General features: G+C 65.6%; 42 protein-coding genes and 1 pseudogene (1 of these 43 cut by a window edge). 17 read left to right on the top strand and 26 right to left on the bottom strand.

Annotated features, from left to right (window positions below):
• The first annotated feature begins 149 nt into the window (after window positions 1-149).
• Window positions 150-674, top strand: coding sequence for a lactoylglutathione lyase (gene gloA, locus N5C28_RS16875; RefSeq protein ID WP_279824112.1), 525 nt, complete (start codon window positions 150-152; stop codon window positions 672-674).
• Between the two features lie 143 nt (window positions 675-817).
• The gene (locus N5C28_RS16870) at window positions 818-2,200 is read left to right on the top strand and encodes a nucleobase:cation symporter-2 family protein (protein WP_279824111.1); all 1,383 of its coding nucleotides are present in this window, start codon (window positions 818-820) and stop codon (window positions 2,198-2,200) included.
• Between the two features lie 174 nt (window positions 2,201-2,374).
• Here N5C28_RS16870 and N5C28_RS16865 read toward each other — a convergent pair whose 3' ends face one another.
• Window positions 2,375-2,899: a dihydrofolate reductase gene (locus N5C28_RS16865; protein WP_279824109.1), complete on the bottom strand. Its 525-nt coding sequence runs from the start codon at window positions 2,897-2,899 to the stop codon at window positions 2,375-2,377.
• Window positions 2,900-3,025: 126 nt separating this feature from the next.
• Here N5C28_RS16865 and N5C28_RS16860 point away from each other — a divergent pair, with 126 nt between their 5' ends.
• The 4 genes from N5C28_RS16860 to N5C28_RS16845 all read left to right on the top strand — a co-directional run bounded on the left by N5C28_RS16860 (window position 3,026) and on the right by N5C28_RS16845 (window position 7,437).
• Window positions 3,026-4,159: a glycerophosphodiester phosphodiesterase gene (locus N5C28_RS16860; RefSeq protein WP_279824107.1), complete on the top strand. Its 1,134-nt coding sequence runs from the start codon at window positions 3,026-3,028 to the stop codon at window positions 4,157-4,159.
• A gap of 70 nt (window positions 4,160-4,229) precedes the next feature.
• Complete coding sequence (locus N5C28_RS16855) at window positions 4,230-5,618, top strand: DUF2868 domain-containing protein (protein WP_279824105.1); 1,389 nt, start codon at window positions 4,230-4,232, stop codon at window positions 5,616-5,618.
• A gap of 78 nt (window positions 5,619-5,696) precedes the next feature.
• Entirely contained in the window at window positions 5,697-7,070 is a 1,374-nt protein-coding gene (locus tag N5C28_RS16850) for a GTPase/DUF3482 domain-containing protein (RefSeq protein WP_279824104.1), read from the top strand.
• Between the two features lie 28 nt (window positions 7,071-7,098).
• On the top strand, window positions 7,099-7,437 hold the full coding sequence (locus tag N5C28_RS16845; RefSeq protein ID WP_279824103.1) for a cupin domain-containing protein: 339 nt from the start codon (window positions 7,099-7,101) through the stop codon (window positions 7,435-7,437).
• A gap of 84 nt (window positions 7,438-7,521) precedes the next feature.
• Here N5C28_RS16845 and N5C28_RS16840 read toward each other — a convergent pair whose 3' ends face one another.
• The 4 genes from N5C28_RS16840 to N5C28_RS16825 form a co-directional block, all read right to left on the bottom strand.
• Window positions 7,522-8,049 (bottom strand): transposase, encoded by a 528-nt coding sequence (locus N5C28_RS16840; RefSeq protein WP_279824101.1) that lies wholly within the window; start codon window positions 8,047-8,049, stop codon window positions 7,522-7,524.
• Window positions 8,050-8,207: 158 nt separating this feature from the next.
• Window positions 8,208-9,002, bottom strand: coding sequence for a thymidylate synthase (locus N5C28_RS16835; RefSeq protein WP_279824098.1), 795 nt, complete (start codon window positions 9,000-9,002; stop codon window positions 8,208-8,210).
• Window positions 8,999-9,802, bottom strand: coding sequence for a prolipoprotein diacylglyceryl transferase (lgt, locus tag N5C28_RS16830; RefSeq protein ID WP_279824096.1), 804 nt, complete (start codon window positions 9,800-9,802; stop codon window positions 8,999-9,001). Before lgt ends, N5C28_RS16835 begins: the two co-directional genes overlap by 4 nt.
• Before the next feature lie 9 nt (window positions 9,803-9,811).
• A complete protein-coding gene (locus N5C28_RS16825; RefSeq protein WP_279824095.1) occupies window positions 9,812-10,594 on the bottom strand; it encodes a sulfite exporter TauE/SafE family protein in 783 nt (260 codons plus the stop codon).
• 126 nt (window positions 10,595-10,720) lie between these two features.
• Here N5C28_RS16825 and N5C28_RS16820 point away from each other — a divergent pair, with 126 nt between their 5' ends.
• Window positions 10,721-11,086 carry a hypothetical protein gene (locus N5C28_RS16820; RefSeq protein ID WP_279824094.1) on the top strand — a complete coding sequence of 122 codons (366 nt, stop codon included), beginning with the start codon at window positions 10,721-10,723 and terminating at the stop codon, window positions 11,084-11,086.
• Between the two features lie 14 nt (window positions 11,087-11,100).
• Window positions 11,101-11,847 carry an NRDE family protein gene (locus tag N5C28_RS16815; RefSeq protein ID WP_279824092.1) on the top strand — a complete coding sequence of 249 codons (747 nt, stop codon included), beginning with the start codon at window positions 11,101-11,103 and terminating at the stop codon, window positions 11,845-11,847.
• A gap of 15 nt (window positions 11,848-11,862) precedes the next feature.
• Here N5C28_RS16815 and ptsP read toward each other — a convergent pair whose 3' ends face one another.
• Window positions 11,863-14,142 carry a phosphoenolpyruvate--protein phosphotransferase gene (ptsP, locus tag N5C28_RS16810; RefSeq protein ID WP_279824090.1) on the bottom strand — a complete coding sequence of 760 codons (2,280 nt, stop codon included), beginning with the start codon at window positions 14,140-14,142 and terminating at the stop codon, window positions 11,863-11,865.
• A 22-nt stretch (window positions 14,143-14,164) separates the two neighbouring features.
• Entirely contained in the window at window positions 14,165-14,644 is a 480-nt protein-coding gene (locus tag N5C28_RS16805) for an RNA pyrophosphohydrolase (RefSeq protein WP_279824089.1), read from the bottom strand.
• Window positions 14,645-14,791: 147 nt separating this feature from the next.
• Here N5C28_RS16805 and N5C28_RS16800 point away from each other — a divergent pair, with 147 nt between their 5' ends.
• Window positions 14,792-15,445, top strand: coding sequence for an HAD-IB family hydrolase (locus tag N5C28_RS16800; RefSeq protein WP_279824088.1), 654 nt, complete (start codon window positions 14,792-14,794; stop codon window positions 15,443-15,445).
• 59 nt (window positions 15,446-15,504) lie between these two features.
• On the opposite strand, the gene N5C28_RS16795 is transcribed toward N5C28_RS16800, so the two are convergent.
• Both N5C28_RS16795 and ilvA read right to left on the bottom strand, forming a co-directional pair.
• Window positions 15,505-15,945 carry a DUF2269 family protein gene (locus N5C28_RS16795; protein WP_279824087.1) on the bottom strand — a complete coding sequence of 147 codons (441 nt, stop codon included), beginning with the start codon at window positions 15,943-15,945 and terminating at the stop codon, window positions 15,505-15,507.
• Between the two features lie 73 nt (window positions 15,946-16,018).
• Window positions 16,019-17,542 (bottom strand): annotated as a pseudogene (gene ilvA, locus N5C28_RS16790) (threonine ammonia-lyase, biosynthetic); the annotation flags it as partial.
• A 177-nt stretch (window positions 17,543-17,719) separates the two neighbouring features.
• Here ilvA and rpiA point away from each other — a divergent pair.
• Both rpiA and N5C28_RS16780 read left to right on the top strand, forming a co-directional pair.
• Complete coding sequence (gene rpiA, locus N5C28_RS16785; RefSeq protein WP_279824086.1) at window positions 17,720-18,391, top strand: ribose-5-phosphate isomerase RpiA; 672 nt, start codon at window positions 17,720-17,722, stop codon at window positions 18,389-18,391.
• A gap of 67 nt (window positions 18,392-18,458) precedes the next feature.
• Window positions 18,459-18,791: a YegP family protein gene (locus tag N5C28_RS16780; protein WP_279824084.1), complete on the top strand. Its 333-nt coding sequence runs from the start codon at window positions 18,459-18,461 to the stop codon at window positions 18,789-18,791.
• Window positions 18,792-18,913: 122 nt separating this feature from the next.
• On the opposite strand, the gene N5C28_RS16775 is transcribed toward N5C28_RS16780, so the two are convergent.
• From N5C28_RS16775 to N5C28_RS16760, 4 genes are all read right to left on the bottom strand, one after another.
• Window positions 18,914-19,837, bottom strand: coding sequence for an SdiA-regulated domain-containing protein (locus N5C28_RS16775; protein WP_279824082.1), 924 nt, complete (start codon window positions 19,835-19,837; stop codon window positions 18,914-18,916).
• Between the two features lie 110 nt (window positions 19,838-19,947).
• Window positions 19,948-20,295 (bottom strand): NirD/YgiW/YdeI family stress tolerance protein, encoded by a 348-nt coding sequence (locus N5C28_RS16770; protein ID WP_279824079.1) that lies wholly within the window; start codon window positions 20,293-20,295, stop codon window positions 19,948-19,950.
• A 161-nt stretch (window positions 20,296-20,456) separates the two neighbouring features.
• Window positions 20,457-21,122 carry a fumarylacetoacetate hydrolase family protein gene (locus tag N5C28_RS16765; RefSeq protein WP_279824077.1) on the bottom strand — a complete coding sequence of 222 codons (666 nt, stop codon included), beginning with the start codon at window positions 21,120-21,122 and terminating at the stop codon, window positions 20,457-20,459.
• Between the two features lie 99 nt (window positions 21,123-21,221).
• A complete protein-coding gene (locus N5C28_RS16760) occupies window positions 21,222-22,616 on the bottom strand; it encodes an FAD-binding oxidoreductase (RefSeq protein ID WP_279824074.1) in 1,395 nt (464 codons plus the stop codon).
• 185 nt (window positions 22,617-22,801) lie between these two features.
• Here N5C28_RS16760 and serA point away from each other — a divergent pair, with 185 nt between their 5' ends.
• Window positions 22,802-24,031 carry a phosphoglycerate dehydrogenase gene (gene serA / locus N5C28_RS16755; RefSeq protein WP_279824072.1) on the top strand — a complete coding sequence of 410 codons (1,230 nt, stop codon included), beginning with the start codon at window positions 22,802-22,804 and terminating at the stop codon, window positions 24,029-24,031.
• A 72-nt stretch (window positions 24,032-24,103) separates the two neighbouring features.
• Here the strand turns inward: serA and N5C28_RS16750 are convergent, their stop codons facing one another.
• Window positions 24,104-24,604 carry a DUF523 domain-containing protein gene (locus tag N5C28_RS16750; RefSeq protein ID WP_279824071.1) on the bottom strand — a complete coding sequence of 167 codons (501 nt, stop codon included), beginning with the start codon at window positions 24,602-24,604 and terminating at the stop codon, window positions 24,104-24,106.
• Window positions 24,605-24,681: 77 nt separating this feature from the next.
• The gene (locus tag N5C28_RS16745; protein WP_279824068.1) at window positions 24,682-25,305 is read right to left on the bottom strand and encodes a 2OG-Fe(II) oxygenase; all 624 of its coding nucleotides are present in this window, start codon (window positions 25,303-25,305) and stop codon (window positions 24,682-24,684) included.
• 86 nt (window positions 25,306-25,391) lie between these two features.
• On the opposite strand from N5C28_RS16745, the gene N5C28_RS16740 reads away from it, so the two are divergent.
• Window positions 25,392-26,159: a hypothetical protein gene (locus tag N5C28_RS16740; RefSeq protein WP_279824067.1), complete on the top strand. Its 768-nt coding sequence runs from the start codon at window positions 25,392-25,394 to the stop codon at window positions 26,157-26,159.
• Between the two features lie 6 nt (window positions 26,160-26,165).
• On the opposite strand, the gene N5C28_RS16735 is transcribed toward N5C28_RS16740, so the two are convergent.
• Window positions 26,166-27,098 (bottom strand): alpha/beta hydrolase, encoded by a 933-nt coding sequence (locus N5C28_RS16735; RefSeq protein WP_279824066.1) that lies wholly within the window; start codon window positions 27,096-27,098, stop codon window positions 26,166-26,168.
• A gap of 166 nt (window positions 27,099-27,264) precedes the next feature.
• On the opposite strand from N5C28_RS16735, the gene N5C28_RS16730 reads away from it, so the two are divergent.
• Window positions 27,265-27,846, top strand: coding sequence for a DUF6436 domain-containing protein (locus tag N5C28_RS16730; protein ID WP_279824063.1), 582 nt, complete (start codon window positions 27,265-27,267; stop codon window positions 27,844-27,846).
• Window positions 27,847-27,964: 118 nt separating this feature from the next.
• A complete protein-coding gene (locus N5C28_RS16725) occupies window positions 27,965-29,518 on the top strand; it encodes a methyl-accepting chemotaxis protein (RefSeq protein WP_279824062.1) in 1,554 nt (517 codons plus the stop codon).
• Here N5C28_RS16725 and N5C28_RS16720 read toward each other — a convergent pair.
• Entirely contained in the window at window positions 29,497-30,552 is a 1,056-nt protein-coding gene (locus tag N5C28_RS16720; RefSeq protein ID WP_279824059.1) for an AraC family transcriptional regulator, read from the bottom strand. The genes N5C28_RS16725 and N5C28_RS16720 overlap by 22 nt on opposite strands.
• A 121-nt stretch (window positions 30,553-30,673) precedes the next feature.
• On the opposite strand from N5C28_RS16720, the gene N5C28_RS16715 reads away from it, so the two are divergent.
• Both N5C28_RS16715 and N5C28_RS16710 read left to right on the top strand, forming a co-directional pair.
• Window positions 30,674-33,049 (top strand): penicillin acylase family protein, encoded by a 2,376-nt coding sequence (locus tag N5C28_RS16715; protein ID WP_279824058.1) that lies wholly within the window; start codon window positions 30,674-30,676, stop codon window positions 33,047-33,049.
• An 18-nt stretch (window positions 33,050-33,067) separates the two neighbouring features.
• Window positions 33,068-34,564: a M20/M25/M40 family metallo-hydrolase gene (locus N5C28_RS16710; RefSeq protein WP_279824057.1), complete on the top strand. Its 1,497-nt coding sequence runs from the start codon at window positions 33,068-33,070 to the stop codon at window positions 34,562-34,564.
• A 77-nt stretch (window positions 34,565-34,641) separates the two neighbouring features.
• Here the strand turns inward: N5C28_RS16710 and N5C28_RS16705 are convergent, their stop codons facing one another.
• The 9 genes from N5C28_RS16705 to N5C28_RS16665 all read right to left on the bottom strand — a co-directional run.
• Complete coding sequence (locus N5C28_RS16705; RefSeq protein ID WP_279824056.1) at window positions 34,642-35,397, bottom strand: ABC transporter substrate-binding protein; 756 nt, start codon at window positions 35,395-35,397, stop codon at window positions 34,642-34,644.
• 320 nt (window positions 35,398-35,717) lie between these two features.
• Window positions 35,718-36,470, bottom strand: coding sequence for an ABC transporter substrate-binding protein (locus N5C28_RS16700; RefSeq protein WP_279824053.1), 753 nt, complete (start codon window positions 36,468-36,470; stop codon window positions 35,718-35,720).
• 136 nt (window positions 36,471-36,606) lie between these two features.
• Window positions 36,607-37,377 (bottom strand): imidazole glycerol phosphate synthase subunit HisF, encoded by a 771-nt coding sequence (hisF, locus tag N5C28_RS16695; protein WP_279824051.1) that lies wholly within the window; start codon window positions 37,375-37,377, stop codon window positions 36,607-36,609.
• Window positions 37,378-37,482: 105 nt separating this feature from the next.
• Window positions 37,483-38,220 carry a 1-(5-phosphoribosyl)-5-[(5-phosphoribosylamino)methylideneamino]imidazole-4-carboxamide isomerase gene (hisA, locus tag N5C28_RS16690; protein WP_279824050.1) on the bottom strand — a complete coding sequence of 246 codons (738 nt, stop codon included), beginning with the start codon at window positions 38,218-38,220 and terminating at the stop codon, window positions 37,483-37,485.
• A 38-nt stretch (window positions 38,221-38,258) separates the two neighbouring features.
• A complete protein-coding gene (locus N5C28_RS16685) occupies window positions 38,259-38,516 on the bottom strand; it encodes a DUF2164 domain-containing protein (protein WP_279824049.1) in 258 nt (85 codons plus the stop codon).
• The gene (hisH, locus tag N5C28_RS16680) at window positions 38,516-39,154 is read right to left on the bottom strand and encodes an imidazole glycerol phosphate synthase subunit HisH (RefSeq protein WP_279824047.1); all 639 of its coding nucleotides are present in this window, start codon (window positions 39,152-39,154) and stop codon (window positions 38,516-38,518) included. Before hisH ends, N5C28_RS16685 begins: the two co-directional genes overlap by 1 nt.
• Window positions 39,154-39,747 carry an imidazoleglycerol-phosphate dehydratase HisB gene (gene hisB, locus N5C28_RS16675; RefSeq protein ID WP_010488624.1) on the bottom strand — a complete coding sequence of 198 codons (594 nt, stop codon included), beginning with the start codon at window positions 39,745-39,747 and terminating at the stop codon, window positions 39,154-39,156. Before hisB ends, hisH begins: the two co-directional genes overlap by 1 nt.
• Window positions 39,748-40,004: 257 nt before the next feature.
• Complete coding sequence (locus N5C28_RS16670) at window positions 40,005-41,663, bottom strand: OFA family MFS transporter (RefSeq protein ID WP_279824044.1); 1,659 nt, start codon at window positions 41,661-41,663, stop codon at window positions 40,005-40,007.
• A gap of 229 nt (window positions 41,664-41,892) precedes the next feature.
• Window positions 41,893-42,718: the 3' portion of a sterol desaturase family protein gene (locus N5C28_RS16665; protein ID WP_279824043.1), read on the bottom strand. Its footprint extends 392 nt past the window's final position; only the last 826 of its 1,218 coding nucleotides appear in the window; its start codon lies beyond the right edge, outside the window; its stop codon occupies window positions 41,893-41,895.

The raw sequence follows: 42,718 nt of genomic DNA, 5'->3' as shown, positions 1-42,718 counted from the left end.
CGATGCCAAGACACCGCGCCGGCAAGGCAGATGAAAGAACCTCATCCCTCTCTGCGGCGATGTTCGGCCTTGAAAAATACCCCCGTCGAAGCCATCTACACCGATACAGACTTTCTGACTCGTCCAATCACCGCCTGATGGAGACTTCCATGACCCTCGATGAACTGAACGCCCTGCCCGGTGTGACCGGCAAGCCGGACGTCGCCACCGCCGACTTCGTCTACAACCACACCATGATCCGCGTGAAGGACCTGGAGAAGTCCCTGGACTTCTACACCCGCGTGCTGGGCTTCAGCCTGCTGGAGAAGAAGGAGTTCCCGGACGCCGAGTTCAGCCTGTATTTCCTGGCCCTGGTGGACAAATCGCAAATCCCGGCCGACCCGGCTGCCCGTCACCAGTGGCGCAAGTCCATCCCCGGCGTGCTGGAGCTGACCTACAACTACGGCACCGAAAAAGACCCGGAATTTTCCTACCACAGCGGCAACAGCGATCCGCGCGGCTTCGGCCACCTATGCGTGGCAGTGCCGGACATCAAGGCCGCCTGCCAGCGTTTCGAAGACCTCGGCGTGGCCTTCCAGAAGCGCCTGACCGATGGCCGCATGCGCGACATCGCCTTCATCAAGGACCCGGACGGCTACTGGGTGGAAATCATCCAGTTCACCGACGTGGCCTGATTCGCGACGTTTCGACAACGGGCTGCCTACGGGCGGCCCGTTGTCGTTTCAGACGCCCGTACGGCGCACGCCATTTCTCGGAGGTCCTGCTTCAATCGGGTGCAACTCAGGTAGAATCGCCGCTTTTTCCGGGTCGAGCTGCCATGAACAACCCTCACACTCCCGAAGCACGCAACGAGCTGCTCTACGGCCTGGACGACAAGCCGCGCCCGCTGGCCGCGTTGCTCGCCGCGCTGCAGCACTTGCTGGCGATCATCGTGCCGATCGTCACCCCCGGCCTGCTGATCTGCCAGGCCATTGGCGTCTCGCCGCGCGACACCAACATCATCGTGTCGATGAGCCTGGTGATTTCCGGCATCGCCACCTACGTGCAGTGCAAACGCTTCGGCCCGTTCGGCGCCGGCCTGCTGATCGTGCAGGGCACCAGCTTCAACTTCGTCGGCCCGCTGATCGCCGGCGGTGTGCTGCTGGTCAACCAGGGCATGCCGGTGGAAACGGTGATGGCGACCATCTTCGGCGTGGTCATCGCCGGCTCGTTCATCGAGATGGGCGTCTCGCGCATCCTGCCCTTCATCAAGCGCCTGATCAGCCCGGTGGTCACCGGCATCGTGGTGCTGATGATCGGCCTGACGCTGATCAAGGTCGGCCTGATCAGCATGGGTGGCGGCTACGCCGCGATGAGCAACGGCACCTTCGCCAACAGCGAGAACCTGCTGCTGTCCGGCGTGGTGCTGGCCGCCATCGTCGTGCTCAACCGCCTGCCACTGGTGTGGCTGCGCAGCTGCGCGATCATCATCGCCCTGGCCATCGGCTACGCCCTGGCCGCCTACCTGGGCCGCCTGGACTTCACCGGCATGCGCGAAGCGGACCTGTTCCAGGTGCCGATGCCGCTGCACTTCGGCCTGGCGTTCTCCTGGAGCCTGTTCATCCCGATGGTGGTGATCTACCTGGTGACCTCGCTGGAAGCCATCGGCGACGTCACCGCCACCAGCAAGCTGTCGCGCCAGCCGGTCGAAGGCCCGCTGTGGATGCAACGGATCAAGGGCGGGGTGCTGGTCAACGGCGCCAACTCGCTGCTGGCCGGCCTGTTCAACACCTTCCCCAGCTCGGTGTTCGCCCAGAACAACGGTATCATCCAGCTGACCGGCATCGCCAGCCGCCATGTGGGCATGTGGATCGCCGCGATGCTGGTGATCCTCGGCCTGTTCCCGGTGGTTGCCGGCGTGCTGCAGGCGGTGCCGGAGCCGGTGCTCGGCGGTGCAGCGCTGGTGATGTTCGGTGCGGTGGCTGCGGCGGGCATCAATATCCTCGCCGGTATCCAGCTGGATCGCCGCGCGCTGCTGATCATCTCGGTGTCGCTGGCCCTCGGCCTGGGCTTCTCCCAGGTGCCGGAGTTCCTCGCCCACCTGCCGGCGTCGGTGCGCAACGTGCTGGAATCCGGCGTCGCCACCGGCGGCATCTGCGCCCTGCTGATGAACTGGTTCCTGCCGGAAAGCCCGGCCAAGGATGCCCAGCCAGCAGAGTGAAGGCCTTGCCGCTCCCATGAAAAAGGGCCGCTGATGCGGCCCTTTTTCATTATCTGATCGTTCTCAATTGCCCCGGTGGATGGGTGGAGCGTCATCCACCCTACGGGACCTGATCGTTCCCACGCTCCGCGTGGAAAAGCATCCCGGGACGCTCCGCGCCCCAGACAACAGGCGTCAGCGGCGCTCCCAGGTCTCGTAGCAGTAGCCTGGCGTGTCGTCCTGGGCCGCGTGCTCTTCCGTCGCCGTGCGCTGCCACTGGGTTTCGTCGAACGCGGGGAAGTGGGCATCGCCTTCAGGCTGCAGCGCGACCCGGGTCAGGTACAGGCGGTCGCCATTGGCCAGGCCCTGCTCGTACAGCTGGGCGCCGCCGATCAGCATCAGTTCGTCGACACCGGCTTCCCGGGCCCAGGCGTCGGCTCGCAGCACAGCATCGTCCAGGGAGGAAAAGACTTCGGCGCCTTCCAGCTGCAGACCGGCCTGGCGACTGACCACCAGGTTGAGGCGGCCCGGCAGCGGGCGGCCGAGGGAATCCCAGGTCTTGCGACCCATGATGATCGGCTTGCCCAGGGTCAGGGTCTTGAAGTGCTTGAGGTCCGCCGGCAGGTGCCAGGGCAGTTGGTTGTCACGACCGATCACGCGGTTGTCCGCGAGCGCGGCGATCAGGCAGAGGGGGAGTGTCGTTTTCATGGCCGCGAGCATAGCAGAGGCCCGTCGTCAGACGCGCCTTTCACACTCGGCAACGTACTCGGGTTGCCAGACGATCATCGAACCGTCACTTTCGCCAGTGCAGGCTTGAAGCCTTCCCTATCGCAAGGAGACGCCGCCATGCTGCACACCGCCCGCATCCTGCTCTGTACCAGTACGCTGGCCCTGGCTGTTCCGGCCCAGGCCGACCCGGTGCAAGCCGCCATCGACTGGGCGCGACAACAGCCGTCGGCCAAGGTCGAGCACCCCACGGGCGACGCGAAGCCCCTGATCATCGCCCACCGCGGCGCCAGCGGCCATGTGCCCGAACACACCCTGGCCGCCTATGCCCTGGCGATCCTGCAAGGCGCCGATTACGTGGAGCCTGACCTGGTGATGAGCAAGGACGGCCACCTGGTCTCGCGCCACGACAACGAACTGGGGCTGACCACCGACGTCGCCCAGCGCCCGGAATTCGCCGAGCGCAAGCGCACCCAGACGGTCGACGGCACGCCCCTGACCGGCTGGTTCAGCGAAGACTTCACCCTGGCCGAGCTCAAGACCCTGCGCACCATCGAACGCATCCCGACGATCCGCCCGGGCAACACGCGCTTCGACGGCCAGTTCGAGATTCCCACCCTGCAGGAAACCATCGACCTAGTGAAACGCCTGCAAGCGAGCCAGGAGCGGGTGATCGGCCTGTACCCGGAAACCAAGCACCCGACCCACTTCCAGCGGCTCGGCCTGGCCATGGAGGCGCCGCTGGTCCAGGTGCTGGCCGCCAACGGCTACGACAGTGCCGACGCGCCGGTGTATATCCAGTCGTTCGAAGTGGACAACCTCAAGGCCCTGAGCCAGCTCACCGCCGTGCCGCTGGTGCAGCTGCTGTGGATCGAAGGGCAGCCCTATGACCAGGAAGCGAAAGGCGGCACGCTGTCCTACGCCGACATGCTCACTCCCGTCGGCCTCAAAGCAATCGCTGGTTACGCCAAGGGCATCGGCCCGGAGAAGAGTCAGGTCATCCCCCGGGACGCAACAGGCAACCTGGGGACACCCACCGCGCTGGTGCGCGATGCCCATGCCGCCGGGCTCACCGTCCACCCTTTCACCTTCCGCGCGGAAAACCACTTCCTGCCCGCCGACCTGCGCAGCGAGGGCGGCCCGGAGAAACAGGGCGATATCGAGGAGGAAATTCGCCGCTTCCTCGCCACCGGCATCGATGGCCTGTTCATCGACCAGCCGGACATCGCCGTGCGCCTGCGCGCAACACCCTGAGTGCGTCCGGGTTTAGCCCAATGCGGCATCAGGCGTTATGCTCTAGGCATTCCAATCGACGAGACGCCGCGTGACTGCCGCCTCCCCCTCCGACGACACCCTGCACCGCCTCTGGCTCAGCGAAACCATTCGCCTGCGCGAGGAGCATACCGGCCCACTGGAAGACAGCGAGGCGAACCGCCGCGCCCAGGTCCAGGGTGGCGATTTCAGTCAGCGTATCCAGCACCGTGCCTGGCTGCTCGGCGAACGCGACGGCCAGGTGAGCGCACTCCGTCATTGGCTGCAAGGCGCCCGCCTCGCCGGGCTGGCGCTGCTGTGCCTGGCGCTGATCGGCGGCAGCGGCCTGGCGGTGGCCGCCCTGGGTGACGGGCAGCGCCCGGTCAATGTGTTCTGGGCCCTGGGCAGCCTGCTCGGGATCAACCTGTTGTTGCTGCTGGGCTGGGCACTCAGCCTGTTGAGCCGCGACAGCGCCGCGCCCCTCGGCCGCCTGTGGCTCTGGCTCAGCGAGAAACTAGCCCGCGACGCCCAGGCCGTGCACCTGGCCCCTGCCCTGTTGCTGCTCCTGCAGCGCCAGCGCCTCAGCCGCTGGGGGCTGGGCCTGGTCGTTCACGGTTTCTGGCTGGCCACCCTGACCTCGGCGCTGGTGACCCTGCTGGTGCTGCTGGCCACCCGTCGCTACGGCTTCGTCTGGGAAAGCACCCTGCTCGGCGGCGAAACCTTCATCACCCTGACCCAGGCCCTGGGCAGCCTGCCGGCCCTGCTGGGCTTCAGCCTGCCGGATGCCGAGCTGATCCGCAGCAGCGGCGACAGCGCCGTGGCCAGTGAAAGCGCCCGCCTCAACTGGGCGGGCTGGCTGATCGGCGTGGTCATCGTCTACGGCCTGCTGCCGCGCCTGCTGCTGGCTCTGCTGTGCCTGTGGCGCTGGCGGCGCGGGCGCTCCGCCCTGCAACTGGACATCAACCTGCCCGGCTACAGCCTGCTGCGCGACCGTCTGATGCCGGGCAGCGAACGCCTCGGCGTGTGCGATGCCGCGCCCGATCAGCTGTATCAGCCCTTGGCCGGTGGCAACACGCTCGACAGCCAGGGCGCCCTGCTGGTGGCAGTGGAACTGGATGAGCGCCGGCCCTGGCCGCCGGCCCTGCCAAAGGGCGTGGCCAGCGCCGGGGTGATCGACAGCCGCGAACAGCGCCGGCAACTGCTGGACCAACTCACCCGTTTTCCGCCCGAGCGCCTGCTGATCGCCTGCGACCCGCGCCGCTCGCCAGACCGTGGCAGCCTGGCGTTGCTCGGCGAAATGGCCCGCACGGCCGCGGCCACCCGGGTCTGGTTGTTGCCCGCACAACCCGGCGAGGCGCTGGACAGCGACCGCCTGGGCGACTGGCACGCGGCCCTCGACCAGATGAACCTGAGCCACGGCGCCAACGCCCCGCTGACCTGGCTGGAGACCGGCCATGATTGATGCACGGGCAAACCGCAGGGTGGATGACGCTCTTTTCATCCACCAGGCCGGTGTCATCGACAGTGGGGACCTGAGGCCATGAACCAGGCGCTGAAACTGGCCGTGGTCGGCCACACCAACGTCGGCAAGACGTCGCTGCTGCGCACCCTGACCCGCGACGTCACCTTCGGTGAGGTGTCCCACCGCCCCAGCACCACCCGGCACGTGGAAGGCGCGCGGCTGTCGGTGGATGGCCAGGCGCTGCTGGAGCTGTACGACACCCCCGGCCTGGAAGACGCCATCGCCCTGCTCGACTATCTGGAACGCCTGGACCGCCCCGGCGAGCGCCTGGACGGCCCGGCCCGCCTGGCGCGTTTTCTCGAGAGCAGCGAAGCACGCCAGCGCTTCGAGCAGGAAGCCAAGGTGCTGCGCCAGCTGCTGGCCTCGGACGCCGGGCTCTATGTGATCGACGCCCGCGAGCCGGTGCTGGCCAAGTACCGCGACGAACTGGCAGTGCTGACCATGTGCGGCCGGCCGTTGCTGCCGGTGCTCAACTTCGTGGCCTGTAACCAGCACCGCGAAGACGACTGGCGCGACGCCCTGGCCCGCCTCGGCCTGCATGCCCTGGTGCGCTTCGACAGCGTGGCGCCGCCGCTGGATGGCGAACGCCGGCTGTACGAAAGCCTGGCACTGATGCAGGAAAAATCCCGGCCGAGCTTGCAACGCCTGATCGACGACCACGAACAGCAACGCGTGGCCCGTCGCCACAGCGGCGCCCGGCTGATCGCCGAACTGCTCATCGACAGCGCCGCCTGCCGACGCAGCGTGGCCGCCGAGCCGGCCCTGGAACAGGCCGCGATCCGCGAGCTGCGCGAAGCCATCCGCCAGCGAGAACAGCGCTGCGTCGAGGCGATGCTGCGGCTGTATGCCTTCCGCCCGGAAGACGCCAAGGCCGATGACCTGCCGCTGCTCGACGGGCGCTGGGGCGATGACCTGTTCAACCCGGAAACGCTCAAACAGCTGGGCGTGAAAGTCGGCGGGGGCATGGCTGCCGGCGCGGCGACCGGCGTGGGCATCGATCTGCTGGTGGGCGGCGTCACGCTGGGTGCAGCGGCGGCCCTCGGTGCGCTGATCGGCGGCGGCGCCCAGACCCTGCGCAGCTACGGCTCCCGCATCAAGGGCAAGCTCAAGGGGCAACGCGAACTGACCGTGGACGACGCCGTACTGCGCCTGTTGGCCCTGCGGCAGCACCTGTTGCTGCAAGCCCTGGAGGTGCGTGGCCATGCGGCGACGAACCGGGTCAACCTGGCCTCGCCGCAAGACAACACCTGGCGCGAAGGCAAGCTGCCCGAAGCCCTGTCGATGGCCCGGGCGCACCCCGAATGGTCGTCGCTGAACCCCGGAGCCCAGCTGACCCAGATCGACCGCCTGGAACAGGTCGAGCGCCTGCGCAACGAGATTGTCGCCACCTGAATGCCCGCCGGGCAGAGGCCCTCAAGACATGCTCCATCTCCACCGTGGCAACCTCTTCGCCAACAGCGAGCCTCCGTCAGAGGGCGAACACTTCGAGTCGCTGCTGAGCCACCGCAACCTGGTGGTCGAACGCATTCTCAGCTCAGGCCGGGCCACGCCCGAGGACTACGTGCAGGAACAGGACGAGTGGGTGATGCTGGTACGCGGACAGGCTCGCCTGAGCGTGGCCGGCGAAGAGGTCGAGCTTGTGGCGGGGGACTACCTGTTCCTCGCCGCAGGCCTCGCCCACCGGGTCGAACACGCCTCGGAAGGCGCCCTGTGGCTGGCGGTCCATCTGCATTCGGACGATGCATCGCCGGTGGGCTGAAGCCCACCCTACAGAGCAGACAAAGAACGTAGGGGGCGTAGGGTGGGCTTCAGCCCACAAATAACCCACAAGTCCCGTTAACCGCTACTCTCCAAACACCCCGTCTACACCCTCTCCGCCACCCCAATCCCGCGACACGTCTCCCCGCTCGACATACCGATGAAAACTCGAATACGGCCAATCCCGGACCTGCGTCACCAGGCCATGTTTGACCGGGTTGTAGTGGATGTAATCGACGTGTCGGGCGAGGTCCTCGTCATCACGGATGCAGTGCTCCCAGAAGCGCCTCTGCCAGATCCCTTTCTCGCGCTTGCGGGACTTGCTTGGGCTGACGGAGGTTGCAGCCGGCAGGGCGCGGGAGAATTGGCTTTTGATCAGCGCCCAGCGCTGTGAGTAGTCGCTGTCACCGTCTGGCAGTGACCAGATTGCGTGCAGGTGGTCGGGCAGTACACAGATAGCGATGGTCGTGAACGGCAGGCGCTTGTTGGCTTGGACATAGGTCTTTCGCAGCAGGGCGATCTCGTCCACCAGCAGGCGGGAGCGTCGGTCCGCCAGGGTGACGGTGAAGAAGTAGGTTCCACCAGGAACCCATTCGCGGCGGTAGTGGGACATGGGCAATCCTTTGCCTATGGGGTGGTTTTTGCGGTGTTCGGGGAGTGGATTTGTGAGGGTTGTGGGATTTGTGGGCTGAAGCCCACCCTACGCCCACCCTACGCTTCGATTGATCCCCACCCGGCCGTAGCCTGGGTGGAGCGAAGCGATACCCGGTGTTAAACAGCCACTGGTGCCGGGATGTGGGGGTGGGCTTCGTAGCCGACCAGTTCGAAGTCTTCGAAGCGGAAGGCGAGCAGGTCTTTCACCTTGGGGTTGAGCTTCATGGTTGGCAGCGGCAGCGGCTGGCGGGTCAGTTGCAGGTCGGCCTGTTCGATGTGGTTGGCGTACAGGTGGCAGTCGCCGCCGGTCCAGATGAACTCGCCCGGCTGCAGGCCGCAGACCTGGGCCACCATCAGCGTCAGCAGGGCGTAGCTGGCGATGTTGAAGGGCACGCCGAGGAAAATGTCCGCCGAACGCTGGTACAGCTGGCAGCTCAGCTTGCCGTCCGCCACGTAGAACTGGAACAGTGCGTGGCACGGCGGCAGGGCCATCTGCTCGACCAGGGCCGGGTTCCAGGCCGACACGATCAAGCGGCGCGAGTCCGGGTTCTTCTTGATCATCTCGATCAGCTTGCCGATCTGGTCGATCGACTCGCCGTTCGGCGCCGGCCAGCTGCGCCACTGGTAGCCGTACACCGGGCCGAGGTCGCCGTTCTCGTCGGCCCACTCGTCCCAGATGCGCACGCCGTTGTCCTTCAGGTACTTGATGTTGGTGTCGCCCTGGAGGAACCACAGCAGCTCGTGGATGATGGATTTCAGGTGGCACTTCTTGGTGGTCACCAACGGGAAGCCGTCGGCCAGGTCGAAGCGCATCTGGTGGGCGAAAACGCTGTAGGTGCCGGTGCCGGTGCGGTCGCTCTTGAAGGTGCCGTTGTCGCGCACGTGGCGCATCAGGTCGAGGTACTGTTTCACGATGCCACCCCCTGCGCGGCCTGGCGTTTGTAGGCGTAGGCAATCAGGCCGATGCCGCCGAGGATCATCGGCATGCACAGGATCTGGCCCATGGTCAGCCAGCCACCGGCCAGGTAGCCGAGCTGGGCGTCCGGCACACGAACGAATTCGACGATGAAGCGGAAGATGCCGTAGCACAGGGCGAACATGCCCGACACGGCCATGGTCGGCCGCGGCTTGCGCGAGTAGAACCAGAGGATGGTGAACAGCGCCACGCCCTCCAGGGCGAACTGGTACAGCTGCGACGGGTGGCGCGCCAGTTGCTCGGCGTCGGTGGGGAAGACCATGGCCCACGGTACATCGGTGGCCTTGCCCCACAGCTCGGCGTTGATGAAGTTACCGATGCGCCCGGCGCCCAGGCCGATCGGCACCAGCGGGGCGATGAAGTCCATCAGCTCGAAGAAGCTCTTGTTGTTGCGCTTGCCGAACCACCAGGTGGCCAGCATCACGCCGATCAGGCCGCCGTGGAACGACATGCCACCCTTCCACACTTCCAGGATCAGCAGCGGGTTGGCCAGGTAGGCGCCCAGGTCGTAGAACAGCACATAGCCCAGGCGCCCGCCGAGGATCACCCCCATGGCCACCCAGAACACCAGGTCGGAGAGCTTCTCCTTGTTCCAGCTCGGCTCGAAGGCGTGCAGGCGGCGCGATGCCAGGAACCAGGCACCGCCGATGCCCACCAGGTACATCAGGCCGTACCAGTGGATCTGCAGGATGCCCAGGTCGAGGGCGACCGGGTCGATGTTCGGATAAGGCAGCATTGCAATTCCTCAGAGCAAAAAATTCAGACCGACGCAAAACAGCAACAGCGCAAACAGGCGCTTGAGCACCCGTGGCGACAGGCGATGCGCCAGGCGCGCGCCGGTTCGGGCAAAAAACACGCTGGTCAGCGCAATGCCCAGCAAGGCGGGCAGGTACACGTAACCCAGGCTCCAGTCAGGCAGACGCGCGTCTCCCCACCCCAGCCACATGAAACTCAGGGCACCAGCCGCGGCGATCGGCCAGCCACAGGCCGAAGACGTCGCCACCGCCTGCTGCATCGACACGCCGCGCCAGGTCAGGAACGGCACGGTCATCGACCCGCCTCCGATGCCGATGATCGCCGACGCCCAGCCGATGATCACCCCGGCCACGCCCAGGGCCGGCTTGCCGGGTTCGGTGCGCACGCTCCTGGGCGTCAGGTCCAGGCCCAGCTGCAGAGCGACGCACAGGGCGAACACGCCGATGATCTTCTGCAGCACCTCGCCATCGATGGCCTCGGCGGTCACCGCCCCCAGCACCGAGCCGAAGACGATACCCAGGGTCAGCCAGACGAACAGTGCCCAGCGCACCGCGCCTCGCCGGTGGTGTTCGCGCACGGCGTTGATCGAGGTGAACAGGATCGTGGCCAGCGAGGTGCCCACCGCCATATGGGTCAGCACGGCGCCGTCGAAGCCCTGGAGGGTGAAGGTGAAGATGAGCACCGGCACGATGACCATGCCGCCGCCGACCCCGAACAGACCGGCCAACAGGCCCGCCGCGGCGCCCAGCAGTATGTACAGTGCGAAGACCATGAGCCCTCCCCGAAGGCAATGGCGCATGGTAACGGAAGCCGCCCTTCGCCTCTACTTCGAGACGATGGATGCCCCGCCCTCCTTTGCGTACAGTGCGGGCAGGATATTTCATTCAGGACGATGGCCATGGCAGACACCCTTTACCTGAAACTGCGCAGCAACTGCCTGCACCTGAGCCACCTGGAAAGTGGCGGCAGCCTTGAGCTCGAGGCCTCCCCAGCATTCAGCAACCCCCGCCTGCTGGTCGCTGACTTCAGCGCCGCCAGCGCCTTGCTCAAGCAGGCGATCGCGCAGTTGCTGCCAAAACGATTCATGCGCCTGAGCATGCCGCCTAAACTGCTGATACAACCGCTGGATCACCTGGAAGGCGGCCTCTCCCCGGTGGAGGAACGCATTCTCCTCGAGCTTGGCCACGGCTGCGGTGCGCGCACTGTCCGCCTGCATGTCGGCACCGAACTGGATGCGTCCAGCGTTCATCAGAAGCTTGCCTGATTGAGGTGTTGCCTATGTGTCTGATCGTGTTTGCGTGGCGCCCCGGACATGAACTGCCGCTGGTGCTGGCGGGAAACCGCGACGAGTTCTATGCCCGTCCCACGCAAGCCCTGGCAGCCTGGGAGGAGGCGCCAGGTGTGTATGCCGGCCGCGACCTGGAGGCCGGCGGAACCTGGCTCGGCGCGGGCCCCGATGGACGCTTCGCGGCGTTGACCAATATCCGTATTCCGCGGCTGCCTGCTACCGGCCTGTCGCGGGGCGAGCTGCCGCTGCAGTTCCTGCGCAGCAGCCTGGCGCCGGCGGCCTTTCTTGCAGAGTTGGCGCAACGCGCAGCGCGGTATTCGCCCTTCAACCTGCTGGTCGGCGATACCGAACAGCTCTGGCTGCTGAACGCCCAGGAGGGCACGCCGGTGCAATTGCCGGCCGGGGTCTATGGCTTGTCGAACGCCACCCTGGATACGCCGTGGCCGAAGCTGCAGAAAGCCAAGGCGCTATTCAGCGAATGCCTGCTGGAGCCCCAGCCAGAAGCCCTTCTCGACCTGCTGCATGACGGCCAGCAGCCACCGGACGCCAGCCTGCCGGACACCGGCATCGGCCTGGCGACCGAGCGCTTGCTGTCGAGCATTTTCATCGCCAGCAGCGCCTACGGCACCCGGGCCAGCACCGTGCTGATCGCCCGGGCGGACGGCTCCCGTCAGCTCATCGAGCGGCGCTACGGGCCGTATGGTGCACAGTTGGGAGAGACCCGCATCGCCTGCTGAAGGCAGGCGATGGATTCAGGCCTGGATATTCGAGGCGGGGTTGATCATCCGGCCCAGGCCGAGGTTGCGCAGGGCCAGGTGCAGAGTGCTGTGGATAACCTGCGGGTTGTCGATGCTCGACACCTGCGCCAGCAGCTCCTTGGCCTTGCCCAGGCTGATCTGGCGCAGCAGCCACTTCACCTTGGGCAGGTTGGTGGCGTTCATCGACAGGCTGTCGAAACCCATGGCCATCAACAGCACGGCGGCCGTCGGATCACCGGCCATCTCGCCGCAGATACTCACCGGCTTGCCCTCGGCATGGGCGTCCTCGACCACGCGGCGCAGCGCCTGCAGCACCGCCGGGTGGAGGAAGTCGTAGAGGTCGGCGACACGCGGGTTGTTGCGGTCCACCGCCAGCAGGTACTGGGTCAGGTCGTTGGAACCGACCGAGAGGAAGTCGACCTGGCGCGCCAGCTCCCGGGTCTGGTAGACCGCGGCGGGAATCTCGATCATCACGCCAATCGGCGGCAGGGGCACGTCGGTGCCTTCGTCGCGTACTTCGCCCCAGGCGCGGTGGATCAGGTGCAGGGCTTCTTCCAATTCCTGGGTGCCGGAGATCATCGGCAGCAGGATGCGCAGGTTGTTCAGGCCCTCGCTGGCCTTGAGCATGGCCCGGGCCTGTACCAGGAAGATTTCCGGGTGGTCGAGGGTCACGCGGATGCCGCGCCAGCCGAGGAAGGGGTTCTCTTCCTTGATCGGGAAGTAGGACAGCGCCTTGTCACCGCCGATGTCCAGGCTGCGCATGGTCACCGGCAGCGGGTGGAAGGCCGCCAGTTGCTCGCGGTAGATGGCCAGCTGTTCTTTTTCGCTGGGGAAGCGCTCGTTGATCATGAACGGCACTTCGGTGCGGTACAGGCCGACGCCCTCGGCACCGCGCTCCTGGGCCCGGGCCACATCGGCCAGCAGACCGGTGTTGACCCATAGCGGCATGCGGTGCCCGTCCAGGGTTTCGCACGGCAGGGCGCGCAGGGCATCGAGCCCCTGGGCCAGCTGGCGTTCTTCCTCGACGACGTCGGCGTACTGCTTGCGCAGCAGTTCGCTGGGGTTGGTGAAGACTTCACCGTGGTAACCGTCGATGATCAGCTGGATGCCGTCGATCTTCGAATACGGCAGGTCGACCACACCCATGACCGTGGGAATGCCCATGGCCCGGGCGAAGATCGCCACGTGGGAGTTGCCCGAACCGAGTACCGACACCAGGCCCACCAGCTTGCCTTCGGGCACTTCGCCCAGCATGGCCGGCGACAGCTCCTCGCTGACCAGGATGCAGTTGTCCGGATAGACCAGCGCCTGCTGACGGGCCTGCTGCAGGTACGCCAGCAGCCGGCGCCCCAGGTCCTTCACATCGGAAGCCCGTTCGCGCAGGTAGGCGTCGTCCATCAGTTCGAAGCGGTTGACGTGCTCGCTGACCACCTGGCGAAGCGCGCCCTGGGCCCACTGGCCGGTCTTGATGATCTTGACCACTTCGTTACCGAGGGCGGCATCTTCCAGCATCATCAGATAGACGTCGAACAGCGCACGCTCTTCCGGGCGCAATTGCGTGGCCATCTTCGCCGATAGCGCACGCATGTCGGTGCGAACGCCTTCAAGGGCGGTATTGAACAGGGTCAGTTCGGCATCGATGTCGCTGATGGCCTTGTCCGGCACCACTTCCAGATCGGCGGGCGGCAACACCACCACCGCCGTACCGACCGCGGCACCGGGCGAGCCGGGCACCCCGACGAACTTGGCTTCCTGGATGCCCTTGCCCTGACGGCCCAGGCCGCGGATCGAGCCGGTCGCCTCGGCGTGGGCGATAACCCCCGCCAGCTGGGCGCTCATGGTCACCAGGAAGGCTTCTTCGCCCTCGTCGAACTGACGCCGCTCCTTTTGCTGGACGACCAGAACGCCCATGACCCGCCGGTGGTGGATGATCGGCGAGCCGAGGAAGGAGGCGTAACGTTCCTCACCGGTCTCGGCGAAGTAGCGGTAACGGGGGTGGTCGGCGGCGTTTTCCAGGTTCAGCGGTTCTTCGCGGGTCCCCACCAGACCGACCAGGCCTTCGTTGGGGGACATGCTGACCTTGCCGATCGAGCGCTTGTTGAGACCTTCGGTGGCCATCAGCACGAAGCGGTTGGTTTCCGGATCTAGTAGGTAGACCGAGCAGACATGGCTGCCCATGGCCTCACGCACCCGCTGCACGATGATGCCCAACGCCGCCTTGAGGTCCTTGGCGGCGTTTACTTCCTGGACGATCTTGCGCAGCGTATTGAGCATAGGGCTCGGCTCTAAGTCAGTTTCAGTCCCGAGCCAGCAGGCGCGGTGCGAGTTCCTTGAGGGCGCGACGGTAGACCTCGCGCTTGAATGTGACCACCTGTCCGAGTGGGTACCAGTAACTGACCCAGCGCCAGCCGTCGAACTCCGGCTTGCCCGTCAGGTCCATGCGAACCCGGTCCTCCGCCCCGGTGAGGCGCAGGAGAAACCATTTCTGTTTCTGGCCGATGCACAGCGGTTGACTGTGGGTACGGACCAGACGCTGGGGCAGACGATACCTCAACCAGCCCCGGGTGCAGGCGAGAATTTTTACATCCTGCTCTTCCAGCCCGACTTCTTCGTTCAATTCGCGATAGAGCGCCTCTTCGGGCGACTCATGATCGTTGATTCCACCTTGCGGGAACTGCCAGGCATCCTGGTTGATCCGGCGCGCCCAAAGCACCTGGCCGACATCATTGGTGAGGATGATGCCGACGTTGGGGCGAAAACCATCAGGGTCGATCACGGCGCACAACCTCGTAAACGCATGTCTCGGCATTGTTCCACAAAGGTCGCGGCAGCGGCAACGCGGCAGCCCCGGTGTAATGGGAATGCCGCATAAAAGCCGTTATTCTGGCGGGCTTCGAAGCTGGCAATATAAAAGGTGCTCACCGTGCGTTTGGCTCTATTCGATCTCGACAACACCCTGCTCGCCGGCGACAGCGATCACAGCTGGGGCGAATTCGTCTGCCAGCGCGGCCTGGTCGATGCGGCCGAATACCTGGCGCGCAACGATGCCTTCTATGCCGACTACTGCGCCGGCAAGCTGGATGTGGTGGCCTACCAGAACTTCAGCCAGGCGATTCTCGGGCGTAGCGAGATGGCGCAGCTGGATCAGTGGCACCGTGAATTCATGGCCGAGGTGATCGAGCCGTTCATCCTGGCCAAGGGCGAGGCCCTGCTCGCCGAGCACCGTGCGGCAGGCGACAAGCTGGTGATCATCACCGCCACCAACCGCTTCGTCACCGCCCCCATCGCCAAGCGCCTGGGCGTGGACACCCTGATCGCCACCGAATGCGGCATGCAGGATGGCCGCTACACCGGGCAGATCAGCGGAACGCCGTGCTATCAGGCCGGCAAGATAACCCGACTGAACGAGTGGCTGGCCCAGACGGATTACAATCTGGACGGCGCCTACTTCTACAGCGACTCGCGCAATGACCTGCCGCTGCTCGAAGCCGTGGCCAACCCGGTGGCGGTAGACCCGGACGACGTGCTACGCGCCACCGCCATCGAGCGTGGCTGGCCGGTCATTTCCCTGCGTTGACGCCTGCCGCAAACAAAAACGCCGCCTGATCAGGCGGCGTTTTTGTTGCAATCCAGCGCTCAGACCGGCTTGGCGCCCATCAGCGCCATGATGGCGATCAGCAGCACCAGAATCAGCCCGGCATAAATCAGGCTCAGGCGCTTGAGCGCAACCGGCGCCGGCGTATCGCCCAGCGCACGCCAGGCGGCCAGGCGACCGGCCAGCAGCAGGCCGATCAGCATCAGCACGCCGTAGAGAATGCTTCCGAGCAGCAGCCAGGTCTGGCCGAGCGGCCAGCCAACCGTTTTCACCAGCCAGAAGCCGGTCAGCGGCAGGGTCAGCGCCAGCACGGCAAAGGTCGGCAGGCTGTAGAACAGGGTCACGCGCAGCTTGCGCGCCAGCACGGCGGCGTCGCCGTTGCGCTGCGCCTTCCACAGCATCACGGTATGGGCGATCAGCCCAAGCACCAGCAGAATGCCCGGTGCGCTGTGGAGAATGCGGACCAGCAGGTAGTGTTCCATCACGGTTTCCTCATTATTTTAGGTAAGCGGTGCGCCATGGCCCCGGCGGATACCGGGGCCATGCACGGCCTCATCAGCCCAGGAACAGGCTATAGGCCGGGTTGTCGCTCTCGTCCCAGTAGGGATAGCCGATGGCGTCGAGCGCCTCGGCGACCAGGTGGCGGTCAGTGTCCGGCACTTGCAGCCCGGCGACCACGCGACCGTCAGCCGCACCGTGGTTACGGTAGTGGAACATGCTGATGTTCCAGCGCCCGCCCAGCTTCTGCAGGAAGTTGAACAACGCGCCCGGGCGCTCGGGGAATTCGAAGCGAAACACCATTTCATCGCTGACGCCGGCGGCATGGCCACCGACCATGTGCCGGATGTGCAGCTTGGCCAGCTCGTTGTCGGTCAGGTCGAGCACCGGGAAGCCCTGCGCACGCAGGCTGTCGACCAGCGCCGCGCGCGGGTCGGTGTCCGGGTGGGTCTGCACGCCGACGAAGATGTGCGCCTCGCGGCCGGTGTTATAGCGGTAGTTGAACTCGGTGATCTGGCGCTTGCCGATCGCCTCGCAGAAGGCCTTGAAGCTGCCCGGCTGCTCGGGGATGGTCACGGCGATGATCGCCTCGCGCTTCTCGCCCAGTTCGGCGCGCTCGGCCACATGGCGCAGGCGGTCGAAGTTGACGTTGGCGCCAGAGTCGATGCCCACCAGCACCTGCTCGCTGATGCCTTCGCGCTCGACGTACTTCTTGATCCCGGCCACGGCCAGGGCGCCCGCCGGCTCGGTGATCGAGCGGGTGTCGTCGTAGATGTCCTTGATCGCCGCGCAGATTTCATCGGTGCTGACGGTGATCACCTCGTCGACGTACTGCTTGCAGATGTCAAAGGTGTGCTGACCGATCTGCGCCACGGCCACGCCATCGGCAAACAGCCCGACGGTCGGCAGCACCACGCGCTCGCCGGCGGCCATGGCAGCCTGCAGGCAGTTGGAATCATCCGGTTCGACGCCGATGACCTTCACTTCGGGGCGCAGGTATTTGATGTAGGCAGCAATGCCCGCAATCAGGCCGCCGCCACCGACCGGCACGAACACCGCGTCGAGACGGCCCTGGTGCTGACGGAGGATTTCCATCGCCACCGTGCCCTGACCGGCGATCACCAGCGGGTCGTCGTAGGGATGGATATAGGTGTAGCCCTTCTCCTCGACCAGCTTCAGCGAGTGGGCCAGCGCTTCGGGGAAGGCATCGCCGTGCAACACGACCTTGCCGCCACGCGAGCGCACGCCCTGGACTTTCAGCTCCGGGGTGGTGCGCGGCATGACGATGGTCGCCTTCACGCCCATGTGCTTGGCGGCCAGCGCCAGGCCCTGGGCATGGTTGCCCGCCGAGGCAGTGACCACGCCACGCGCCAGGTCTTCCGGCGAGAGCTGGGCCAGTTTGTTGTAGGCGCCGCGAATCTTGAACGAGTACACCGGCTGCAGGTCTTCGCGCTTGAGCAGAATCTGGTTGCCCAGGCGCTCGCTGAGCTGACGGGCGGGTTGCAGCGGGGTTTCCACCGCGACGTCGTAGACGCGCGAGGTGAGGATCTTCTTCATGTACTGTTCGAGCATGGCGACATCGCAGGCGGCTTTTCGGGGGAGTCAGCGAGTCTACCCCAGGCCCGCCGTGAACGACCATACGAAACACGGGGCCTTGCCGGCCCGCGTTGTCGCGCCCGTCGATCCCAGGCGAGGTTTTGCCGCACATGCGGCTATAATTCGCGCCTTTCGACTTTCCCTCTCAGGCACAGACCCGTGATGACCCAGGATCAACTCAAGCAAGCCGTGGCCCAGGCCGCTGTGGACTTCATCCTCCCCAAGCTCGACGCCAAGAGCATCGTCGGTGTCGGCACCGGCTCCACGGCCAACTGCTTCATCGACGCCCTGGCCAAGCACCGCATGGAGTTCGATGGCGCCGTGGCCAGCTCCGAAGCCACCGCTGCCCGCCTCAAGGGCCATGGCATCCCGGTGTACGAGCTGAACACCGTGAGCGACCTGGAGTTCTACGTCGACGGTGCCGATGAAAGCGACGAGCACCTGAACCTGATCAAGGGCGGCGGCGCGGCCCTGACCCGCGAGAAGATCGTCGCGGCCGTGGCCAAGACCTTCATCTGCATCGCCGACGCCAGCAAGCTGGTGCCGGTGCTGGGCGCCTTCCCGCTGCCGGTGGAAGTGATCCCCATGGCCCGCAGCCACGTGGCCCGTCAGCTGGTAAAGCTGGGCGGCGACCCGGTCTACCGCGAAGGCGTGGTCACCGATAACGGCAACGTGATCCTCGACGTGCACAACCTGTCCATCACCAACCCGGTGGAGCTGGAAGCGCAGATCAACGCCATCGTCGGCGTGGTCACCAACGGCCTGTTCGCCGCCCGCGCTGCCGACCTGCTGCTGCTCGGCACCCCGGACGGTGTGAAGACCCTCACCCGCTGAGTCTACTGGCCGGCCGTGCAAGGGGAGCTACGCTTTCGGGTGGCTCCCTACGACCACGGAGGTCAACATGGCCAGCAAATTCCACCTGAAGAATGCCAAAGACGGGCAGTTCCACTTCAACCTGATCGCCGGCAACGGCGAGATCATCCTCACCAGCGAGCTGTACAAGGCCAAGGACTCTGCACTAAACGGCATCGAGTCCGTGCGCAAGAACGTCACCCGCGAAGGCGCCTTCGAAGTGCGCGCCAGCACCAGCGACAAGCATTACTTCGTGCTCAAGGCCACCAACGGCCAGATCGTCGGCCAGAGCCAGACCTACGCCAGCGCCGCCGGCTGCCTGGACGGCATGAAGTCGGTGGTGAAGAACGCGCCCATCGCGACGCTGCAGGATGACAGCTGAATTGGCAGACCGTGCGGCTGCCCTTCCTGGGCATTGGTGCAGGCGATAAAGAGCTCGCGGGCGAGCCCGCTCCTACAGGACGCTGGCTTACGCGCGAGCTTTGCTTTCGAGAAGGCCGCGGCTCAGTCCGCGGCTTTTTTCTTGAAGACGTAGAACAGGTTCGGCTCGCTGATCAGGTACAGCCCACCCTCGTTGTCCATCGCCACACCCTCTGCCTGGGGCACCGATTCCTTGAGCCCTTGCTGGCCCGCCAGCAGCGACAGGCTGCTGATCGGCTTGCCTTCGGCATTCAGCTCCAGGACCAGGCGCGACTCGTCGGACAAGGCCAGCAGGTGGCCGGTGCGGTCGTCGTACTGCAGGCTCGACAGGTCACGCACGAACAAGCCGGCATCGCGTTCCTCGTTGGCCACCACGTGAACGGCGAACGGGCGTTGCGGGTTGGTGTGCGGAAAGCCATGCACTTCATAGATGCGCACCGGGTTGCGCTCCTTGGCCACGAACAGGCGCTCGCCCTCGGGGTCGTAGGCCAGGCCTTCGAAGCCCTTGTTGCCGGTCAGGCCGATACCCAGGGACAGCTGCTGGGCGCTGTTCGCATCGATCCGCGTGGTGCTGTCGTCCACCCGCACCTTGATCAGGCGCTGCAGACGCTCATCGGTGATCACATAGAGGCCAGGGCTGATGTACTCCACGGCCTCGGGGTCGTTGAACCCGACCAGGTCGATGCGGCGCAGGATCTCGCCCTCGAGGGACAGTTCGATGAGCTGGGTGTTCTGGTTGGTCACGGTGAACAAGCTTTGCCTGTCCGGGTCGTAGGTCAGCGCCGAGACATCGTCGTCCAGCCCTTCGATGACCTGCGCCTCGCGCACCACCTGGTAGTCCGAGAGCCAGATCGACTCTTCCTGGTACTGCTCGGCGTAACGCCATTGCGACACGTTGAACCAGGCCCGCTCGAACAGGCGATAGTCCTGTGCCCATATCCCCAGCAACACCAATACCAGCAGCACCAGTCCCGCCAACAATCCCTTCAACATCAATCGACTACGCATGGTGGAACACTCAAGAAACAACGCCTGACAACGACGCCAGCCCGAAGCGGGCTTCGGGCTGGCGATCGGCATGGGGGGTGGTCAGTCGACCGGGCGAACCGTCATGGGGCTCACTTCACCAGTTCGACGAACTCGACATCGATTTCACGGTTCATCAGATCGCGGTCCACTTCACCGGTCAGTTTGACGGTGGCGTTTTCCGAGATGGCCTGCGGCGGCCAGTCTTCATCGTCGATCTCGACGTGGATGGTGCCGCTGGCATCCTTGAATTCATACAGCTCGTCCTGCAGGCGCTTGACGATCTGACCTTGCAGAACCACCGGGGTATCGTCGGCGGCATCCAGGGCGGCGGCGACGGTGGTGACCTGGGTCACGGCGCCTGGGCCGGTGTAACCGGACGCCATGACGGCGGTGGAGAACAGCGGAGCGAACAGCAGTACCAGTGTGGAGCGCTTCATGGCGTTAGCCTCTAATCAGTGAGTGACGGGGCCAGATTAAGGGGCTGAGCTGAAGCCAGGCTTAATCGCCGCTTAAGCCAACCTTAATTGCCAAGGCACTGTGCTCACTGCAGAAGCGGGCTGCCGAACACCCTCCGGTGCCCGGCAGCCGTCAGCCGTCGTTACAGGACGCGGCTGCTGAAACGCGACTGGCCGACCAGCTCCAACTCCAGCTCGTCGCCCTTGTGCAGCGGGCCGACGCCCACCGGCGTACCGGTGAGGATGACGTCGCCCGGCTGCAGGCTGAAGTGCCCGCAGATGTGCTGGATCATCGGCAGGATCGGATTGATCATGTCGCGGCTGTTGCCGTCCTGGCGCACGTCGCCGTTGATGCTCAGGCGAATGCCGATGTCGGTCAGGTCGCTCAGCGCGTCACCCGGCACGAACGGCGCCAGCACGCAGGCACCGTCGAAGGACTTGGCGATTTCCCAGGGGTAGCCCTTTTCCTTCAGCCCGGCCTGCACGTCGCGCAGGGTCAGGTCGAGGGCCGGGGCGAAGCCGGAAATGGCATCCAGCACTTCTTCGGCATTCGGGGTGCGCGACAGCGGCTTGCCGATCAGCACGGCGATTTCCGCCTCGTAGTGCACGGTGCCGCGGTCTTCCGGCAGGGTGAAACCGCCTTCCAGGGGCACGACGCAGCTACCGGCCTTGATGAACAGCAACGGCTCGCTCGGGACGGGGTTGTTCAGTTCCTTGGCATGTTCGGCGTAGTTGCGGCCGATGCACACCACCTTGCCCAGGGGAAAGTGGATGTGGGTGCCGTCGACATACTGGTGCTGGTAGCTCATGGACAACTCCTGTTCATTGCACGGCCCGACGTGTTGCCGGGCCGGCGAGCGTGAATACGGGGAAGGCGAAGGCGTTGTACGCCCTGCCCTCGCTAGCGCTTAGCGCGAGAAGATCTTGCCCGGGTTCATGATGCCGTTCGGGTCGAACGCCGCCTTGATCGCCTTCATGTAGCCGACTTCCGCGTCGCTGCGGCTGTAGTGCAGGTAATCGCTCTTGGTCATGCCCACGCCGTGTTCCGCGGAAATCGAGCCGTTGTACTTCTGCACGGTCTCGAACACCCACTTGTTGACCGAGGCGCACTTGGCGAAGAACTCTTCCCGGGACAGGCTTTCCGGCTTGAGGATGTTCAGGTGCAGGTTGCCATCGCCGATGTGCCCGTACCAGAGCACTTCGAAGTCCGGGTAGTTGCTGGTGACGATGTTGTCGATGTCGGCCAGGAAGGCCGGCACGCGGGACACGGTCACCGAAATGTCGTTCTTGTACGGCGTGCGGTGGCTGATGGTCTCGGAGATGTACTCGCGCAGCTTCCACAGGTTCTGCAGCTGCTGCTCGCTCTGGCTCATCACGCCATCGAGGACCCAGCCCTGCTCCACGGCATGCTCGAAGATCTCCAAGGCGGCATTGGCCACGTCTTCGTTGAGCGCTTCGAACTCCAGCAGCGCGTAGAACGGCGTGCGGCTCTCGAAGGGCGCGGGCACGTCGCCACGCTCGAGGATCTTGTCCAGGCACTTGTCGGACAGGAATTCGAAGGCGGTGAGGTCCAGCTTGCTCTGGAAGGCATGCAGCACCGGCATGATGGAGTCGAAATCCGGGGTACCGAGGACCATGGCGGTCAGGTTCTTCGGCGCGCGCTCCAGGCGCATGGTGGCCTCGACCACGAAGCCCAGGGTGCCTTCGGCGCCGATGAACAGCTGGCGCATGTCGTAGCCGGTGGCGTTCTTGATCAGGTCCTTGTTCAGTTCCAGCAGCTCGCCGGTCCCGGTGACCACTTTCAGGCCCGCCACCCAGTTGCGGGTCATGCCGTAGCGAATCACCTTGATCCCGCCGGCGTTGGTGCCGATGTTGCCGCCAATCTGGCTGGAACCGGCCGAGGCGAAGTCAACCGGGTAGTACAGGCCCTTGTCTTCGGCGAACTGCTGCAGGGCGGCGGTGACCACGCCCGGCTGGCAGATCACGGTGCGGTCGAATTCGTTGAAGTCGAGAATCTGGTTCATGTAGTCGAACGACACCACGACTTCGCCATGGGCCGCCACGGCTGCGGCCGACAGGCCGGTACGGCCGCCGGACGGCACCAGCGCGACCTTGTGCTGGTTGGCCCAGCGGACGATGGCCTGCACCTGCTCGATGGTCTTGGGGAAGACGATGGCGCTGGGCGCCGGGGCGAAATGCTTGGTCCAATCCTTGCCGTAGGTGGCCAGGGAATCGGCGTCGGTCAGCACTTTGCCGGGTTCAACCAGTGTCTTCAGCTCTTCGATCAGGGCAGGGTTGGTCATCTACGGAACTCTCAAACGTTTCATGGTCACCCTGAGCACGCTTCATCTGCCAGGGGCGGGTGTTTCGCGGGGCTCGTATGCTAGCATACGCACCCCGTGAGTCGTGCCCCCGAGCCGATCCACGGGCTCTGGTCGGCCACGTCCGGCCCCCTCCTGACACCATTTGTGGGACAACAGGTACTCCGATGAGCAAGACCTCTCTCGACAAGAGCAAGATCAAGTTCCTTCTTCTCGAAGGCGTCCACCAGAATGCCGTCGACACCCTGAAGGCTGCCGGCTACACCAACATCGAGTACCTCAAGGGCGCACTGTCCGACGAAGAGCTGAAAAGCAAGATCGCCGACGCCCACTTCATCGGCATCCGCTCCCGCACCCAGCTGACGTCCGAAGTCTTCGACTGCGCGAAGAAGCTGGTCGCCGTCGGCTGCTTCTGCATCGGCACCAACCAGGTCGACCTGGACGCTGCCCGTGAGCGCGGTATCGCCGTGTTCAACGCCCCGTATTCGAACACCCGCTCGGTGGCCGAACTGGTACTGGCCCAGGCCATCCTGCTGCTGCGTGGCATTCCCGAGAAGAACGCCTCCTGCCACCGTGGTGGCTGGATCAAGAGCGCGGCCAACTCCTTCGAGATCCGCGGCAAGAAACTGGGCATCGTCGGCTACGGCTCGATCGGCACCCAGCTCTCGGTCCTGGCCGAAGCCCTGGGCATGCAGGTGTTCTTCTACGACGTGGTGACCAAGCTGCCGCTGGGCAACGCCACACAGATCGGCAAGCTGCATGACCTGCTGGGCATGTGCGACATCGTTTCCCTGCACGTGCCTGAGCTGCCGTCCACCCAGTGGATGATCGGCGAGAAGGAAATCCGCGCCATGAAGAAGGGCGGCATCCTGATCAACGCCGCCCGCGGCACCGTGGTCGAGCTGGATCACCTGGCCGCCGCGATCAAGGACGAGCACCTGATCGGCGCCGCCATCGACGTGTTCCCGGTCGAGCCGAAGTCCAACGATGAAGAGTTCGAAAGCCCGCTGCGTGGCCTGGATCGCGTGATCCTGACCCCGCACATCGGTGGCTCCACTGCCGAAGCCCAGGCCAACATCGGCCTGGAAGTGGCCGAGAAACTGGTCAAGTACAGCGACAACGGTACCTCGGTATCCTCGGTCAACTTCCCGGAAGTGGCCCTGCCGGCTCACCCGGGCAAGCACCGCCTGCTGCACATCCACGAGAACGTGCCGGGCGTGATGAGCGAGATCAACAAGGTCTTCGCCGACAACGGCATCAACATCTCTGGTCAGTTCCTGCAGACCAACGACAAGGTGGGTTACGTGGTGATCGACGTCGACGCCGAGTACTCCGACCTGGCCCTGGAAAAACTGCAGCACGTTCACGGCACCATCCGCAGCCGCGTCCTGTTCTGAGTCATCCGGGTACGAAAAAGGGAGGCCACTGGCCTCCCTTTTTTCATGGGCGCTGCTTTATGAGTGCCACGCTCAGTTGCCGTCGCCACGCTCGAGCTCAGCCAGCGCGGCATCCGCCTCGGCCAGTTGCGCCTCGTTGAACACCCGGACACCCGCGCGCCGCAACAGCGCAGCCGTCACCCCCTCGCCCGCCACCTTGCGCCCGGTGAACGTGCCGTCGTAGTTCTCCAGGTTGCCGCAGGACGGACTACGGGCCTTGAGCAGCGCCAGGCGGATACCGTGGCGCTGCACCAGTGCCAAGGCCTGCTCGGCACCCTCGACGAAGGCCGCGGTGACGTCCTCACCGTCAACGGTTACCACCTGCACCACACCATCGAGCACAGCAGCGCCCTGGCCACCCGGAATCTCGGCCGGAGGACGGGGTGTGGGCAGGCCACCCGCCACTTCCGGGCACAAGGGGACAATGCGCCCTTCCGCCTGCCAGCGCTGCAGCACACCAAAGGGACCATGGGCACCGCCGTCGTAGCGTACGTGATGACCCAACAGGCAGCGGCTGACCAGAATCTTCTGCATGGCTCCTCCTGGTTCGGGCGGTTTCGTTTCATTTGGCTGACCCAGGGCGCTCGTGGACACTGGGCTCACCAGCAATGCTAGAGCGGGCCGTCGCCCCGGCGGCGGAACCAGCCGGTCAGCGACAGGCGTTCGCGGGTGGCGGGCAGCACTTCATGGGGCAGGTCGGCGGAGAGGAACACCACCAGGCAACCGGCCCGGGGCGGCACGTCGCGCACCTCGCCGTTCTTGAGGTACAGGCGCAACGCGCCGCCCTGCTCGTCCTGCCAGCCTTCATTGAGGTACAGCACCGCCGATACCGTACGGCGGTCGTCGTCGCGAAACCGGTCGAGGTGCTTCTGGTAGAAAGCACCGGGCGGGTACAGGGCGAAGTGGCTTTCGTAGTCCTCCAACCCCAGGTAGAGCCCCTGGTTGATTGCCTGGCGCAGGCCGTCCAGCAGCGCCAGGTACTGGTCGCAGGCTTCGGACTGCCCCGCTTCCAGCCATTCGATGCTGTCACCGCGCACCGCCTCGCGCACCGCCAGGGCATTGCCCCGGCCAACGCCGGCCGGCGCCAGGGCGCCGCGCTCGGCACGCAAACGGCACTCATCGGCCAGTTCGGCGGTCAGACCCTCTGGAGCGAAGAGCGGTTGAATCGACCAGCCGTGCTCGGCCAGGTCGTCGACGATGCGCGCATACAGGGCGCTGTGGGATTCGGTAGGCATGCCGGCGATTCTACCAGTGTGCGCGCAACGCCTCGACAAGCTCCGACTGGCCATTGAAAATAGCCGTCCGCTAGACAGGAGTCTGTATGCGCGTTCTTTCCTTCGTTTTGCTGTTACTCGCAAGCTTGCCCAGCCTGGCCGATACCCACTCCGAGTTGTACCAGGCGGCCGGCTGGCCGGAACAGCGCGCGCATTTCAACGACGCCCTCACGGCTGCCCAGGAGCGCTACCGCAGCAGCCTGCCGCCGGCGGTGTTCCAGGCCCTGGTGACCAACAGCAACCAGCGTTTCGCCCCGCTTGCCATCGACCAGCGCGCCCAGCAGAGCCTGCGTGAGGCCCTGGCCGATCCCAAGCCTGCCCTGCAGTTCTTCCAATCCCCGTTGGGCCGCAAGATCGTTCAGGCCGAAGTGCTGGCCACCCGCCGCGACCAGTTGGCCCGCCATGCCGACGGCCTGCCGCGCATCGAAGCCGACGCCACCCGCCGCCTGCTGATTCGCCACCTGGCCCAGGCCCTGCCGGCTGAAGCCGCCGGTGCCGAAGTCAGCCTGGCCCTGGCGGGTGTGGCCGCCGACAGCCTGAGCCAGATGCTGCCCGGCCTGTTCGGTGGCGATTCGGCCCATGCCCTGCTCAACAGCCAGCGTCAGCGTCTGATGGAGCAGATCGGCGCCGACATCGACAATACCCTGCTGCACGTCTACCGAGAGCTGTCCGACCCGGAGTTGGAGGAATTCGTCGGTTTCGCCCAGTCCGAAGCCGGCAAGACCTATTACCAGGCGGCCCTGACCGCCCTGCGTTCCGGCCTGGCCGTGGGCCAGAGCAGCGCCGACCTGGCGCCCGCGCCCCAGGGCATCTGAAGCGCGTCAGCCGGCCAGGCGCTGGCTGAGAAAATCGAAGTAGCGCTGACGCAGCGCCGGCACTTCATTGGCCAGATGATGCCGCGCCTCGGGCAGGCGAAAGATCTTCGGCGACGCGAACTTGTCCTCCAGCACCCCCAGGTTGTGCCGCCAATCCACCGTCATGTCAGCCTCGCCCTGCACGATCAGCGGGCTGCGGGTACTGCGCGCGGCCCGCTCGATACGCGGCACCCACTGGCTCAGGGCACCGACCCAGGCGGTCGGCAGGTTGCGCGGTTGCAGGGGGTCACGGTTCTGCAGGAAGTCGATGAACACCGGGTCGTGGGAGTTCTCGCTGAAACGCCGGGGAATTTCCTTCACGAAGTTGCGCATCACCCGGTAGCTGAGCTGCGACCAGGCCCAGGCCCTAGGCCGCACCAACGGCGCCAGCAGGATGGTTTCGCCGATGTCAGCCGCCGGCTCGCCAGTCAGCAGGTAATCCAACAGGATCGCCCCGCCGGTGCTCTGGCCGCACAGGTGCCAGGGCGCCGGCAGGTCGAGCTCGGCGGCCTGGGCCAGGCCGGCCTGCAGCACCGTCTGGTACTCGGCGAAGTCGTCGATGCTGGCCCGCGCGCCGCTGGACAGCCCGTGCCCCGGCAGGTCCAGCGCCAGCACGGCAAAGCCCATGCCCAGCGCCCAGTCGATGACATGCCGGTACAGGCCGCTGTGGTCGTAGTAGCCATGCAGCAGGATCAGGGTCGCCCGGGGCGCCCGGGGCCACCAGACCTGAGCGGCGATGCGGTAGGGCCCTGCCTGGAAGAAGCCGAGGCGGCTGGGCAACAGGCTCTGCTCGAACCCATAGAAGGACCGGTAAACCTGTTCTGCGGGCGACAGGGCTGCCGCTGCGGCCAAGGGTCGCAGGCTGGCGACCAGCAGATCAGGCTGAAAACTCGCTGACATAAGGCTTTCCGTCGATCGGGCAGACATCCCGGCGGCACCTTCATGCTCGCCGGCAGGCTGTCGATATTCAGCTGTCGGGCGCGGCGTGGCAAGCTAGCGCCCCTCGATGCCCCGCCTGATGCGACGGGCCGCCCATTTTACCGTGCACCACGCAGACTGCGCCCCCATGCCTCGACCTTCACGCAAATCCCTCCTCGCCGGCCTCATCGCCGTGACCTGGATCATCGCCATGGTGGTGGCGTTCTGGTGGTTCGAAGCCCGCTACATGCGCTCGTTCAGCGACCAGACGGCACTGTTCTCCGGCGCCGAACTGCGCCTGCCCATCGAGCTGGCCGGCCCCGGTCCGATCCGCCTGGTGCACTTCTGGGATCCGGCCTGCCCGTGCAACGTCGGCAACCAGCAACACCTGGGCGAACTGATCGAGCACTACGCGCCCCAGGGTGTGGCGTTCTATGCCGTGCAGAAAGCCGGCACCAGCGGCCAGCTGCCCCGCAGCCTCAGCGGTCTGCAACCGCTCGACAACCTGCAGGGCGCCGAGCAGTTGCCCGCCAGCCCGGCCGTGGCCATCTGGGACCGCAACGGCGAACTGGCCTATTTCGGCCCCTACAGCGAAGGCCTGACCTGCACCTCGAGCAACAGCTTCATCGAGCCCATCCTCGAAGCCCTGGCCGACGGACGCCGGGTGAATGCCAGCAACACCCTGGCGGTGGGCTGCTTCTGCGCCTGGCAGGACGCACCCGACCGCTAGGCCCGCACACCTTTAGTCGGGCCGGGCGCCTTTCGATTTGCACTTTCGTCCCACCTCTGCAACAACTTGAAGGTCGTTGCGTTGGCGCCCCGCCTCCGCGGGCCGTGGGAGGGATACCATGTCTGGCACGTTCTACCGTCAAGCCGATCGTCTGATGCTCGCCGTGCTCTGGGGCATGACCTTCTACGCCTTCGGCCTGGCCTTCTGGCACGGCACCTGGGCCGCGGCGCTGGTCATCGGCGGCGGCAGCGCCGTGGCGCTGTCGGCGCTGTACTCGCTGATCGCCGGCACCCGCACCTACCGGTGCCTGATCGGCGTCGCCTTCATGGTCCTGTCCGCGCTGCACATCCAGCAGAGCCACGGCATGATCGAAATGCACTTCAGCGTGTTCGTGCTGCTCGCGTTCCTGGTCTATTACCGCGACTGGTTGCCGATTCTGCTGGCCGCCGGGGTGATCGCCGTGCACCACCTGGTGTTCTTCCTCGCCCAGCAGAGCGGCGACGCGATCTACCTGCTGCAGGAAGGTGCCGGTTGGCCGGTGGTGCTGATCCATGCCGCCTACGTGGTGGTGGAGACCCTGATCCTGGTGGTGCTGGCCCGCCACGGCGCGCGGGAAGCCGCCGCCGGCGAAGACCTGCAACGCACCTCGGCGCACCTGCTGCGCGACGGCCAGCCAGTGGACCTGGCGTACCGCAGCCCGTCCAGCGAGCGCCTGGCCCAGCGCTTCAACCGTTTTCTCGACCTGCTCGACAACCTGGTCAGCCGGGTCGTGGGCGCCGGTGACGAGCTGCGCGACACCAGCCAGCACCTGAGCCGCTCCACCGCCGAGCTGAACCAGGGCGCCGACGCCCTGCTGCTGGCCACCACCCAGATGGGCAGCGCCATCGACCAGATGACCCGGGCCGTCAGCGAGGTGTCCGGCAGCGCCGAAGAAGCCGCCAACACCGCCCACCAGGCTGGTGACGATGCCGCAGCCGGCGCCGCCTCGATCAGCGCCACGCAGCAGGAAATCCGCACCCTGGCCGCCGAGATGGACCACAGCAGCGCGGTGGTGCAGAGCCTGGCCGGGGAAGCCCAGGAGATCGGCAAGGTCCTGGAAGTGATCCGCGCGGTGGCCGAACAGACCAACCTGCTGGCCCTCAACGCTGCCATCGAGGCGGCCCGGGCCGGCGAGCAGGGCCGCGGCTTCGCCGTGGTCGCCGATGAGGTGCGGCAGCTGGCGCAGCGCACTCAGCAGGCCACCGGGGAAATCCACGGCATGATCGCCCGCCTGCAACAGGGCTCGGCCAATGCGGTCAGCGCCATGGCCCAGAGCCACGCCGGCGTCGCCCGCTGTGTGGGCCACACCGAACGCACCGTCACCCTGCTCGACAACGTGCACCGCTCGATCGAAGCGATTCAGGCCATCGGCGTGTCCACCCGGGAACAGCTGGCCGCCACCGAGGAAGTCGCCCGCCTGATCGAACAGGTCCGGGGCATCGCCGGTGAAACCGCACGCGACGCCGCTGAAGTGGCAGAAGACAGCCAGCGCCTGACCCAGCTGGCCGAGCACCTGACCAGCCTGTGCGGCGAATTCCACGTCAGCCAGGCCGAAGGCCGCAGCCGCTTGCCGGCGGACCGCGCCGCCTCCTCCACCAACCGCAAGGGCCCCTACCGGCTACAGCCCGCCTGAGACGCCAGCCACTGGGCGCGGTACGTTTCCGGCGTGGTGCCCTGCCAGCGGCGGAACGCCCGGTAGAACGGCGACAGCTCGGCGAACCCGCAGGCGCGCGCCACGTCACGAATGGCCTGGCCGGCCTCCAGCAGATCGGCGGCGCGGCCACGGCGCGCCTCATCATGCAGCAGGCGAAAGCTGCTGCCCTGCTCGGCCAGCGCCCGCTGCAGGCCGCTGCTGGTCAGGTCCAGGGCCCGCGCGCACTCGGCCAGGCTGCACAGCTGAACGCCCAGGTTCACCCCCAACCAGTAGCGCACCCGGTTGAGCAACTGGTTCTCCACCAGTTCGGCCAGCTCCTGCTCGGCCTCGGCCCATAGCAGGGTGAACAGGCGCGGGTTGGCGCTGCGCGACGGACGAGTCAGCAGGCCCTGCTCGAACACCAGGGCATCATGCCGCTGGCCGAAACGCGGCAGCAGGCCGAACAGGCGCCGATGCTCGCTGAGGCGACGCGGCGCCGGGTGACGGAAGTCCACGCCCACCAGTTGGAAATCTTCGTCGGTGACGCTGGCCAGCATCTTGAAGATCAGCAGCGCCAGGCACTCCATCTGCTGGCGCAGCGAGCCTACCCCGCGGTAATTGAGGTCGATGATCAGGTGTGCCCGGTCGCCCCGGTCCTCCAGGCGCGCGACGAAACCGCCGGACAGGATGTGCTGGAACCGCACGAAGCATTCCAGCGCCTGGCGCAGGTCGGCGCTGGCCAACAGCAGGTAGCCCACCACGTCCATGGGCCGCGGCCTCATCACCTCGCCCAGGTGCAGGCCGATGTCGACGTCGCCGCTGATGCCTTCCAGGGCCTGCCAGAACCGCGGTGCGTTGTCGTGCTCCTCCCGGGCCACCAGGCGCGGCGGCGACAGCGGCACGCCCTGATAGGCCCGGCGGTAGGTATCGGTCGGGTCCAGGCCCAGGGCCGCCAGGGACTCGTAGAGCAGGCGGCGCAGGGTGGAGGAATGGGTCAGCGTCGCGGCAACAGTCTGACTGGGTGCGGTATCCATGATTACCTCGTGACAATTGACCAAAGACTTTCAGTCTTGCGCCATTTGGTCAATGCCATCAGCCGCTCCCCTGACCAGAATGGCGCCGTGCCCCATCACAGAACAATAAGGATCGCCCCCGATGAAACGCACCCTGACCGTCATCGCCGTCGTCGTGGCCGCCAGCGCCGCCGGCGGCTACTGGTACGTCGACAGCAAGCAGCCCCTGCGCGAGGGCGAGCTGACGCTGCAGCACCTGCAGGCGCCGGTCGAGGTGCGCTACGACGAACGGGGCGTACCGCACATCCAGGCGCAGAACGAAACCGACATGTACCGTGCCCTGGGCTTCGTGCACGCTCAGGACCGCCTGTTCCAGATGGAAATGATGCGCCGCCTGGCCCGGGGTGAACTGGCCGAAGTGCTCGGCGCCCCGCTGCTGGAAACCGACCGCCTGTTCCGCACCCTGGGTATCCGCCAGCACGCCGATGCCTACGCCGCGAAACTCGACCCGAACAGCCCGGCGACCGTGGCCCTGCAGGCCTACCTGGACGGTATCAACCAGTACCAGGCCAGCCGTCCGGCGCCGATGGAGTTCGACCTGCTGGGCATCCAGCCGCGCCCCTTCACCGCCGCCGACACCCTCAGCGTGGCCGGCTACATGGCCTACAGCTTCGCCGCCGCGTTCCGCACCGAGCCGGTGCTCAGCTACGTGCGCGACCAGTTGGGCAGCGAGTACCTGGACGTCTTCGACCTCGACTGGCACCCCGAAGGCGTGGTCGGCCAGCCCCTGGCCGCCGGGGACTGGAAGGACCTCGGCGCCATTGCCCGGATCAGCCACGAGGCGCTGCTCGACGCCGGCCTGCCGCAGTTCGAGGGCAGCAACGCCTGGGCGGTGTCCGGCAGCCGCACGGCCAGCGGCAAGCCACTGCTGGCGGGCGACCCGCATATCCGCTTCGCCGTGCCCGCGGTGTGGTACGAGGCCCACGTGAGCTACCCCGGCTTCGAGCTCTACGGTCACTACCAGGCCCTCAACCCCACCGCCTCCCTGGGGCACAACCGGGACTTCGCCTGGAGCCTGACCATGTTCCAGAACGACGACGTCGACCTCGTCGCCGAGACCGTCAACCCGAACAACCCCAACCAAGTGCGCCACCGCGACGCGTGGGTCGACCTGCAGCAGCGCGAGGAAACCATCCTGGTCAAAGGCGCCGAGCCGGTCACCGTGACCCTGCGCCGCTCGCCCCACGGCCCGCTGATCAACGACACCCTGGGCAACCCGTCGGGCAGCACGCCGATCGCCCTGTGGTGGACCTTCCTGGAAACCGACAACCCGATCCTCGACGCTTTCTACCAGCTCAACCAAGCCGAGAGTCTGGACAAGGCCCGTACCGCGGTGGAAAAGATCGAGGCCCCGGGCCTCAACGTGGTCTGGGCCAATGCCCAGGGCGACATCGGCTGGTGGGCCGCCGCGAAACTGCCGCGCCGCCCGGCGGGGGTCAACCCGAGCTTCATCCTCGATGGCGCCAGCGGCGAGGCGGAGAAGGACGGCTATCATCCCTTCACCGACAACCCCCAGGAAGAAAACCCACAGCGTGGCTACATCGTCTCGGCCAACTACCAGCCCCTGTCGCCCACCGGCATCGAGGTCCCCGGCTACTACAACCTGCCCGATCGCGGTCAGCGCCTGAACCAGCACCTCGCCGATGCGGACGTCAAATGGGACCTGCAGAACAGCCAGGCCCTGCAGCTCGACACCGGCACCGGCTACGGTCCGCGCGTGCTGGCACCGATCCTCGACGAACTGCGCGCCGCGGCCAGCGACGACCAGCAGCGCGCGCTGGTCGAGCAACTGGCGGCCTGGGACGGTGACCACCGCGTGGACTCCGTCGCCACCACCCTGTTCAACCAGCTGGTCTATCAGTTGACCCGCCAGGCCATGCATGACGAACTGGGCGACAGCTTCTTCGACAGCCTGCTGTTCACCCGCGTGCTGGACAGCGCCCTGCCGCGCCTCACCGCCAACGCCGACTCGCCCTGGTGGAACGACCGGGGCACCGAGGCCACGGAAAGCCGCGCCGATATCGTCAAGGCCGCCTGGCGGACGAGCATCGCCCACCTGCAAAGTACTCTCGGCCAAGACCCGGCCACCTGGCAGTGGGGCCCGGCCCATACCCTGGTACACGGCCACCCCCTAGGCCAGCAGAAGCCACTGGACACGGTGCTGAACGTCGGCCCGTTCGAGGTGCCCGGCGGCCACGAGACGCCGAACAACCTGTCGCACAAGGTGGGGCCCGCCCCGTGGTCGGTGGTCTATGGTCCATCCACGCGGCGCCTGATCGACCTCAACGACGCCAGCACCGCGCTGGGCATCAACCCCGTGGGCCAGAGCGGCGTGCCGTTCGACAGGCACTACCAGGACCAGGCCAAGGCCTACGTGCGCGGCGAGTACCAGCCCATGCACCTCGACCAGGACGATGTGCAACGCCACACCCGCAGCCAGCTGACACTGCGCCCCTAACGGAACCAGGAGCCTGCGATGAAACGACTGTTGCTGATTCTGCCCCTCGCCCTGCTCGGCCTGGCGGCCGTGGTGGTCGGCCGTACCCTGTTGCTGCCGCCGGTGGCCGTCAACACCTCACCCGTCACGCTGCCCGAGGGCCTGGACGCCCAGCGCGCCGCCGAGAGCCTGGCGGCGGCCATCCGCCTGCCGACCCTGTCCCACCAGGTAGGCGCACCGGCCAGCCAGCTGGCGGCCAGCGACGCCGCCTTCGCCGGCATGCGGGCCTGGCTGAGCGAGCACTACCCACGGATCAGCGCTACCACCCTCAACGAAGACACCGGCAGCCCGAGCATCCTGCTGCGCTGGCCGGGCACGGATCGCCAGTTGCCCCCTGCCCTGCTGATGGCGCACCAGGACGTGGTGCCCGTGGCCCCGGGCACCGAAAACCAGTGGGTACACCCGCCGTTCTCCGGTGCGATTGCCGACGGCTTCATCTGGGGCCGCGGCGCCATCGACAGCAAGGGCTCCATGGTGGCGATCCTGGAAGCGGTGGAAACCCTGATCGGTCAGGGCTTCCAGCCGCAACGGGACGTGCTGCTGGCGTTCGGTCACGACGAGGAAATCGGCGGTCACCAGGGCAACCGGCGCATCGCCGCGCGCCTGCTGGAACAGGGCACGCGCCTGGCCTGGGTCAGCGACGAAGGTGGCTTCGTGGTGCGCGGGCAGATTCCCGGCATCACCCAGGATGTCGCCGTGGTGGGCATCGCCGAGAAGGGGTATGTCAGCCTCACCTTGCAGGCCAATGCCCAGGGCGGGCATTCCTCGCAACCGCCTCCCTTCGACGAGACCGCCATCGGCCGCCTCAGCCTGGCATTGCAACGGGTCGGCGATGCCCCCTTCGCCCGCGGCTTCGACGGCCCCACGGGGGATTTGCTGGCCAGCTTCACGCCGGCCCAGTCCTTCGGCTACCGGATAATCTTCGCCAACCTGTGGCTGTTCGGCCCGCTGGTCGAGCAACAGCTGTCGGCCTCGCCGGCCGGGGCCGCACAGTTGCAAACCTCGCTGTCGCCGACCCTGCTGCGCGGCGGCATCAAGGAAAACGTGCTGCCACCCAGTGCCCGCGCCACGCTGAACCTGCGCATCCACCCGCGCGACAGCATCGAGAGCGTGGCCGCCCATGTGCGCGCCGCGGTGGCGGACGACCAGGTCAGCGTCAAGGTGATGCCCGCCGGCCGCGAACCGTCAGCGGTGACGGATGTGCGCGGCAAGGCCTACACGCAGTTCGCCGAGGTGATCCGCGCCAGCTTCGCCAACACCCTGGTCAGCCCCAACCTCACGGTGGGCGGCACCGATTCACGGCACTACGAGCCGCTGACCGAAAACATCTTCCGTTTCAGCCCGCTGCTGATGGACCGCGAAGACCTGCCGCGCATGCACGGCACCAACGAGCGGATCGGCATCGACACCCTGGCCAACGCCAGCGGCTTTTATTACCGGCTGCTGCAGAGCCTGAACACGCCTGCCGCTCCCTGAAACAAAACGCCCGGCACCACAAGGGACCGGGCGTTCCGCGATCCGCCGGGTTTCCCCGGCGCCAGACAGCGCGCTGATTACAGGTAGCTGTTGGTCATTTCTTCGACAAAGCCTTCGTTGCGCAGCTCGTCCAGGGCCTTCTGCAGGCGCTGCACCACTTCGTCCGGGGTGTCCTTGTTCAAGGCCAGGTAAAGCTCGGCATCGTTGAAGCGCAGCACGGTGTTCAGGCCGCTGACACCTTCCTGCTTGGCCAGGTAGCGGCCGACCGGGTCGGTGGTGGCCCACAGGTCGATCTTGCCGGCGAGCAGCTTCTTCACGTTTTCCTGGTCACGCAGGGCGTTGACCGGCGACAGGCCCTGGCTTTCCAGGTGCTGGCTGACCGCGTCGTTCTTGTAGGCGCCGATGGTGTACTGACCGGCGTCCTTGAGGCTTGCCACGCTCAGGTTGTTGCCCGGTGCAGCCAGCAGCACCCAGCCGGTCTTGGCCAATGGGCCAACCCACTTGAACAGCGGCTGGCGCTCGGGGGTGAAGGTGGTGGAGAACAGCCCGTAGTTGGGTTTATCGAGGGTCAGGCGATAGAGCCGGTCCCAGGGAAAGCGCAGGGTCAGCGTGTAATTGATGTTGGCGCGCTTGAACATCTCACGAACGATTTCGGCGTTGATGCCATCGATGCCGTCGTCACGGGCGAAGTTCTTGTCGTCCACCGACATGTTGAAAGGTGGGAAATTCTCCGTGAGCAATACCACCTTGTAGTCCTCGGGCAGCTCGGCCCGCGCCATACAGGCACTCAACAACAGCCCTAGAAAAAGCCCTTTCTTTACTGCCTTCATCATCCTTTCCCCTGCTCGCATACGTTGTGTTTTTTATGGTTGGCAGCGTCCGTGCGTCTGGCGATCTCCTGATCGGCGCGAATGAACACCATAGGTCGAACAGCCAGGAAAGCAAACCCACCCGAAAAACCATGGCGCTCGCCGATGCATAAATTGCACCATCCAGGCAGGTGACAGGCAGGCAAGAGAAGCGCAAGGAACGAGCAGACGGCAGCCGCACGCCGTGGCGCAGGCCGCGAAACAGAGGGGTAAGGGGAAATCAGGCCCCGCCGCTGAGGGCTGGGCCAGACGGCCCGCGAGTGCGGGCTGGGAGGAAGACGTCGTTACAGGTAGCTGTTGAGGATCTGGTCCACCAGGCCTTCCTGGCGCATCTTGTCCAGTTCGGCCTGCAGCTTCTGCACCACGGCGTCGGGCACTTCCTTGTTCAGCGCCAGGTACAGCTCGGCACTGTCGAAGCGCAGGATGGTTTTCAGGCCGGTGACACCTTCCTGCTTGGCCAGGTAACGGCCCGCCGGATCGCCGGTGGCCCACAGGTCGATCTGGCCAGCCATCAGTTTCTTGGCGTTTTCCTGGTCGCGCAACGCGGTGACCGGTGCCAGGCCCTGCTTCTCCAGGTGCTCGGCGATGGCGTCGCCCTTGTAGGCACCGACCTTGTAGCGCTTGGCATCGTCCAGGCTGGCCAGAGTGATCGGACTGTCGCCCTTGCCGAGCAGCACCCAGTCGTCCGGGCCGATCGGGCCGACCCACTTGAACAGTTGCTCGCGCTCCGGCAGGCGCGCCGTCACGAACACGCCGTGATCCGGCTTTTCCAGCGCCAGGTTGTAGATGCGGTCCCAGGGGAAACGCAGGGTCAGGCTGTACGGGATGCCGGCACGCTTGAACATCTCGCGCACGATATCGGCGGCGATGCCGTCGATGTTGTCCTCCTGGGCGAAGTTCTTGCCGTTGATCGCCATGTTGTAGGGGGGGAAGTTTTCCGTGAGCAACACCACACGGTAGTTCGGGTCGATTTCCGCTCTAGCCATTCCAGACATCAACACCAGGGCACCCACGCCCATCAGCAACCGCTTCCACATAACCATTTCCTACCCTGTCAGGGATTTTCCATAAAAAAGCGCGGCCAAGCTTAGCCCTGTTTTGGTGCAGACCAAAACCTCGATCGTCGTTTAGTGAGCGCCGGATCACCCGCCCTAGAGCGGTGCACGGGGTCGATCAGCGCACCACGATGCCGCGACTGGCCAGGTACGCCTTGGCTTCCGGCACGGTGTATTCGCCGAAGTGGAAGATGCTGGCCGCCAGCACCGCCGCCGCCTTGCCTTCGAGAATCCCGGCCGCCAGGTGCTCCAGGTTGCCCACGCCGCCGGAGGCGATCACCGGGATGCCCACGGCTTCGGAAATGGCCCGGGTCACGCCCAGGTCGTAGCCGCTCTTGACGCCGTCCTGGTCCATGCTGGTCAGGAGAATCTCGCCGGCCCCCAGGTCTTCCATCTTTTTGGCCCACTGCACCGCATCCAGCCCGGTGGGCTTGCGGCCGCCGTGGGTGAAGATTTCCCAGCGCGGAGTTTCACCCGGCAGCGAGACCTTCTTGGCGTCGATGGCGACCACGATGCACTGCGAACCGAAACGATCGGCGGCCTCGCCGACGAACTCCGGGGTGAACACCGCGGCGGTGTTGATCGAAACCTTGTCCGCACCGGCGTTCAGCAGGTTGCGGATGTCCTGCACGGTGCGCACGCCACCACCCACGGTCAGCGGGATGAACACCTGGCTGGCCATGCGCTCGACGGTGTGCAGGGTGGTGTCACGGCCATCGACGCTGGCGGTGATGTCGAGGAAGGTGATTTCGTCGGCGCCCTGCTCGTTGTAGCGGCGGGCGATCTCGACCGGGTCACCGGCATCGCGGATGTTCTCGAACTGGACGCCCTTGACCACACGGCCGTTGTCCACGTCCAGGCAGGGGATGATGCGTTTGGCCAGTGCCATAGCGAGTCTCTCGTAGAAGGGTCGGGCGGTGCTGCGCGCAAACCAGGGTCAACCGCCGCGGCGGATGTCTTCGGGGTGGGCCGGCTGACCCACCCCGCGTACGAATCAGCCGGTGTAGGTGTCGCAGAACGCCTGGGCTTCGGCGACATCCAGGGTGCCTTCGTAGATCGCCCGGCCGGTGATGGCGCCGATGATCCCCGGGGCCTTGGCGGCCAGCAGTTTTTCGATGTCGCCCAGGTTGTGGATGCCGCCCGAGGCGATCACCGGGATGCGGCTGGCGGCGGCCAGGGCCGCGGTGGCTTCGACGTTGCAGCCCTGCATCATGCCGTCTTTGGCGATGTCGGTGTAGACGATGGCGGACACGCCATCGGCCTCGAAACGCTTGGCCAGGTCGGTGGCCTGCACGGTGCTGACTTCAGCCCAGCCGTCGGTGGCGACGAAACCGTCCTTGGCGTCCAGGCCGACGATGACCTTGCCCGGGAACGCCTTGCACGCCTCTGTGACGAAGGCCGGATCCTTCACCGCCTTGGTGCCGATGATCACGTAGCTGACGCCGGCCTTGACGTAGTGCTCGATGGTTTCCAGGGTGCGGATGCCGCCACCGATCTGGATCGGCAGGTTCGGGTAGCGCTTGGCGATGGCGGTGACCACCTCGCCGTTCACCGGCTGGCCTTCGAAGGCGCCGTTCAGGTCCACCAGGTGCAGACGACGGCAACCGCCCTCGACCCATTTGGCGGCCATGCTCACCGGGTCATCGGAGAACACCGTGGAATCTTCCATGCGGCCCTGGCGCAGACGCACGCAGGCGCCGTCCTTGAGATCGATAGCGGGGATAATCAGCATCGGTTGAACCTGTTCAAGTCGTGAAAATCGGTGGAAGGTCAGCTCTTCTCGAGCGCCCAGAGGTCGCTCTCGATGCTTTCGAACCTGTCTTTCAGGTGCGTCTGCACGTCGAGAATGGCCTTGTTGTAGTAGTACGGAGCGATGTCGCGCGCGAACAGGTCGAGCACTTCCTGCACCTCGAAGGAGCCCAGCTCCAGCTCGAAGCGATCGGACAGGAAGCGCTTGAGCACCAGCAGGGCTTCCTGCTCCTGGGCAGAGTCCAGGGCGAGGATCGGCTCCTTCTTCGCGCGGCTCATTACCAGCGGCCGTCCCAGGCGACGAAGTTCTGCAGCAACTGCAGGCCATGGGTGTGGCTCTTCTCCGGGTGGAACTGCACGGCGAAGCGCGAGCCATCGGCCAGGGCCGCGGCGAAGTCCTTGCCGTAGTGGCCGCGACCGACCACCTGCCGGGGGTTGCCGGACTCGATGTAGTAGCTGTGCACGAAGTAGAAACGCGCCTGGTCCGGGATGTCGTGCCAGAGCGGGTGACGCACGGTCTGGCTCACTTCGTTCCAGCCCATGTGCGGGACCTTCAGCGGCTCGCCGTCTTCGACCATGTCCTTGCCGAAGAAACGCACCTGGCCGGGGAACAGGCCGATGCAGTCCACGCCGTCGTTCTCTTCGCTGCGCTCGAGCAGCGCCTGCATGCCCACGCAGATGCCGAGGAACGGACGGTCCTGGCTGACCTCGCGCACCAGGCTGTCGAACGCCAGGCGGCGGATCTCACCCATGCAGTCGCGGATCGCGCCCACACCGGGGAACACCACGCGGTCGGCCTCGCGGATCACCTGGGCATCGCTGGTCACCAGTACCCGGCCGGCACCCACGTGCTCCAGCGCCTTGGCCACCGAGTGCAGGTTGCCCATGCCGTAGTCGATGACGGCTACCGTCTGCATCAGAGCACGCCCTTGGTGGACGGCATCTGCCCGGCCATGCGCGGGTCGAGCTCGACGGCCATGCGCAGGGCGCGGCCGAAGGCCTTGAACACGGTTTCGATCTGGTGGTGGGTGTTGGTGCCACGCAGGTTGTCGATGTGCAGGGACACCAGGGCGTGGTTGACGAAGCCCTGGAAGAATTCCTGGAACAGGTCCACGTCGAAGCCACCGACCACGGCGCGGGTGAACGGCACGTGCATCTGCAGGCCCGGGCGACCGGAGAAGTCGATCACCACGCGCGACAGCGCTTCATCGAGCGGCACATAGGAGTGGCCGTAGCGGGTCATGCCCTTCTTGTCGCCGATGGCCTTGGTGAAGGCCTGGCCGAGGGTGATGCCGACGTCTTCGACGGTGTGGTGGTCATCGATGTGCAGGTCGCCCTTGCACTCGATATCCAGGTCGATCAGGCCATGACGGGCGATCTGGTCGAGCATGTGCTCGAGGAACGGCACGCCGATGTCGAAACGGGCCTTGCCGGTACCGTCCAGGTTGATGGAAACCTTGATCTGGGTCTCCAGGGTGTTGCGCTCGACGAATGCCGTACGTTCGGCCATCACCTGCTCCACAAAATCATTGGGCGAAAGGGCCGACATTATAGGCCGATAAGCACCCAACCTTGAAGCAAGGCGACCAGAGACGAAAAAACCCGCTGACGCACGGGGCGCCAGCGGGTTTTCAAGAAGCGACTCACGATATCGCGAGCTAGAGCCCTGCCAGGCAAAAACAGGCGAGGAAGCGGAATTTACGGGTTGTAAATGAGCATTCCGAGCCTGTTTTTAACGCCGCAGGGCCGACGCGCAGCAGATCGTGATTACTGGAACATTACGACGGTCTTCTGCAGGGTAATCCACACACCCCAGGCCAGCGGCAGGCCAACGGCCAGCCAGGCAGCAGCGACCAGCGGCTTGCTCGACGGATCGGCCGCCCACTCCAGCTCGGCAGCGCTCGGGGCGGACTTCTCACCGTAGGCGCGCTCGGCAGCCAGCTCGGCGTCGGTCATGAAGTACTTCGGATCGACCGGACGGACCAGCAGGTTGCAGATGAAGCCCAGGACCAGCAGGCCGGCCAGGATGTACAGGGTGATGTCGTAGGCAGCAGCACGCTCGACGCCGATGCTCAGCTGGTACTCACGCAGGTAGTTCACCAGTACCGGGCCCAGCACGCCAGCAGCGGCCCAGGCAGTCAGCAGGCGACCGTGGATCGCACCCACCATCTGGGTACCGAACAGGTCGGCCAGGTAGGCCGGGACCGTGGCGAAGCCACCGCCGTACATCGACAGGATCACGCAGAAGCTGAACACGAAGAACGCGACGCTGCCCAGGTGACCGGCCCACGGCACGATGGCGTAGAGCACGAAGCCCAGGGCGAAGAACACGAAGTAGGTCGCCTTGCGGCCGATCAGGTCGGAGAAGGACGCCCAGAAGAAGCGACCACCGATGTTGAACAGGCTCAGCAGACCGGTGAAGCCGGCTGCGATGGCGGCGATCTGGCCCAGTTCGGCGGCGCTCAGCTCGCTGAAGGACAGGTGGCTACCGATCAGCTTGCCGCCGAACACTTCCTGCAGCATGGGCGACGCCATGCCGATGATGCCGATACCGGCGGATACGTTCAGGCACAGAACGGCCCAGACCAGCCAGAATTGCGGGGTTTTCCACGCGGTGTTCACGTGGACGTGGCCCTTGGTGATCATCGCGTTGTTGGCCTTGGCAGCCGGAGCGGTCCAGCCAGCCGGTTTCCAGCCAGTCGGCGGAACGCGGTAGGACAGTGCGCCACCGACCATGAAGATGAAATAGATCACCGCCATGACCACGAAGCTCTGCCATACACCGACATCGGTTTCGCTGGAGAAGTGACCCATCAGGGCAGCAGCCAGCGGAGCACCGACCATCGCGCCGCCACCGAAGCCCATGATGGCCATACCGGTCGCCATGCCGCGCTTGTCCGGGAACCACTTGATCAGGGTCGATACCGGGGAGATGTAGCCCAGGCCCAGACCGATACCGCCGATCACACCGGAACCGACCCACATCAGCCAGATCTGGTGCGTGTAGATACCGAGTGCGGAAATCAGCAGACCACCACACCAGCACACCGCCGAAACCAGGCCAGCCTTGCGTGGGCCTGCGTGTTCCAGCCAGCCACCCCAGACGGCAGCCGCGCAGCCCAGGAAGACGAAGAACAGGGTGTAGATCCAGCCCAGCATGGAAATCTGCCAATCGCAGTTGCTGGCGAAGATCTGTTCGAAGAAGCCGATATCCGCGGCGCACGCGACGGGCGCGTCGATACCGATGGCTTTGGACAGCGGCAACCAGAATACGGAGAAACCGTAAGCCATGCCGATGCACAGGTGAATGGCCAGAGCCGCCGGCGGAACCAGCCAGCGGTTGAAGCCAGGTTTAGCGATAATACGTTCCTTGGACAGAAACGCAGGCGTCGCTGAAGCGCCGTCCAACACAAGGGCGTCAGTCATTGATTTCTTCTCTGTTATGGTTGCAGGCAAGACATTGGCCAAACACCACACGCTGAACCGTGTATATGGCCAATTAATATGAGAGTACCACTAGAAATAGCCGGTTCGCACTTGAAAACCATTGGCTCTCGGTCTCGGATGTGCGCCGCCGCACTGAAACATGCGGCAAAATGCCGCCCCGAGGCCTGGCGAGCTGAAAAAATCTGACGAACGGCCGCAAAGGCCTTGTCTAGACGGCTCGCGCGAGCCTCGCAGACGATAGCAGCCAACCCAGCCAGACCGCATTGGCCAGACACAGCCCCGCCAGCAGCACGCCCCACCCTGCCAAACCCGGCGCCAGCCATTCGCCCCAGGCCAGTGCCAACCCGGCCATCGCCAGCAAACGCGCACCTTCCAGCCAGCCGACATGCCGGCTGTCTTCGAACAGCAGCCCCAGGCTGACGCAGCTGCCGAGGATCACCAGCACCAGCAACCACGGTTCCCAGACCGAGGCCTGGCCGAGGCGGAACAGGAAGCACAACGCCAGGGCATTGATCGCCAGAAATTGCACGAACGCATAGGCCTTGAGGCGCGCCGGGTAATGCGTTTCGAACTTGTCGGCCGGCATCTTCGGCCAGGGCCTGTGCTTCACATCCTCAGGGCGCCAGCCCGTCGGCATCCACCACAGGCGCAGCTTGTCCCACCAGGAGCGTGTGGCCCGGGCGTCAGCCCAGAGCAGGCGCCACCAGCTGAACTGCAGGCGGATCGGGTCGAAGGTGGCGACCGGCGTGGTGACCCCGTAGCGCACAGGCTCGCGCTCTTCGGCATAGGTGCCGAACAGCCGGTCCCAGATGATGAACACGCCCCCATGGTTCTTGTCGATGTAGCAGTCGTTCTGCCCGTGGTGGACGCGGTGCAGCGACGGCGTGATCAGCACCTGCTCCAGCCAGCCCAGGCGACCGACGTGCTGGGTGTGAATCCAGAACTGGTAGGCCAACTGGATTCCCAACAGCAGCAGAAACAGCGGCAACGGCAGCCCGAGCAGCGCCAACGGCAGGTAGAACGGCCAGTCGAAG

Origin of the sequence: Pseudomonas sp. GD03944 (assembly GCF_029839275.1) — a bacterium.
Taxonomy (GTDB): domain Bacteria; phylum Pseudomonadota; class Gammaproteobacteria; order Pseudomonadales; family Pseudomonadaceae; genus Aquipseudomonas.
The sequence above is the reverse complement of the archived record's forward strand: the minus strand, read 5'-3'. Positions and strand labels throughout refer to the sequence as shown.

What these genes read in the sequence shown, in the direction of transcription:
- gloA (WP_279824112.1), top strand. Translation starts at nt 150, where the DNA reads ATGACCCTCGATGAACTGAACGCCCTGCCCGGTGTGACCGGCAAGCCG.
- N5C28_RS16870 (WP_279824111.1), top strand. Translation starts at nt 818, where the DNA reads ATGAACAACCCTCACACTCCCGAAGCACGCAACGAGCTGCTCTACGGC.
- N5C28_RS16865 (WP_279824109.1), bottom strand. Translation starts at nt 2,899, where the DNA reads ATGCTCGCGGCCATGAAAACGACACTCCCCCTCTGCCTGATCGCCGCG.
- N5C28_RS16860 (WP_279824107.1), top strand. Translation starts at nt 3,026, where the DNA reads ATGCTGCACACCGCCCGCATCCTGCTCTGTACCAGTACGCTGGCCCTG.
- N5C28_RS16850 (WP_279824104.1), top strand. Translation starts at nt 5,697, where the DNA reads ATGAACCAGGCGCTGAAACTGGCCGTGGTCGGCCACACCAACGTCGGC.
- N5C28_RS16845 (WP_279824103.1), top strand. Translation starts at nt 7,099, where the DNA reads ATGCTCCATCTCCACCGTGGCAACCTCTTCGCCAACAGCGAGCCTCCG.
- N5C28_RS16840 (WP_279824101.1), bottom strand. Translation starts at nt 8,049, where the DNA reads ATGTCCCACTACCGCCGCGAATGGGTTCCTGGTGGAACCTACTTCTTC.
- lgt (WP_279824096.1), bottom strand. Translation starts at nt 9,802, where the DNA reads ATGCTGCCTTATCCGAACATCGACCCGGTCGCCCTCGACCTGGGCATC.
- N5C28_RS16825 (WP_279824095.1), bottom strand. Translation starts at nt 10,594, where the DNA reads ATGGTCTTCGCACTGTACATACTGCTGGGCGCCGCGGCGGGCCTGTTG.
- N5C28_RS16820 (WP_279824094.1), top strand. Translation starts at nt 10,721, where the DNA reads ATGGCAGACACCCTTTACCTGAAACTGCGCAGCAACTGCCTGCACCTG.
- N5C28_RS16815 (WP_279824092.1), top strand. Translation starts at nt 11,101, where the DNA reads ATGTGTCTGATCGTGTTTGCGTGGCGCCCCGGACATGAACTGCCGCTG.
- ptsP (WP_279824090.1), bottom strand. Translation starts at nt 14,142, where the DNA reads ATGCTCAATACGCTGCGCAAGATCGTCCAGGAAGTAAACGCCGCCAAG.
- N5C28_RS16795 (WP_279824087.1), bottom strand. Translation starts at nt 15,945, where the DNA reads ATGGAACACTACCTGCTGGTCCGCATTCTCCACAGCGCACCGGGCATT.
- rpiA (WP_279824086.1), top strand. Translation starts at nt 17,720, where the DNA reads ATGACCCAGGATCAACTCAAGCAAGCCGTGGCCCAGGCCGCTGTGGAC.
- N5C28_RS16780 (WP_279824084.1), top strand. Translation starts at nt 18,459, where the DNA reads ATGGCCAGCAAATTCCACCTGAAGAATGCCAAAGACGGGCAGTTCCAC.
- N5C28_RS16775 (WP_279824082.1), bottom strand. Translation starts at nt 19,837, where the DNA reads ATGCGTAGTCGATTGATGTTGAAGGGATTGTTGGCGGGACTGGTGCTG.
- N5C28_RS16770 (WP_279824079.1), bottom strand. Translation starts at nt 20,295, where the DNA reads ATGAAGCGCTCCACACTGGTACTGCTGTTCGCTCCGCTGTTCTCCACC.
- N5C28_RS16765 (WP_279824077.1), bottom strand. Translation starts at nt 21,122, where the DNA reads ATGAGCTACCAGCACCAGTATGTCGACGGCACCCACATCCACTTTCCC.
- N5C28_RS16760 (WP_279824074.1), bottom strand. Translation starts at nt 22,616, where the DNA reads ATGACCAACCCTGCCCTGATCGAAGAGCTGAAGACACTGGTTGAACCC.
- serA (WP_279824072.1), top strand. Translation starts at nt 22,802, where the DNA reads ATGAGCAAGACCTCTCTCGACAAGAGCAAGATCAAGTTCCTTCTTCTC.
- N5C28_RS16750 (WP_279824071.1), bottom strand. Translation starts at nt 24,604, where the DNA reads ATGCAGAAGATTCTGGTCAGCCGCTGCCTGTTGGGTCATCACGTACGC.
- N5C28_RS16745 (WP_279824068.1), bottom strand. Translation starts at nt 25,305, where the DNA reads ATGCCTACCGAATCCCACAGCGCCCTGTATGCGCGCATCGTCGACGAC.
- N5C28_RS16740 (WP_279824067.1), top strand. Translation starts at nt 25,392, where the DNA reads ATGCGCGTTCTTTCCTTCGTTTTGCTGTTACTCGCAAGCTTGCCCAGC.
- N5C28_RS16735 (WP_279824066.1), bottom strand. Translation starts at nt 27,098, where the DNA reads ATGTCAGCGAGTTTTCAGCCTGATCTGCTGGTCGCCAGCCTGCGACCC.
- N5C28_RS16730 (WP_279824063.1), top strand. Translation starts at nt 27,265, where the DNA reads ATGCCTCGACCTTCACGCAAATCCCTCCTCGCCGGCCTCATCGCCGTG.
- N5C28_RS16725 (WP_279824062.1), top strand. Translation starts at nt 27,965, where the DNA reads ATGTCTGGCACGTTCTACCGTCAAGCCGATCGTCTGATGCTCGCCGTG.
- N5C28_RS16720 (WP_279824059.1), bottom strand. Translation starts at nt 30,552, where the DNA reads ATGGATACCGCACCCAGTCAGACTGTTGCCGCGACGCTGACCCATTCC.
- N5C28_RS16715 (WP_279824058.1), top strand. Translation starts at nt 30,674, where the DNA reads ATGAAACGCACCCTGACCGTCATCGCCGTCGTCGTGGCCGCCAGCGCC.
- N5C28_RS16710 (WP_279824057.1), top strand. Translation starts at nt 33,068, where the DNA reads ATGAAACGACTGTTGCTGATTCTGCCCCTCGCCCTGCTCGGCCTGGCG.
- N5C28_RS16705 (WP_279824056.1), bottom strand. Translation starts at nt 35,397, where the DNA reads ATGATGAAGGCAGTAAAGAAAGGGCTTTTTCTAGGGCTGTTGTTGAGT.
- N5C28_RS16700 (WP_279824053.1), bottom strand. Translation starts at nt 36,470, where the DNA reads ATGTGGAAGCGGTTGCTGATGGGCGTGGGTGCCCTGGTGTTGATGTCT.
- hisF (WP_279824051.1), bottom strand. Translation starts at nt 37,377, where the DNA reads ATGGCACTGGCCAAACGCATCATCCCCTGCCTGGACGTGGACAACGGC.
- hisA (WP_279824050.1), bottom strand. Translation starts at nt 38,220, where the DNA reads ATGCTGATTATCCCCGCTATCGATCTCAAGGACGGCGCCTGCGTGCGT.
- N5C28_RS16685 (WP_279824049.1), bottom strand. Translation starts at nt 38,516, where the DNA reads ATGAGCCGCGCGAAGAAGGAGCCGATCCTCGCCCTGGACTCTGCCCAG.
- hisH (WP_279824047.1), bottom strand. Translation starts at nt 39,154, where the DNA reads ATGCAGACGGTAGCCGTCATCGACTACGGCATGGGCAACCTGCACTCG.
- hisB (WP_010488624.1), bottom strand. Translation starts at nt 39,747, where the DNA reads ATGGCCGAACGTACGGCATTCGTCGAGCGCAACACCCTGGAGACCCAG.
- N5C28_RS16670 (WP_279824044.1), bottom strand. Translation starts at nt 41,663, where the DNA reads ATGACTGACGCCCTTGTGTTGGACGGCGCTTCAGCGACGCCTGCGTTT.